Source organism: uncultured Maribacter sp., from assembly GCF_963975365.1.
Lineage (GTDB): Bacteria > Bacteroidota > Bacteroidia > Flavobacteriales > Flavobacteriaceae > Maribacter.
In genome coordinates, this window is sequence record NZ_CAXBGF010000002.1 from 1 (window position 1) to 57,671 (window position 57,671).

The 57,671-nt window shown below is 34.1% G+C and carries 51 protein-coding genes, 1 tRNA gene and 1 pseudogene (1 of these 53 running past the window's edge); 26 read left to right on the plus strand and 27 right to left on the minus strand.

The annotated features are described in order from the left end of the window. Positions 1 to 480 precede the first annotated feature (480 nt). From AACZ49_RS02970 to AACZ49_RS02980, 3 genes are all read left to right on the plus strand, one after another. Positions 481 to 1,257 carry an IS30 family transposase gene (locus AACZ49_RS02970; RefSeq protein ID WP_339651456.1) on the plus strand — a complete coding sequence of 259 codons (777 nt, stop codon included), beginning with the start codon at positions 481 to 483 and terminating at the stop codon, positions 1,255 to 1,257. A 367-nt stretch (positions 1,258 to 1,624) separates the two neighbouring features. Then, complete coding sequence (locus AACZ49_RS02975; protein ID WP_339651458.1) at positions 1,625 to 3,418, plus strand: sensor histidine kinase; 1,794 nt, start codon at positions 1,625 to 1,627, stop codon at positions 3,416 to 3,418. After that, positions 3,415 to 3,828 (plus strand): response regulator, encoded by a 414-nt coding sequence (locus tag AACZ49_RS02980; RefSeq protein ID WP_339651460.1) that lies wholly within the window; start codon positions 3,415 to 3,417, stop codon positions 3,826 to 3,828. Before AACZ49_RS02975 ends, AACZ49_RS02980 begins: the two co-directional genes overlap by 4 nt. Positions 3,829 to 3,857: 29 nt before the next feature. On the opposite strand, the pseudogene AACZ49_RS02985 reads toward AACZ49_RS02980, so the two are convergent. From AACZ49_RS02985 to AACZ49_RS03045, 13 genes and pseudogenes are all read right to left on the minus strand, one after another. Continuing rightward, positions 3,858 to 4,566 (minus strand): annotated as a pseudogene (locus AACZ49_RS02985) (LytTR family DNA-binding domain-containing protein). After that, positions 4,567 to 4,887 carry an Hpt domain-containing protein gene (locus AACZ49_RS02990; RefSeq protein ID WP_339651462.1) on the minus strand — a complete coding sequence of 107 codons (321 nt, stop codon included), beginning with the start codon at positions 4,885 to 4,887 and terminating at the stop codon, positions 4,567 to 4,569. Continuing rightward, a complete protein-coding gene (locus tag AACZ49_RS02995) occupies positions 4,884 to 5,948 on the minus strand; it encodes a HAMP domain-containing sensor histidine kinase (protein ID WP_339651463.1) in 1,065 nt (354 codons plus the stop codon). The genes AACZ49_RS02990 and AACZ49_RS02995 overlap by 4 nt, the downstream gene beginning before the upstream one ends. Continuing rightward, positions 5,948 to 7,081 (minus strand): FIST N-terminal domain-containing protein, encoded by a 1,134-nt coding sequence (locus AACZ49_RS03000; RefSeq protein WP_339651467.1) that lies wholly within the window; start codon positions 7,079 to 7,081, stop codon positions 5,948 to 5,950. The genes AACZ49_RS02995 and AACZ49_RS03000 overlap by 1 nt, the downstream gene beginning before the upstream one ends. A gap of 10 nt (positions 7,082 to 7,091) precedes the next feature. Continuing rightward, a complete protein-coding gene (locus AACZ49_RS03005; protein WP_339651469.1) occupies positions 7,092 to 9,455 on the minus strand; it encodes a PAS domain S-box protein in 2,364 nt (787 codons plus the stop codon). Continuing rightward, positions 9,448 to 9,990, minus strand: coding sequence for a heme NO-binding domain-containing protein (locus tag AACZ49_RS03010; RefSeq protein WP_339651471.1), 543 nt, complete (start codon positions 9,988 to 9,990; stop codon positions 9,448 to 9,450). Before AACZ49_RS03010 ends, AACZ49_RS03005 begins: the two co-directional genes overlap by 8 nt. 76 nt (positions 9,991 to 10,066) lie before the next feature. Next, positions 10,067 to 10,468, minus strand: coding sequence for a response regulator (locus AACZ49_RS03015; RefSeq protein ID WP_339651473.1), 402 nt, complete (start codon positions 10,466 to 10,468; stop codon positions 10,067 to 10,069). Positions 10,469 to 10,599: 131 nt separating this feature from the next. Continuing rightward, entirely contained in the window at positions 10,600 to 11,850 is a 1,251-nt protein-coding gene (locus AACZ49_RS03020) for an FAD-binding oxidoreductase (RefSeq protein WP_339651474.1), read from the minus strand. An 8-nt stretch (positions 11,851 to 11,858) separates the two neighbouring features. Continuing rightward, complete coding sequence (locus AACZ49_RS03025; protein WP_339651475.1) at positions 11,859 to 13,049, minus strand: glycoside hydrolase family 88 protein; 1,191 nt, start codon at positions 13,047 to 13,049, stop codon at positions 11,859 to 11,861. A 19-nt stretch (positions 13,050 to 13,068) separates the two neighbouring features. Further along, complete coding sequence (locus AACZ49_RS03030; protein WP_339651476.1) at positions 13,069 to 14,076, minus strand: 4-hydroxyproline epimerase; 1,008 nt, start codon at positions 14,074 to 14,076, stop codon at positions 13,069 to 13,071. A gap of 7 nt (positions 14,077 to 14,083) precedes the next feature. After that, positions 14,084 to 15,820 carry a DUF885 domain-containing protein gene (locus tag AACZ49_RS03035; RefSeq protein WP_339651478.1) on the minus strand — a complete coding sequence of 579 codons (1,737 nt, stop codon included), beginning with the start codon at positions 15,818 to 15,820 and terminating at the stop codon, positions 14,084 to 14,086. A 10-nt stretch (positions 15,821 to 15,830) separates the two neighbouring features. After that, complete coding sequence (locus tag AACZ49_RS03040; RefSeq protein ID WP_339651479.1) at positions 15,831 to 17,405, minus strand: aldehyde dehydrogenase (NADP(+)); 1,575 nt, start codon at positions 17,403 to 17,405, stop codon at positions 15,831 to 15,833. Between the two features lie 125 nt (positions 17,406 to 17,530). Further along, positions 17,531 to 18,439, minus strand: a complete 909-nt coding sequence (locus AACZ49_RS03045; RefSeq protein WP_339651481.1) for a dihydrodipicolinate synthase family protein — start codon at positions 18,437 to 18,439, stop codon at positions 17,531 to 17,533. Between the two features lie 132 nt (positions 18,440 to 18,571). On the opposite strand from AACZ49_RS03045, the gene AACZ49_RS03050 reads away from it, so the two are divergent. The 6 genes from AACZ49_RS03050 (at position 18,572) to AACZ49_RS03075 (ending at position 23,363) form a co-directional block, all read left to right on the plus strand. Then, complete coding sequence (locus AACZ49_RS03050) at positions 18,572 to 19,417, plus strand: AraC family transcriptional regulator (RefSeq protein ID WP_339651483.1); 846 nt, start codon at positions 18,572 to 18,574, stop codon at positions 19,415 to 19,417. A gap of 86 nt (positions 19,418 to 19,503) precedes the next feature. Next, positions 19,504 to 19,587, plus strand: a tRNA-Leu gene (locus AACZ49_RS03055). Positions 19,588 to 19,697: 110 nt separating this feature from the next. Then, on the plus strand, positions 19,698 to 20,597 hold the full coding sequence (locus AACZ49_RS03060) for a MerR family transcriptional regulator (protein ID WP_339651485.1): 900 nt from the start codon (positions 19,698 to 19,700) through the stop codon (positions 20,595 to 20,597). A gap of 14 nt (positions 20,598 to 20,611) precedes the next feature. Continuing rightward, on the plus strand, positions 20,612 to 22,069 hold the full coding sequence (gene crtI, locus AACZ49_RS03065) for a phytoene desaturase family protein (RefSeq protein WP_339651486.1): 1,458 nt from the start codon (positions 20,612 to 20,614) through the stop codon (positions 22,067 to 22,069). Positions 22,070 to 22,077: 8 nt separating this feature from the next. After that, complete coding sequence (locus AACZ49_RS03070) at positions 22,078 to 22,917, plus strand: phytoene/squalene synthase family protein (protein WP_339651487.1); 840 nt, start codon at positions 22,078 to 22,080, stop codon at positions 22,915 to 22,917. After that, positions 22,917 to 23,363 (plus strand): beta-carotene hydroxylase, encoded by a 447-nt coding sequence (locus tag AACZ49_RS03075; RefSeq protein ID WP_339651490.1) that lies wholly within the window; start codon positions 22,917 to 22,919, stop codon positions 23,361 to 23,363. Before AACZ49_RS03070 ends, AACZ49_RS03075 begins: the two co-directional genes overlap by 1 nt. 116 nt (positions 23,364 to 23,479) lie before the next feature. On the opposite strand, the gene AACZ49_RS03080 is transcribed toward AACZ49_RS03075, so the two are convergent. From AACZ49_RS03080 to AACZ49_RS03100, 5 genes are all read right to left on the minus strand, one after another. Further along, entirely contained in the window at positions 23,480 to 24,037 is a 558-nt protein-coding gene (locus AACZ49_RS03080; RefSeq protein WP_339651492.1) for a TlpA disulfide reductase family protein, read from the minus strand. 78 nt (positions 24,038 to 24,115) lie between these two features. Continuing rightward, positions 24,116 to 26,389, minus strand: a complete 2,274-nt coding sequence (locus AACZ49_RS03085) for an aconitate hydratase (protein WP_339651494.1) — start codon at positions 26,387 to 26,389, stop codon at positions 24,116 to 24,118. A 186-nt stretch (positions 26,390 to 26,575) separates the two neighbouring features. Then, entirely contained in the window at positions 26,576 to 27,529 is a 954-nt protein-coding gene (locus AACZ49_RS03090; protein ID WP_339651497.1) for a MoxR family ATPase, read from the minus strand. 4 nt (positions 27,530 to 27,533) lie between these two features. Further along, the gene (locus AACZ49_RS03095) at positions 27,534 to 29,015 is read right to left on the minus strand and encodes a peptidylprolyl isomerase (RefSeq protein ID WP_339651499.1); all 1,482 of its coding nucleotides are present in this window, start codon (positions 29,013 to 29,015) and stop codon (positions 27,534 to 27,536) included. After that, positions 28,966 to 29,865: a peptidyl-prolyl cis-trans isomerase gene (locus AACZ49_RS03100; protein ID WP_339651502.1), complete on the minus strand. Its 900-nt coding sequence runs from the start codon at positions 29,863 to 29,865 to the stop codon at positions 28,966 to 28,968. Before AACZ49_RS03100 ends, AACZ49_RS03095 begins: the two co-directional genes overlap by 50 nt. Positions 29,866 to 30,075: 210 nt before the next feature. On the opposite strand from AACZ49_RS03100, the gene AACZ49_RS03105 reads away from it, so the two are divergent. From AACZ49_RS03105 to AACZ49_RS03120, 4 genes are all read left to right on the plus strand, one after another. Further along, positions 30,076 to 30,315: a hypothetical protein gene (locus AACZ49_RS03105; protein WP_339651504.1), complete on the plus strand. Its 240-nt coding sequence runs from the start codon at positions 30,076 to 30,078 to the stop codon at positions 30,313 to 30,315. Between the two features lie 134 nt (positions 30,316 to 30,449). Continuing rightward, positions 30,450 to 31,457 (plus strand): serine hydrolase, encoded by a 1,008-nt coding sequence (locus AACZ49_RS03110; protein ID WP_339651506.1) that lies wholly within the window; start codon positions 30,450 to 30,452, stop codon positions 31,455 to 31,457. A 23-nt stretch (positions 31,458 to 31,480) separates the two neighbouring features. Beyond that, positions 31,481 to 32,224, plus strand: coding sequence for a 23S rRNA pseudouridine(2604) synthase RluF (gene rluF, locus AACZ49_RS03115; RefSeq protein WP_339651508.1), 744 nt, complete (start codon positions 31,481 to 31,483; stop codon positions 32,222 to 32,224). A 106-nt stretch (positions 32,225 to 32,330) separates the two neighbouring features. Continuing rightward, positions 32,331 to 33,644 (plus strand): carboxypeptidase-like regulatory domain-containing protein, encoded by a 1,314-nt coding sequence (locus tag AACZ49_RS03120; protein WP_339651510.1) that lies wholly within the window; start codon positions 32,331 to 32,333, stop codon positions 33,642 to 33,644. A gap of 127 nt (positions 33,645 to 33,771) precedes the next feature. Here AACZ49_RS03120 and AACZ49_RS03125 read toward each other — a convergent pair whose 3' ends face one another. Then, positions 33,772 to 35,982 carry an ATP-dependent DNA helicase RecQ gene (locus tag AACZ49_RS03125; RefSeq protein WP_339651513.1) on the minus strand — a complete coding sequence of 737 codons (2,211 nt, stop codon included), beginning with the start codon at positions 35,980 to 35,982 and terminating at the stop codon, positions 33,772 to 33,774. Between the two features lie 184 nt (positions 35,983 to 36,166). On the opposite strand from AACZ49_RS03125, the gene AACZ49_RS03130 reads away from it, so the two are divergent. Genes AACZ49_RS03130 through lptB form a run of 4 tightly spaced genes read left to right on the plus strand, consistent with a single transcriptional unit; the run spans position 36,167 to position 39,109 of the window. Next, positions 36,167 to 37,132: a KpsF/GutQ family sugar-phosphate isomerase gene (locus tag AACZ49_RS03130; protein WP_339651514.1), complete on the plus strand. Its 966-nt coding sequence runs from the start codon at positions 36,167 to 36,169 to the stop codon at positions 37,130 to 37,132. Further along, positions 37,132 to 37,983: a twin-arginine translocase subunit TatC gene (tatC, locus tag AACZ49_RS03135; protein ID WP_339651515.1), complete on the plus strand. Its 852-nt coding sequence runs from the start codon at positions 37,132 to 37,134 to the stop codon at positions 37,981 to 37,983. The genes AACZ49_RS03130 and tatC overlap by 1 nt, the downstream gene beginning before the upstream one ends. Further along, complete coding sequence (locus tag AACZ49_RS03140; RefSeq protein ID WP_339651516.1) at positions 37,967 to 38,317, plus strand: carboxymuconolactone decarboxylase family protein; 351 nt, start codon at positions 37,967 to 37,969, stop codon at positions 38,315 to 38,317. Before tatC ends, AACZ49_RS03140 begins: the two co-directional genes overlap by 17 nt. Positions 38,318 to 38,368: 51 nt before the next feature. Next, positions 38,369 to 39,109, plus strand: coding sequence for an LPS export ABC transporter ATP-binding protein (gene lptB, locus AACZ49_RS03145; RefSeq protein WP_091623026.1), 741 nt, complete (start codon positions 38,369 to 38,371; stop codon positions 39,107 to 39,109). Positions 39,110 to 39,475: 366 nt separating this feature from the next. Here lptB and AACZ49_RS03150 read toward each other — a convergent pair whose 3' ends face one another. The 8 genes from AACZ49_RS03150 to AACZ49_RS03185 form a co-directional block, all read right to left on the minus strand. Beyond that, positions 39,476 to 39,868: a DUF4345 domain-containing protein gene (locus AACZ49_RS03150; RefSeq protein WP_339651520.1), complete on the minus strand. Its 393-nt coding sequence runs from the start codon at positions 39,866 to 39,868 to the stop codon at positions 39,476 to 39,478. After that, positions 39,831 to 41,114, minus strand: coding sequence for an MFS transporter (locus AACZ49_RS03155; RefSeq protein ID WP_339651522.1), 1,284 nt, complete (start codon positions 41,112 to 41,114; stop codon positions 39,831 to 39,833). Before AACZ49_RS03155 ends, AACZ49_RS03150 begins: the two co-directional genes overlap by 38 nt. A gap of 74 nt (positions 41,115 to 41,188) precedes the next feature. Beyond that, positions 41,189 to 41,701, minus strand: coding sequence for a GNAT family N-acetyltransferase (locus AACZ49_RS03160; protein ID WP_339651523.1), 513 nt, complete (start codon positions 41,699 to 41,701; stop codon positions 41,189 to 41,191). 46 nt (positions 41,702 to 41,747) lie between these two features. Continuing rightward, the gene (locus AACZ49_RS03165) at positions 41,748 to 43,928 is read right to left on the minus strand and encodes a B12-binding domain-containing radical SAM protein (protein ID WP_339651525.1); all 2,181 of its coding nucleotides are present in this window, start codon (positions 43,926 to 43,928) and stop codon (positions 41,748 to 41,750) included. Positions 43,929 to 43,968: 40 nt separating this feature from the next. After that, entirely contained in the window at positions 43,969 to 44,913 is a 945-nt protein-coding gene (locus AACZ49_RS03170) for a tRNA-dihydrouridine synthase family protein (RefSeq protein WP_339651528.1), read from the minus strand. Between the two features lie 7 nt (positions 44,914 to 44,920). Next, positions 44,921 to 45,985 carry an FAD-dependent oxidoreductase gene (locus tag AACZ49_RS03175; RefSeq protein ID WP_339651530.1) on the minus strand — a complete coding sequence of 355 codons (1,065 nt, stop codon included), beginning with the start codon at positions 45,983 to 45,985 and terminating at the stop codon, positions 44,921 to 44,923. Positions 45,986 to 46,014: 29 nt separating this feature from the next. After that, positions 46,015 to 46,536 (minus strand): DinB family protein, encoded by a 522-nt coding sequence (locus AACZ49_RS03180; RefSeq protein ID WP_339651533.1) that lies wholly within the window; start codon positions 46,534 to 46,536, stop codon positions 46,015 to 46,017. Between the two features lie 27 nt (positions 46,537 to 46,563). Then, on the minus strand, positions 46,564 to 47,301 hold the full coding sequence (locus tag AACZ49_RS03185; protein ID WP_339651537.1) for a CDP-alcohol phosphatidyltransferase family protein: 738 nt from the start codon (positions 47,299 to 47,301) through the stop codon (positions 46,564 to 46,566). 241 nt (positions 47,302 to 47,542) lie between these two features. Here AACZ49_RS03185 and AACZ49_RS03190 point away from each other — a divergent pair, with 241 nt between their 5' ends. The 9 genes from AACZ49_RS03190 to AACZ49_RS03230 all read left to right on the plus strand — a co-directional run. After that, positions 47,543 to 48,730: a DUF4105 domain-containing protein gene (locus AACZ49_RS03190; RefSeq protein WP_339651540.1), complete on the plus strand. Its 1,188-nt coding sequence runs from the start codon at positions 47,543 to 47,545 to the stop codon at positions 48,728 to 48,730. A 17-nt stretch (positions 48,731 to 48,747) separates the two neighbouring features. Beyond that, complete coding sequence (locus AACZ49_RS03195) at positions 48,748 to 50,619, plus strand: ABC-F family ATP-binding cassette domain-containing protein (RefSeq protein ID WP_339651542.1); 1,872 nt, start codon at positions 48,748 to 48,750, stop codon at positions 50,617 to 50,619. 157 nt (positions 50,620 to 50,776) lie between these two features. Then, on the plus strand, positions 50,777 to 51,037 hold the full coding sequence (locus tag AACZ49_RS03200; protein WP_339651544.1) for a hypothetical protein: 261 nt from the start codon (positions 50,777 to 50,779) through the stop codon (positions 51,035 to 51,037). Positions 51,038 to 51,360: 323 nt separating this feature from the next. Further along, positions 51,361 to 51,675: a hypothetical protein gene (locus tag AACZ49_RS03205; RefSeq protein WP_339651547.1), complete on the plus strand. Its 315-nt coding sequence runs from the start codon at positions 51,361 to 51,363 to the stop codon at positions 51,673 to 51,675. 30 nt (positions 51,676 to 51,705) lie between these two features. Then, the gene (locus tag AACZ49_RS03210; protein WP_339651549.1) at positions 51,706 to 51,855 is read left to right on the plus strand and encodes a hypothetical protein; all 150 of its coding nucleotides are present in this window, start codon (positions 51,706 to 51,708) and stop codon (positions 51,853 to 51,855) included. A gap of 65 nt (positions 51,856 to 51,920) precedes the next feature. After that, on the plus strand, positions 51,921 to 52,496 hold the full coding sequence (locus AACZ49_RS03215) for a cob(I)yrinic acid a,c-diamide adenosyltransferase (RefSeq protein WP_339651552.1): 576 nt from the start codon (positions 51,921 to 51,923) through the stop codon (positions 52,494 to 52,496). Positions 52,497 to 52,631: 135 nt separating this feature from the next. Next, positions 52,632 to 52,856 carry a DUF2795 domain-containing protein gene (locus AACZ49_RS03220; protein ID WP_027064442.1) on the plus strand — a complete coding sequence of 75 codons (225 nt, stop codon included), beginning with the start codon at positions 52,632 to 52,634 and terminating at the stop codon, positions 52,854 to 52,856. Positions 52,857 to 53,070: 214 nt separating this feature from the next. Then, entirely contained in the window at positions 53,071 to 56,433 is a 3,363-nt protein-coding gene (secA, locus tag AACZ49_RS03225) for a preprotein translocase subunit SecA (RefSeq protein ID WP_339651554.1), read from the plus strand. Between the two features lie 162 nt (positions 56,434 to 56,595). Continuing rightward, a protein-coding gene (locus tag AACZ49_RS03230; protein ID WP_339651557.1) for a Gfo/Idh/MocA family oxidoreductase crosses the window boundary here: on the plus strand, positions 56,596 to 57,671 show its 5' portion. Its footprint extends 319 nt past the window's final position; the window shows 1,076 of its 1,395 coding nt (coding positions 1-1,076); the start codon lies at positions 56,596 to 56,598; the stop codon falls past the right edge of the window.

Sequence of the window (57,671 nt, forward strand, 5' to 3'; positions counted from 1 at the left end):
AGAGCATCTCCCTTTTAAGGAGAGGGTCCTGGGTTCGAGCCCCAGCCCGGTCACATTTTTATTAAAAGCCTTCCTATAAACGGAAGGCTTTTTTGTTTCTACTAATTTACAAATGAGAACCTACTACTATAAGAATAGTCAAATTAAGCATTAGCAAGACCTATCAACCTTATGATGGTGAATTCTATTAGATGGTTTTCTTAGTAATGTAACTTTTGGTTTCTTTGATAAAAACAATAATGAGGCAAACAAGCATCAATTAGGTTAAGTCAAAAATTAGTGTAAACTATGTCTCCTTAACTTTGAACACAATCTGCCAAAACAAACACATAAAATTTTATGATGACTATTGTAGATTTAGAATTTAATTCTGAATTAGAAAAACATAGTCTAAGTTCAAGTCATAAGTGCAACACGAATATTTAAAACAGATGGGGCTAGCCCCATCTGTTTTAGGCTCAATACCTATTTTCGTCTTGGATGATAAATTACAAACAATTGTGCCTTAAGCAAAGGTATCAAATTCAATCTTTATTAGATATGGGATTGTCACAAACGGAAATAGCGGACTACATAGGAGTTCACAAGAGTACGATCAGCCGTGAACTTGGCCGTAACATACCTAAGCGTGGTAGAAAAGCTGGGCGTTACATTAGTGAGCACGCTCAGCGAAAGACTGATCATCGTCACTCTAAAAAGGCAAGGCATGTCCTGCTGACAGAGTGTATGAAGGTGCGTATCAAAAGCCTTATGGTATATGAGAAATGGAGTCCAGAGCTGATTGCCAAGCGACTATCCAAGGAATCCGAAACGTGCGTTAGCCACGAGACCATCTACAAATGGATCTGGATGGAAAAGCACAGCAACCATAGAGATCATTCGGACTACAAAAGTCTTCACAAACATTTGCGTCATACCGGGCGAAGACAAAAACGTAACAACGTAAAAGATCGACGTGGAGCAATCAAGGGTAGAATAGGTATAGACAAACGCCCCGAAGTTGTTGAGGCACGTTCACGAATTGGTGATATAGAAGTTGACCTTATGATGGGGAGCAACCATAAATCAGCGCTCTTAGTTATGACAGATCGGGCTACTCTAGTAACGATGATAGAAAAACTAAAGAGTAAAAATGCTGAAGAAGTCTATGAAAAGATGAGCAATAGACTCACTAACTTTAATTCATGCTGGATTAAAACAATCACATTTGATAATGGCAAAGAATTCGCTCACCATCAACACATAGCCAGGATCTAAACGTAAAGACCAATTTCACAAGACCATATACCTCTCAAGACAAAGGAACGGTCGAAAATAGATTCGGTGTAATCAGGAGATTCTTCCCTAAGAAAACCGACTTAAGGGAAGTGACAGTAAAAGGAATAAAAGAAGTAGAAAGATTACTAAATTACAGACCTATTAGAAAATTTAATTACAATAACCCAATTGAAGTCCTAAACAACAAAGTTGTTGCACTTATGGGTTGAACTTAGAAAATAAAATAAATCTAACAAATCAATATAACAAAACAATACAGTAAGAATTTTACTTATATTAGTATAAGTGTAAATTTCGACACCACTGCGAAGAGTACTATTGAAAATGAAACTCTAATCGAATTTATATGTGGAAAAGAGTTTTAAAAATGTTAGTTGGCCTTTATTTACCATTGTTGGCACTTACTTTATATCTATACTATTCCCAAAAAGAAAAACAAATTGAAACATTAGAAGGATATCAAATTCGTGAAACCACGATGAAGAAAATATCTTTCGAAGAACAATGTTACTCCTTTTTAAATGATACCCATTATTGGTCCACTTTAAAATATCCCAAAGATTTTGATCCTACTGGGAAAGATGAGGAATTCATTAAATCTTACTTGGAGCTAATTAAAGAAATTACTGATTATGATCAATTTCGATTTATTGATTTAAATGGAAATGAATTTTTCAGAGCAGTACGCAAAGGAACAGATTCATTAGTAATTGGTGGTTTACAAAATAAACAAAAGCAGCCCTATGTTAAAGCCGGTTTAGATTTAGAGCCCAATCAATTATACCTTTCCCAAATAAGTCTAAATCGTGAAAATGGGGTAGTTGAAAAGCCTACAAAACCTGTTATTAGAGTGGTAGCTCCTATTTTTGATGTAGATCAAACGAAAATTGGATTGGTAGTAATCAATTTTAAGATGAAGCGGATTCTCGATAAAATGAAATCTAAAATTGAAGACACCAATGTTTACTTATTAGATGAAGACCTAAGAGTAATAAGTTCAAGTACCTTAACGGATGATTTACCATATGAATCTGACGATAAGAACGGTAGCATGTTTGGTATCTTAAATACAAATGCTATAACTCAAAAGAATGATACTAGTTATGTAGAAAATGACCATATCTGGTCTAAACAAATAATAGCCTTAAACGGCACCACACATTCTTTTGGTTTAAAATCTAATGGAACATCAGAAATAATAACTCCTTCTAATTGGTTGTTGGTTTTAGAAATACCTCCAAGCTTAATTAAGTCTTATTTACAACCTGTTTCTGAAAGCCTACTAATATTTAATGTTATTACTATACTTGGCCTATTAGGTTTCAGCTATGTATTTCAAAAAAATATTGATCAGAAAGAACAATTCTATAAAGACCTCGAAAGTAAGAACATATTATTGACCATAAGTAAGGAGAAATTGGAGGAAAATAATGTGATGGTTACTGAAATCAACAATAGTTTAGAAATTAGAAACAAACAATTAAGTGATTTCAATTATTTGATTTCACACAATCTTAGGGCACCTGTTACGAGTATGTCTGCAATTGTAGAAATGATTGGAAAGGAAAAAAATCCTGATGTTTTGGTTCAGCTTCTTCCAAAATTAGATAAAGTTTCAAAGAGCATAACAAACCTTACAAAAGACATCAATGAATATGTATCTATACTTGATAAGAAGGAAATTAAACTTACGGATATAAATATTAAGGATCTAATACTTGAAGTGAAAAATGAATTCACTGAAACATTACTTGATGATAGTGAATTTGGAGTACTACTAAATTTAAATGCCTGGGATCATTTATACTTTTCCAAATTCTATTTACAGAGCATAATTCATAATTTTATTTCTAATGCTATTAAGTACCGTAGAGATAATGTCTCCTCGCATATACAATTTAAAACTTCTTTTGAAAACAATCATAAAGTTTTGTTGGTAAGCGACAATGGTATAGGTCTAAATCTTGATAAGCACGGTGACAATGTCTTTAAACTTTATAAGAGATTTCATAGAAACATCTCTGGTAAAGGAATGGGGTTATTTCTAGTAAAATCGCAATTAGAGGCTCTTAATGCCACAATCTCCATAGATAGTAAGGTAGGCGCAGGTACTACATTTAAATTAATATTTGAAAAATGATGAAAAAATCAAACATTTTACTGGTCGATGACGACGATATATATTTATATATAATGAAAAACACTATCCATCAATTACATAATGAACTAACAATAAATAGTTTTACCGATGGGGAGCAAGCTGTTGAATATATCACAAAATGCACCGAAGAAAAAGTCGAACTTCCTGAAGTAATATTCTTGGATATTAATATGCCTTTTTTAGATGGCTGGGGATTTTTAGCAGAATTCAAAAAGCTAAAACCTAAAATCGTTAAACAAGTTAATATCTATATGGTTAGCTCGTCAATGCTTGAAAGTGATATGAAAAGAGCTGCAAATTTTGAAGAACTTACCGGGTATGTTGTTAAGCCTGTAACCAAAGAACAATTGACAGAAATATTTAAAAAAATATATCACGAAAATTGGTAAGCTAACACGTAGTCGCACTAAACTTATTGTTAAAGAAGATTAAGGCGTCTCATCAATTCTGGTCTATTAGAACGACTAATAGGTATAACATTTTTAGCAATAAGAACACTATTATCTTCAATATCAATAATCTTTGTAAAATTGATTATGTAAGACCGGTGTATCTGTAAAAATAATTTTTCAGGTAGTTTTTCTTTTATTTTTTTCAAGGTTGTATGAACCCTAAAATCTTCCTTTATAGTTTTAATATCAATATAATCTCCTTTAGCTTCTATAATCAATATTTCTTTAAGTTTAAGTTTTATAAGTCTTCTATCAATATTAATATATAAATCCTCTCCTTCTACGGTTTCTTTTTTATTTTCAGTTTTAGCCCTAGAAGGTTCAGTAGATAGACTTGAAATTTTTATGACACATTTTTCAAATCGTTCTTGAGTTATGGGTTTTACCAAATAATCTACAATACAATCATATTCATAAGCCTCTATAGCAAAATTGATATCTGAGGTAGTTAAAACAATATTCGGAGAATCTTTTAATGTCTGTACAAAATCGACACCACTAAACCCCGTCATATGAATATCCAAGAAAACCACATCGATATCTTGTTGGTTTAAAAACTTGATTGCATATGGTATTGTCAAATTCTTCAATTACGTCGAGTTGTGGAACTTTTGAACACAACTGTCTTACAATTACTCTTGCCGTAGCTTCATCATCAATTATAATACAGTTCATTTAAATTGTTTTTATGTATTCTTCAATAGTTTCCAAAACCTGATTAAATATAGATTCACTACCATTTTTTCCATCCAATAATTCCATCTCATACGCAACTGCAAGTTTATATGAATTCTCCATACCTAAAATATTGAATTTATGTTTCAGCTTATGAACAATTTCTGCAGTAGCATTAATTCTATTATTAGTTACATGGCCATGATATTCTTCCTTTTCTATAAGAAACTCGTTTTTGATAATCGTGATAAATTGATTTCTAAATTCAATATCATCACCGGCTAGCTCATCGACATAATTAAGATTTGGTTGTTCTATCATGAATTCTTTTTTAAAGTAATAAAAAAAGTGGTTCCTTCATTTTCCTTTGAATCTAACCAAACATCACCTTCATAAAGTACAGCAATTTTCTTAACAATTGCAAGTCCTATACCAGTGGCATTGTTAGTAGTTTCCAGCTTTTTAAACATTTGAAATATTCCCTCTTGATGCTTTTCTGGGATACCTATACCATTATCGGAAACACTAAATTTCCAAAATACCTCATCGGGCTCATAGTCAATTTTGATAACACCTTTTTCTACATTTTCGGTAGCAGTAACGGCATTGGCAAACAAGTTCATGAACAATTGCTCTAACCTTGCTCTTTCAAACAACATTTGCGGCAAATTGTCAGCGTACTCAAATGATATATTCTCAGGCACATAAATAGTTTGTACAATTTCCTTTAAAACATCACCAACCTCGAAAGTAACTCTATGCTCCTCGGTTTCACCCATAGTAGCATGGTCTAATATACCGGTAATCAATTTATCCATCTTGGAAAGATTCTGAGATACCAATGAGCAATTATCCTTACTTGCATCAGAAAATTTCTCCTTTTCATCATCCATAATCCAACTCATCAAAGCATTGATGTTTCTTATCGGAGATTTTAAATCATGGGAAACCATATGAGCATAGTTATTCAACGATTGGTTTTGATTCTCTAAGCTTTTAAGAAGTTTATCTTTTTCTGCGGTCATCTCTGAAACCTTAGTCGCTAAATTACTAATGTAAGTAGCTAAATGCTCTGCATCAAATTCGTCTTTTATGTGCTGGCCAAATAATTCTTCTTCATTTAAATTTTCTGTTAAACTACGTATGGCATTTTCTAGAGAAACTAAAATATTCTTCTGCTGAAGGGCCTCTTTTTGTAATTTCCTGTTCGCATCATATAGCTCCTCTGAACTTATCATTGATGCTCTATGTAACATAGACAACTTTTCGTCATTATTTTCATATGACTTATCTATCGCCTCTAAAAAACTTGCCAAATCTATATGCTTTTCAAGGTCTGAAGAAAGGTATTTTCTAATCTGCCTTTGTAATAAAGAATGCATTATTCGCTAAATAAAGTTAAGGTCATTGTTTGGTTGTGTAATTTACATTCCTTTTGACCACTAAATGGTGCCATTTCGCCATAAGAATAAAAACCACTGATAAAAGTATCATCTCCTATAACCGATTTCACTTCCTCAATTTCCTCTTCGGTTCTTTGATCCATGACCAATTTACGACCAATACAGCTTATTAGAAGTGCCAATTCAGGATTCTGTTTACGCCCATTCATTGCTAATTCTGCTGCATGAAAAGCCCCATTGGCAATATCTTCTACCGAAGACATCATTAATTGAACCTTTGACCCTTCTGGTACATCACCAGCTAAAATCATGGTATTTTTATTATCATCAATATTTAAAATGGTTCGAACTAAAGGTTCTGAATCTTCTTCTATTCGAACACTTAAGGGATATAATAAAGCAGATTTAGGCAACTCATTGGCCTTTTCACCTAAATACTTTTTATAAAGGTCTAAAGCTGGTTTACCATCAAGTTCAAATAGTATATTACCCTCAGATTTTGTAATTATTCTTTCTGGACCAAAAGGTGTCCATCCACCATAATTAGAACTCGTTATTTCTAAGGTTTTACCATAAAAGCCAATTGCAATTATCTCGCCTTCCTTTGGGCTCTCATTATACGAAGCTAAAGTTCTTTCAAAACGATCATCGTCGCCACAAAGGCCACCAGATAGACTTATACCTGCATTCTTAACCATCTCTAGTCCGCTAATTAATGCACTACCATTAACCGAACTACCTTCTGAAATAATAAATAGATGTTTTAAATTCTCTTTAGGAAATTCAGCCATTAAACTCTCACCTAACTTATGATCATTATTCTTAAAATCATTAATATTACTTCGTTTTATTACCACTGAACTTTTTTCAAACTCAATAGCGGTTAAAACAACAGTACCATCTAAAACCCTATCATCTATAATTTCACCAGAAGTTGTGCCGAACACTATATGCGAATTAGGAAATAAATCCTTCACTTCAGCATATAAATGTTCACTTTCTAACATATAACGATTTCCGAAAACCAAAACTAAAGGTTCTTTTAATAGTATTCTTTTCTCATTAAATACAAAAGTTTCATTCAGTTTTTTAATTGCTTGAACTATTTTCATTAGTTTTTTTTCAAATTTCGTTTTTCGTAATGGTAAAATGGAATTGAGTTCCTTCTCCAACAATACTATTTACCCAAACTGTTCCATTGTAACGTTCAACAATTTTCTTAACTATTGAAAGTCCAATACCTGTTGATCCTTCATTATTACCAATGGATTGAAATATTTCGAAAATCTTTTTATGATACTCTTCTGGTATACCAACACCATTATCATTGATCGTAAATTGCCATTGATCACCCAAATCTTTAAATAGCACTTCTACAACCCCTATTTCTCTTTCAATATGAACAACAGCATTACCAATTATATTTTGAAAAACTTGGTATATCTTAATACGATCGGCAACAATTGTTGGCAGCGTTTTCGGCACTATTAGCTTAACATGTTCGGGAATATAAATCGTTTCTATAATATTAGAGATAATTGTATTTAAATCTACTTTAGAATCATCAAGTTCAGAACTGTTTGCCGTAGAGTATTCTAATATACCATGAATCAATTTATCCATTGAGGCTACTTTCTCTTGCATAAGCTCTAAATTCTGCTTTCCGCCCTCACCTAAAACATCCTTATAATCTTCAAATAACCAAGTAGCTAATGCACTAATACTTCTTAAAGGGGATTTAAGATCATGAGACACTATATGCGCATATTCCTGAAGACCTTGATTACTATTCTCTAATTCTGCAACTAGTTTCTCTTTCTGTAATTCTAATTCCTTTTGATTAGTGATATCTAAATGAATACCTATCGATCCAATTACCGATCCCGAATCACTAAACTTAGGAGCACCACTAATGAGCCAGTGCTTTTTATTTTTTTGTTTATTGAATACTTCTACCTCATAAGAATCAGATTTTCCTTTCAATCTTCTATTTGTCATTTCTGTGAAAAATTGATTGTTCTCAAAAACAATAACATCTGTTAATACCTGACCCAACAATTCATCCTCATCAAAGCCACTCATTTCACAAAAACTCTGGTTAACCATTTGTATAATATCTTGATTGTCTACTTCGACTATACCAAGATTCATATTTGCTATGATACTACTATATTTTTCTCGCTGTGCCTCTAATTTTTTTCTGTAATTTTTACTTATAGTAACATCATGATATGCCCATAAATGACCTTTATAATCCCCATCATTATTAATTGGAATAAAATCCCTTTCTAAAACTCTTCCATCAATCATTTCAAGTTCATCGGATAAGACAATTTTTCGTTCAGCCAGTATTTCTTCTATTCGGTTCAAGAACTTTTCCGGGTTTTTGAAATATATTTTACTTTGCTTTGCAGATGTACTGCAATCGGTACCTTTTAATTGATCTGGAGTAGCCGGAATTTGAAAAAGGTCACAGAACATTTGATTCGTCAAAGCTATTTTACGGTCCTCATCTTCTAGAAGTACCCCTGTTTGTAAATTTGATATTAATGCCGCCAATCTATTTTCAGAAGCTTTCAGTTTTCTATCAGCTTCGAGTTCTTTTGAAATATCTTCAATTATAGCAACTTGATAATCTGTTTTACCTTGGTCCTGCGAAATTGCAGTTATCCTGGTCTTAGCAAAAATTTTTGAACCATTTTTTTTAATGAATTTCTTTACTGCCGAAAAGCTATCTAATTTGCCATGGTTCATTTGTTCCATTAAACGGGCTTCGGAATTTAAGCTTTCAGGTTCAGAAAGTTCCTTAAGCGAAAAGCTTTTTAGTTCTTTTTCTGAATACCCAATCATATTAACAAAAGCATTGTTAGCTTTAACTATTGTACCATCTAAAGAAAGCACAATACCTAATGGCGAATTCTCAACTATAATATCTAATTGCTTCTTTTGTTCAGAAACTAATTTTTTCACTTCATCTTCTTGTGTAATATCTCTAACAACCCCTTGCGCTGCAATGGGCATTTGGTTCTTATCATAAATAAGACTAGCGTTTATTTGAACAACCTTTTCGATACCGCCATTTAAGATGAGTTTGACCCTATAATTAACTAGTGTACCAACTTTCATCATGGATTGTATCGATTCGTACGTATATGAGAAATAATCGGGGTGAACAAATTGGGAAAGATTTACAACTTTAACGGTATGATCAAACCCAAAAAATTCTTTGGCAGATCTATTCATATTGATAACATTAAATTGAAGGTCCATAACTACATATGGGTCAATAATGTTAATGAACACGCCATCTAATTCAGAAGATTTTTCACTTAACAAATTCTCAAGCTTACTGTTTGCCTCCCTTAAATGATGGGAAACATCGTAAAGCTCTTTAGATTTCGCCTCTAAAATTCTCTCCGCCTGTTGACGTGCTTTTTTTTGTCTTTCTAATGCCTTTTTCAGGAGAACAACTTCCTTATTATCCATTCTGTACGATATCAAATTTCACTTCCGTTCCGTCTTCTTTTAAAAGCTCGTAGGTTATATCCGCTTTACCATTAAAGTGTTCAAATGCTTTTTCGATTAAGCCTTGAGCCAACCTATACAATCCTCTAGAGGAACTATAAATCATCGAAATTGAAGTATCGGTTTTGTCAAGTATTTTAAAAGTTGGTAATTCAGCCTCCGGATAAAGTTTTTTAACATGTACATGTATATGATCTTCAATGGAGTATAACAATGCAATTGGAGACCTATAACTTTGAATAACTTCTGGATGTGCTTTTTTCAAACTCGAAAACAAATAAAGTCCGAAAGCATAAATTAAATCTCCCGCCGGTAAATTAACCTCTTTACTCAGTTGGGTTATAAGGGCAACCATTTCATTAAATTCATAGGTAGCTACCGAAGTGTATATGCCTTCAGATGGTAAGTTTGAATTTTCAATAATATTGTCAACGGTTTCAAGACCAAATTCGGACTCAACCATTTCCAAAAACTCAGTAAACACAATTCCCTTCATTTGATTTTTTTATACTTCAAACGTAGGAAAATTAATACATAATTACATAGAAAATGTTGTAAAATGCACTTTTTTGTTAGCCTTTCACTAGTTGATTAACACTCCAGTACTCTAAAACAGCGTTTAACTTGTACTCGTAATCTTCATATTTCAATGGTTTAATTACATAACCAGCAATACCAGCTTGGTAACATTCAAGCAAATCGGCTCTATTCTCTGATGTAGTTAAAATAACGATTGGCAAATACTTCAACAATTTATCTTCCTTTAGGATAGAAAGAAATTCTATACCATTCATTCGTGGCATATTTAAATCTAGAAGGATGATATCTGGTAATTTCTCTCCAGATTTTAGATAACTTAATGCTTCTTCACCATTTTTTGCTTCAATGATTGAATGTTTTAAATTCAGTTTGGAAACCGTACGTTTCAACTTCATTACTTCGATTAAATCGTCTTCTATTAATAAAATATCCATCGCTTATTTATTTTAAGACTATAAATGTCAAAGTTAAAATTAAAAAACTATTATAACGTCTACTATAGCCGAAAGGACTTTTACTAGCGATGAATGATAATTTGGTAACGGTTAATTTTTAAACGATTACCTTAAAATGTTCTTTCTGGGCTAAAAGCTGTTAAATTCATGGACGTCTTTTTATCATTTATTAACTCAGATACCAACTTACCAGTGGCTGGCCCTAGGCTCCACCCCATCATCGCATGGCCAGTCGCAATCGTTAAATTTTTAATATTTACAGACTTACCTATATATGGCAAACCATCAGGGGAAACTGGTCGTAGACCAGTTTTTGCACTTTCTATCTCGGTAGCATTAATTTTCAAATCAGGATAGAATGAATGCGCTCCATTTGCAATTGCCAATACACGTTCTTTTCTAACCACATTATTATTCCCAGAAAATTCCATCGTACCTGCAAAGCGTGTAAAACCATTCATGGGTGTTACCGCCATTTTAGCTTCCATCAATATAGCGGGCATTGATATACCTGTATTACGCGCAACATTAATACGGTAACCTTTGCCACCTTGTAAGGACAGTTTTAAATTCAATTTTTTAGAAAGCTCCCCACTCCAAGAACCGGCAGCCAAAACTATTTCATCTGGGTGGTAGTTATTATTATCGGTAATTACTTCCTTTATTACACCATTGCTAGTTTTTATATCGAGAACTTCTTCATTGATGCAAATATTAACTCCAACACTTTTAAGATAATTCACCATTTTGGGCATTATTTCGGTTGGTGTAGTATGGCCGTCACATTCATAATGAATAGCTCCCTCTGCATCGATATTTACATTAGGTTCCATCTTTTTCAATTCCGTTTTATTCAAATCTGAAACTTCCAGACCTAAAAAACTAGCTCTATCGGCGACCTCCTTTTCATGCAAATAGCTTGCTTTGGTTTTATATAACATCAATAAACCATTACGTTCTAGTTGAAACTGACCTAAATCGCCCGAATTTCTAATGTCTGTAAACAATTCTCTACTGATGAGATTAATTTCTTTAATTACCGGAATCGCTTTTTCAACTTTAGTTTTTGTAGAAGACTTATGAAAATACCATGACCATTTTAAAAATTCTGCATCTAGTCGTGGTTTCATGTAAAACGGACTTGCAGAATTAAACATCATTTTTATTCCTTTGGCGATCATACCAGGTGATGCCAAAGGTATGATATGGCTAGGCGTTATATAACCCGCATTTACAAATGAAGCTCCAGAAGTAATATCTCCCTTATCGATTACCGTTATCTGATGGCCTTCTTTACTCAAATAATACGCAGAACACAACCCTACGATTCCTCCACCAATAATTACTATATTTTTTGCCATACTCAATATTAGTTAACCATATCACGTTGACGTATTAAAGCTTCTAAAAAGTAATAATCAGCGTAATTTATGGGTACATCTATTTCAGAATCATTAGGTAGATGCCCTGTAGAATGCTTTAAGAGAAAACCTTCATTCGTTCCTACCTCGGCCAAATAAGGCTCCTTGCTTAAAGTTTCTACAATTGAGGTAGCTTCATTTTTATAAACTAATATTAAATCACCTTTAACATAAGTACTGAGTTCATAAAGTGCCGATGCAGTAATTGCCGCCGCAGATGCATCACGCGGTGTTTGCGCTTTAACCGGTACGTTGTAGTCCCAATATGGAACTTTATCTTTAGGTAGGTTTGGATGATTCATTATAAACCCAGCAATTTTTTTTGCTTGATCCAAATATTTAAGGTTTTTAGTTTCTCTATACATTACTATAAAACCATACAGACCCCATGCCTGACCCCTAGCCCATGCAGATTCATCCTGATACCCTTGCGCTGTGTTTCGCTTTAACACCTCACCTGTTTCGGTATCATAATCCAATACATGATACGAACTGTAATCTTTTCTAAAATGCTTGGCCATTGTAGTATCTGCATGAGTTACTGCGATATCATAAAAAGTTGAATCTCCAGAAATCTTCGTTGCCTCGAACAACATTTCTAAATTCATCATATTATCAATAATTACAGGACACTGCCAACGGTCATTAGATTCCCATGATTGTATAATACCTGCTTTTGGTTTAAAACGCGATGAAAGTGATTTCGCTGCTTGAACCATTACTTTTTTATAGTTTTCATTGTTCACATACTTCAAAGCATTACCATAGCTATCACCGATCATAAAACCTAGGTCATGCGTACCCTTCCAATATTGTATCGTATCTAAAAGTTTTGTGTAGTGCGTGGCCCTATTTTTCCATTCCTCATTTTTTGTTAATCCGTACAAATTCCACATTGATCCTGGATGAAATCCGCTGGTCCAATCATAAACACCAACAGTATGTAACCTACCATTTACGATAGTTCGAGGCATGGGTTTATCTGTATCGACGTAAGAAATTGCATTTTCATATAAATACTCATATTGTTCAGAAACTTTATCTATAATAGAATGAGGTTTTTCAAGTGCTACCTCTTTATCCTTGCAACTTCCAAGAAAGAGTATGATTATTACGAAATACAGTTTATAATTTTTCATTGGTTGATTATTTATCCTTTTAAATTACTTGAAAACCATAAGCATAGGGATCATCATCATCAATCGTAATGGTATTTTGACCATAAATTTTTGCCCACCCTTTTATACTGGGAATAATTGCCGGTTTCCCAGCTAAATTAGTTTCTTCTTCTACACGACCTATAAATTGAGATCCGATAAAACTCTCATGTATAAAATTTTCTTTTAAGGCTAACTTGCCTTTTGCATGCCATTGTGCCATTCGTGCAGAAGTACCTGTACCACAAGGTGAACGGTCAATAGCTTTATCGCCATAAAAAACTGCATTACGAGCAGTGGCAGATTCAGAAATAGTTTTGCCAGTCCAAAGCATATGACTTACATTTCTAATCGTACAATCCTCTGGGTGAATAAACAAATCTGGATATTTACTATTAATTTTCTCCCGTAATTCTTGGCTGAACTGAATCAATTTACTAGCTGAAAAATCTTGAATTCCTGTGAAATTTTCTTGCGGATCCACAATAGCATAAAAATTACCTCCATATGACACATCAAAAGTTAGTTCTCCCAAATCTGATGATTCTATAGTTAAATCTGTAGCTGCTAAATACGACTTTACATTCGTCAATTTCACCCAATCTACTTTAGAATTGGTTTGCTGATAACTAATTTTAACCAAACCAGCAGGGGTTTCCATACGAACTTCTCCCGGAATTTTAGGACTTATCAATCCTTCTTCAATACCTATAGTAATAGCGCCAATGGTACCGTGACCACACATAGGTAGACAGCCACTTGTTTCAATAAACAAAATTCCGAAGTCATTGTTTGGATTACTTGGGGGGTAAAAAATACTACCGCTCATCATATCATGGCCTCGCGGTTCATACATTAACCCCTTTCGAATCCAATCAAATTCTTTTAAAAAATGTTGCCGCTTTTCGCTCATGGTAGCACCGACCAAATCGGGACCACCTTTTTTAATTACCCTTACAGGATTGCCACACGTATGTGCATCGATACAAACAAATGTTGAACTAGCCATAAAAAAATTATTTCGTACGATTAATATAAGCGTTTACCCTGCGCTCTAATATGGGTAATGTTACCGTACCCTGTTCTAAAACGATTTCATGAAAATCACGAATATTAAAATTTTCAGCTAAAACTTCCTCTGCCTTTTTTCGGAGTTCCCTTATTTTCAACTCACCTATTTTATACGATATTGCTTGACCTGGCCATGCTATATAACGATCGGTTTCGGTGTTTATCTCATGCACCGATAATGCTGTATTATTGGTCATATAATCGACCACTTCTTCTCTACTCCATCCTTTTGCATGAATACCGGTGTCAACTACTAATCTACAAGCACGCCACATTTCATAAGTCAATTTACCGAATTCTTCATATGGCGTTCTATAAATACCTAGCTCATTCCCTAAAAACTCGGTATAAAGAGCCCAGCCCTCACCATAAGCGGACAAGTACATATTTCTTCTGAAATTTGGAATACTATCGCCTAATTCCATATTTAAACTTCCTTGTAAATGATGACCAGGTACGGCCTCATGTGCAGTCAATGAAGGTAAAGTATACAATGGTCTACTTTCCAATTTATAGGTATTTACCAAATAATACCCTGGTTGTGTTTTTGATGAAGGACCCGAGTATCTACCACCTGTATATTTAGGCGCAATGGCATCAGGCACTTTTACAACACCATATGGGCGTCGCGGTAGTGTTGAAAAATATTTTGGTAATTCGGCATCGATACGTTTTGCTATATCTCGTGCGTTCATCAAAAGCTCTTCACCTGTTTTTGCATAAAATTGAGAATCAGTTCTAAGAAAAGTTAAAAACTCTGAAAAGCTTCCTTCAAAATTTACCTTTTTGATAATCGCATTCATTTCAGATTTTATACGAGCGACTTCAGAAAGCCCTATAGCGTGAATATCATCTGCTGTATATTCGGTTGTAGTTGTATAGTAATTAATTCTATTTTGATAGAATTCTAACCCATTGGGTGTTTCAGATACTCCAATAGTTTTTCGTGTAGTCGGTATATAATCTGTTTCAAAAAAAGCTTTAATTTTTTTGAATGATGGTACAACCTTATCCATTATAATATTCTGAGCTGCAACCGTAATAGAATCTTGTTGCGCTAAATTAATTTCTTCAGGCAGCTGTTGTAAAGGTCCGTAGAAACTACTTTGCGAATAATCGTTTACAATGTGCGTATCATAGGTTGATTCATAACCATTAAAAATTATTTTAGGTTGCGAAACACCTTCTCTTAAACCTTTTTTCAATAAAACGATATGCTCGTCAACAAAACCAGGTATGGCATTTAGTATTTTCAAATACTGTTTTGCATCTTCATAGCTTAAAATTGGTGTTATCCTATAATTAAGGTTTAAATGAAAACCTTGATCCGCCTGTATCGGATTTAAGTACATTTTATACCGATACTCATCTACCTCATTTTGGAGCTGAAACCTTAATAGTTCGAAAGAAATCAATTCAGTTTCAGTAAGTGCAGTTTTATCTAAACTAGCTAGTATAGCTAGTTTCTTTTCAGCAAAATCAGCATTTTTTTTCGCTAAAGATTCGTTGTGAACGCCTAAAGGGTATTTACTTCTATCAAAAGAACTATACCCTTCTATTCCTGAAATTACCGCAGATAATGTTGTTTTACTTTTTTGAGCTTGAGAACACATCGTAAATAGAAGTAACGACATGTTTAAAAACGTAATAACATAGTTGAATTTATAACTCGAGCTTTTCATTAGTTCCGTTTTAATTGGTATACCGGCCTTCTTCTAAACGTACTATCCCTAATGGATTTTCATTTTGTAGCGCTTTTGGCAGAAATTTATTTGGCCAATCTTGAAAGGAAACCGGGCGTACCCATCTTTTTATAGCGGAAGTACCTACGGAAGTAAAGCGTGCATCGGTTGATGCGGGAAATGGCCCACCATGAACCATTGAAGAACAAACTTCTACACCAGTAGGCACACCATTAAACAAAATACGCCCTACTCTACTCTGAAGAGCATCAACCACACTATCATATGTTGCAAGATCCTTTTCGTTTCCTAAAATTGTACCAGTTAATTGGCCTTCTAAATTATTTAATATTTCTTCTAGCTGTGCCATGTCTTCGCAACTTACAATTACAGAGAAAGGCCCGAAAACCTCTTTATGAAGTTTTGTATTCATTAAAAACTTAGCGCCACTTACTTTTAGTATTGTTGGTCGTGCTACATTCGCGCTAGTTTCTTTAATATAATCTGCTATAACAGTAACCCCATCCTGCCCAGATAATTCATTTTTGCCTTCATTATATTTAGCATAAATATTTGGATGCAACATCGCGGTTGGCTCAAGCTTAAGAATTTCTTGAGATAAGGTTTTGGAAAAAGCATCTAATTGGTCTCCTTTTATGCCTAAAACCAAACCAGGGTTGGTACAAAACTGCCCAGCACCTAAATTAATAGATGAAGCATATTTAGTCGCCCAGGTATCGCCATCCACCTCAAGTGCAGAAGGAAGAATTATCACAGGATTTATACTACCCATTTCTGCAAAAACAGGAATAGGCTCATCGCGTTCGTTTGCTAATTTAAATAAGGCTGTGCCACCATGTATACTACCCGTAAAACCAACAGCCTTAACCTTTGGGTGTTTTACCAATTGTTGACCTACCCCAAAACCCCTACTATTTAAATTTGAGAAAACCCCATTTGGCATTCCCGTTTTCTGAGCGGCTTTTATAATTGCCGAAGAGACTAATTCTCCCGTTCCTGAGTGCATTGGGTGACTTTTAACAATCACTGGGCATCCTGCTGCAAGTGCACTTGCGGTATCACCACCAGCAGTAGAAAATGCCAATGGAAAATTACTGGCTCCAAAGACTACAACTGGCCCCAATGGAAATAACATTTTTCTAATATCCGCTTTAGGCATTGGCTCTCGGTCTGGTTGTCCTTTTTCAATTACAGCCTCTACCCAAGACCCTTCTTTCAAAAGGGCTGCAAACGCTCTTAATTGTCCCATGGTACGGCCACGTTCTCCACGAGCCCTACCATCTGGCAAACCCGATTCTTTACAATAAGTTGTTATCAATTCATCTCCCAAAACCTCAATTTCAAGAGCTATCGCTTCTAAAAATTCAGCTTTTTTAACTCCAGAAACATCTTTATATACTTTATAAGCTTCAGAAGCCAATTTAACCGCTTCATTAATTTCCACCGATGTTGCCTCGTAAAATGTAAAATCGGTCTCTTTATTGGTTTTAGGATTGAATGTCTTATAGGTTATATCTCCTTCTTTCGACAACTTGTTTCCTATTATATTTTTTCCACTTATCATTTTCTGTTTTTTCTGGTACTCAAAAATAAAGAAAGAACCTATAATAACTTCGGATTCCTTATATACTTTTCAAACTAATTAATCTTCTTATTTCATCATAACTAATTAAATAACAATTAGTTAATTTATTTATACTGAGGTAATTTTGGTCTAGAAGCCATTCCTTTTTTAATGATGGTAGCGACTCGTTCTCTTTCTGCACCTATTAAAGGTAATCTTGGCGCACGTACATTTTCAGTACCGATTCCTGTTGCAACTTCTGCCATTTTAATATTTTGAACCAATTGTGGACTTATATCTAATTCCAATAAAGGCAAAAACCATCTATATATTTCTAAGGCCTCTTCTATTCTTCCTGCTTTCGCTAACTCGAAAACAGCACAAGTTTCTGCTGGAAATGCACATACCAATCCAGCTACCCAACCATCGGCACCCATAAGAACACTTTCTAATCCTAAGGTATCAACACCTGTTAAAACTTTTAAACGATTACCGAACCTTGATTTAATACGGGTGATATTAGAAATATCTCTCGTCGATTCCTTAACCGCTTGTATATTATCACAAACCATTAACTCATCGAACATATCTAAAGTTACCATGATACCATAATCTATAGGATTATTATAAATCATAATTGGTAAGCTTGTGCTTTTTGCAGTTTCTTTAAAGTAAGTTACCGTTTCATAATCATTGGCCTTATAGCGCATTGGCGGTAGCATCATTAAACCTGTAGCACCGCAATCCTCAGCGACCTCTGCAGCCTGTATAGCACCTTTAGTGGTCTGTTCTGCTATATTAATAATTACAGGAACCTCGCTCTTAACAAGCTTCACGGTCTCTTTCATTAATATTTTTTTTTCATCATAGGTAAGTGTACTCGCTTCTCCTAAAGTACCCCCTAATATTATTCCGCTTACACCAGCTTCTAATTGCGCTTTAATGTTAACTGAAAACATTTCTAAATCTAATTCGTCTTTATCATTAAATTTAGTAGTAACTGCAGGCATAACGCCTTTCCATGAAATACTCATCTTATCTATTTTTAGTGATACCCAAAACTACTAGTAGCTTTTTAAACATTGTATTATCATATTAACCAGACCTGAGACTATTCTACCCTATTATTTTCTTTTATTTGAATTAATGTGATAAATTAGATGTAAATGAAAGTATATCCTTTTAAAATACCTAAACCTGTAGATGCACAATTAATTGTTCAAATTGATAAGGAGCCTATATTCTATAATCGTTTACATCAACATGAAGAAATTCAAATCAGTTATATTATTAATGGTACAGGTAAATTATTGGTTGGCGATAGTATTCATCAATTTTCAAGAGGGGATATTTATGTAATTGGCAGTAATCTTCCGCATATTTTCAAGAGTATTCCAGGAGAATTAGACGCCCATATGATTACTGTTTTCTTTACCGAAAATACATTCGGAGATGATTTTTTCAAGTTACCTTACTTCAAAGATTTACAATCTTTTTTCTTAAATTCAAACAGTGGATTCAAAGTAATTTCAGTCGCAAAACGTATATCCGATTCAATATTAAAATTGTCCTCGCAAGACAAGTTAGAACGTTTCGTTACTTTTTTAAGGCTTTTGGAGCTCTTAAGCACTGCAGATATAGAACCATTAAGCAAATTTATTTATTCGAAAACTTTAACATCTAATGAAGGTGAACGCTTACAAGTGATATTCGATTTTGTTTTCAAAAACTTTCAAAAACCAATTACATTAGAAGAAATCTCTAAAATGGCTTTTATGACCCCCAATGCATTTTGCCGTTTTTTTAAACAACGTACCAATAAGACTTTTTTTCAATTCTTAATCGAGCTCAGAGTTGAACATGCAAGCCTATTACTCAGTTCTAAAAAAGAATTGAATATTAATCTTATTTCCGATTTATCTGGTTTTAATTCAATTTCGAATTTCAATAAAAAGTTTAAAAAGATAAAAGGCGTAACCCCTACACAATATCAACACTCTATTTTTATCTAGAATAGTAGGTTTCCCTATTTATTATCCTCAAATATTTTATAATGAAAAATAGGTTTCTATATTTGCGCTTCCATAAGAAAACATTTGCCCACGTGGTGAAATTGGTAGACATGCTACCTTGAGGGGGTAGTGTTCGTAAGGACGTGCTAGTTCGAATCTAGTCGTGGGCACAAAAAGGCTAGATAAAAATCTAGCCTTTTTTATTTTGATAATTTTAACTTTCCAATAGCACTTGACAAATCAATTAATTGTAGATTTGTTTAATATTTTTTCAGAAAACATGAACAATGTAAAAAAGCAATTTAGCATTAGAGATTTAGAGAACCTCTCTGGTATTAAAGCACATACTATTCGAATTTGGGAAAAAAGATACAATCTATTATCACCTGAAAGAACTGACACTAATATTAGAACATATAGCCTTTCTAGCTTACAAAAGTTGCTAAATGTTACTCTTCTTTATAATAATGGTCATAAGATTTCTAAAATAGCAAAAATTTCGAACCATGACATCACCTATGTTGTAAAAGAAATTGTAGCAAAGCATAGTCAAAAGAGTCAGGCCATAAATGCGTTTAAATTAGCGATGGTCAATTTTGACCAGACCATGTTTTTCAATACCTATAATGCACTTTTACAAGAGAATTCTTTTCGTGAGATATTTAAGGAAACATTTGTGCCGTTGTTAAACGAATTGGGTCTGTTATGGCAAACCGATACTATTAGTCCGGCCCATGAGCATTTCATAAGTAGTTTAATTAAACAAAAAATTCTGCTTAATACTGAAAAGTTACAGCACTTAGAACCTACCAAAAAAGATAAAATTTTTGTCGCTTTTTTACCAGAAAACGAAATTCACGATATAGGTCTATTATATATTAACTATGAAATAATCTTAAAAGGATATAAATGTATTTATCTAGGACCAACAATACCGATGGAAAATCTAGAAGACGTTTTAAAATATTTTGATGATATATATTTCGTGTCCTATTTCACCGTTTTTCCTGAGAAAGACCGTATTAATAAATATTTAGAAGATTTTAGTGCGTTGGTTTCAAATTATAATAATCCTAATTTTTGGATATTGGGAAGACAAACCCATTTTATTGACGAAAAAACAAAACCGAACTTTTGTAAAACGTTTCATTCTATAGACAGTTTGGTAAGTAATCTTTAATTGAAAGTTAATAAATGAAAAAAAAATGTATCGTAATAGGTTCTGGTTTCGCATCATTATCAGCAGCATGTTACTTAGCAAAAGATGGGTGGAACGTTTCTGTTTTTGAAAAAAATGACTCTGCTGGTGGCCGTGCTTCTCAATTCGTTAAAGAAGGCTTTATTTTTGATATGGGGCCAAGTTGGTATTGGATGCCAGATATCTTCGATAAGTTCTTTGCCGATTTCAATAAGAAAACTTCCGATTATTATCAGCTAGACAAATTAAGTCCTGCATATAAAATTTTCTTTTCTGATGACATCATTACCATTGGTGATTCGATGGATAAGATTTGTGTTGAATTTGAAAGAATTGAACCTGGTAGCTCAAAAGAGTTGAAAAAGTTTATTAACGAGGCACAAGTTAATTATGATATTGCCATCAATAAAATTGTTTTAAGACCAGGTCTATCTCCGTTAGAGTTGGTGACCAAAGAAACTATTTTAAAAGTTGACCAATTTTTTAAGACCATAAGTTCTCAAGTTAGAAAGCGATTTAAAAATCCGAAATTAATATCTACTTTAGAATTTCCTGTATTATTTTTAGGTGCAAAACCTAGTAATACTCCCTCATTTTATAGTTTTATGAACTTTGCCGATTTTGGTTTAGGTACTTGGCATCCAAAGGGTGGAATGTATGAGGTGATAAAAGCCATGCAGAATCTTGCTATTGAATTGGGCGTTACTATACAGACTTCCAAACCCGTTGATAAAATAGTAGTAGCGAACGGAAAAGCTACAGGGGTATCCTCTAATGGAGAAATATTTAATGCTGATGTAATATTGAGCGGTGCAGACTATCATCATTCAGAAAGTTTACTTGAACAAAAATATAGACAATATTCAGAAGGGTATTGGGACAAAAAAGTATTTGCCCCATCATCATTGCTCTTTTATATAGGATTTAATACCAAATTGAAGAATATTGAGCATCATAATCTATTCTTTGATACTGATTTTGAGTTACACGCAAAAGAAATATACGATAATCCAAAATGGCCATCGAATCCATTGTTTTATGCAAATTTCCCATCTATAACAGACAATAGCATGGCTCCAAAAGATTGTGAAACCGGATTTTTCTTAGTACCTATTGCTACCGATTTAGAGGATACGCAAGAATTAAGAGACCAATATTTCGAATTAATTATAAACAGATTCGAATTAAAAACTGGTCAAAACATTAGAAATAATATTATATTCAATGAGGCATTTTGCGTTAAGGATTTTAAAGAGCGATACAACTCGTATAAAGGAAATGCTTATGGCATGGCAAATACACTAACACAAACGGCATTTCTTAGACCTAATCTAAGAAGTAAAAAAGTAACTGATTTATATTTTACAGGACAACTGACTGTACCTGGCCCCGGAGTTCCTCCTGCATTGATCTCTGGTAAATTAGTGTCAGAATTAATTATAAAAGATAATTAGTTTAACGCATGAAAGGAACTTTTGACCAAGTCTCGTACAATTGTAGTAAAGTCGTTACTGAACGATACAGCACTTCGTTTGCATTAGCAACCAAAATGCTCCATTCTTCTATTCGTGGCCACATATATAATATTTATGGTTTTGTTCGCTTTGCAGATGAAATCGTAGATACATTTCATGATTATGATAAGGAAGTACTATTTGATAAATTTGAGAAAGAATTGGAATCAGCATTAAATGACAAAATAAGTCTTAATCCTATTTTGAACTCCTTTCAACATACCTATCATACATACAATATTCCTAAACATCTCGTGGATTCTTTCATGAAGAGCATGCGAATGGATTTAGTGAAAAATGTTTATCTATCTGATGAAGAATATAAAGAATACATATATGGGTCAGCAGATGTAGTTGGTTTAATGTGTTTAAAGGTATTTGTAAAAGGTAATCTTGAGAAATATGAAAAATTAAAGGAATCTGCAATGGCTTTGGGGTCGGCATTTCAAAAAGTGAATTTCTTAAGAGATGTAAAGGCAGATTTTGAAGAATTAAATAGATCATATTTTCCAAACACCAATTTACAGGAGCTAGATGAAAATTCTAAAAATCGAATTGTTGAAGAAATTAAGGCAGATTTTAAGTTAGGTTATGAAGGTATTATAAGCTTACCCACAGAAGCTAAATTCGGTGTTTACACAGCTTATAAATATTACTATAAATTATTAAAAAAGTTACAAAACACACCCTCTTTAGAAATTAAAAACACAAGAATTAGAGTGCCTAACTACCAAAAATTCGGTCTTTTAGCACGCTCTTATGTTAAATTAAAAATGAACTTAGTATAATGAATATAGTAATTTGGATTTTAATATTTTTAGGAACTTTTTTGTTCATGGAATTTATGGCGTGGTTTACGCACAAATACATAATGCATGGTTTTCTTTGGAGTTTACATAAGGATCATCACAAGAAAAATCATAATTCTTGGTTTGAAAGAAATGATGCTTTTTTTATTTTTTACGCTATTGTTAGTATGTCCTTATTCTATTCTGGCACCACTGGTTTTTGGTATGGCTATCCATTAGGATTTGGAATATTAGCATATGGCGTAGCTTATTTCTTAGTTCACGACATCTTTATTCACCAACGTTTTAAACTATTTAGAAACGCTAATAACTGGTATAGCAGAGGTGTTAGAAGAGCTCACAAAATGCATCACAAGCATTTAGGAAAAGGTAATGGAGAATGTTTTGGTATGCTCTTCGTTCCTTTTAAATACTTTAAGAACTAACTCAATAGGGCGTTTGCATCAGTTTTACAAACCGAGAAACAATCATCAGAAAAGTAGTAAAATCTTTAGCTTAGTAAATTGACAAAACTGTTTAGGTTTTTAGCACCTTATAGAAGCTATTTTTCTGAAATTAAATCGTTTAGTAGATTATTTACCTTTTCATTGTCCCAATCAGCAATAGCATTCTGGTGTATAACGATAAAACCTTTTTTATCTATTACATAAGAACCTGGTGGCTTAAGCAATGATAATGGGCTTGTTTCACCTATAATTTGGTATGTTACAGGAAATGTATATCCTTTCTTTTTCATAAAAAGTTCGACAGGCTCTCTTTCCTCGTTCGTTATAATATAGAATTTTATCTTATTTCCAAAAGTATCATACAAGTACTGAATATCTTTTAATTGTGCCTGTGATGGCATGTGCCAAGATGTCCAAAAAGTAATGAATGTCACTTTTCCTTTAGCCTCATTAAAATTTATAAATTTCCCGCTCCAATCTTTAAGCTTCCAGTCATAATCGGAAATTTTACCTCTTTTTTCTTGCTTTATAATGGTTGGTGAAGTAGCAAAAATTCTATTTAAGAGTATTTTGCTGTAATCACCCAAAGGTGTAACAAAAAATGAAAGTACGAATGCAATAATTAATAGGGTAAAAACCGTTTGTCTCTTCATTGAAATTTAATAGAGTTCAAAACTAAAAAACTCCTGATAATAATCAGGAGTTTTACTTACTTATTTTTAACTATTGATTTATAAAGCGTTTTCTCTTTTAATTACATTAAGAGCCGAACCTTCTCTATACCATCCTATTTGGGCAGCATTATAGGTATGATTTACTTTAATTACATCTTTACTACCATCAGTATGAACAATCTCTATTGTTAATTGTTTGTCCGGTGCAAATTCTGAAATATCAAGAAAGTTAAAAGTGTCATCCTCTTGAATAAGGTCATAATCACTTTCATTCGCAAATGTAAGACCTAACATACCTTGTTTTTTAAGGTTTGTTTCATGTATACGTGCAAATGACTTAACTAAAACAGCAGCAACCCCTAAATGACGCGGCTCCATTGCAGCATGCTCACGAGAAGAACCCTCACCGTAGTTGTGGTCACCAACAACAATACTTCTAACACCCGCGGCTTTATAGGCACGAGCCGTATCTGGTACTCCACCAAATTCTCCGGTCAATTGATTTTTAACCAAGTTAGTCTTGTGCCCAAAAGCATTAACAGCACCAATTAAACAATTATTCGATATATTATCTAAATGACCACGGAAACGTAACCAAGGACCCGCCATTGAGATATGATCAGTAGTACATTTACCAAAAGCTTTAATCAACAATTTAGCACCTTTTAAACTTTCGTCTTTTATTGGCGTAAATGGCTCTAATAATTGCAGTCTTTCAGAATCTAAAGCTACTTTAACAACTACACCAGAACCATCTTTGTCTGGTGCAAGGTAACCAGCATCCTCTACTTCAAAACCTTTTGGTGGTAATTCCCATCCTGTTGGTTCATCGAACATGACTTCCTCACCGTTTTCATTGATTAGTTTATCCTTCATAGGATTAAAATCTAACCTGCCCGCAATTGCAATAGCTGCAGTTATTTCTGGAGAAGCTACGAAAGCATGCGTATTTGGATTACCATCTGCACGTTTTGCAAAGTTCCTATTAAAAGAATGCACAATGCTATTTTTTGGTGCATTTTTTGGATCACTGTAACGAGCCCATTGACCGATACATGGCCCACATGCATTGGTAAATATTTTAGCATCTAATTTCTCGAATATTCCAAGAATACCATCACGAGCAGCTGTATAACGTACTTGCTCAGAACCAGGATTAATTCCTAATTCAGCTTTCATTTTTATTCCTTTATCAATAGCTTGTTGTGCGATTGAAGATGCTCTAGACAAATCTTCGTAAGAAGAATTCGTACAAGAACCGATTAATCCCCATTCAACAGCTAATGGCCATTCATGTGCAGTAGCCTTTTCAGTCATATCATGACCAACTTTGGTCGACAAATCTGGCGTAAAAGGACCGTTCAATAAAGGTGTTAATTCTGATAAGTTAATTTCAATAACCTCATCAAAATATTTTTCCGGGTTTGCATATACCTCGTCATCAGCAGTTAAATGCTCTCTAACTTTGTTTGCAGCATCAGCAATATCTGCTCTATCTGTAGCTCTTAAATAACGCTCCATAGAGTCATCATAACCAAATGTAGATGTGGTAGCACCAATTTCAGCGCCCATATTACAAATAGTTCCTTTACCGGTACATGATAGAGATTTAGCACCAGGCCCAAAATATTCTACGATTGCTCCAGTTCCACCTTTTACAGTAAGAATCTCAGCAACTTTCAGTATTACATCTTTCGGTGCAGTCCAACCAGAAATTGTTCCAGTCAACTTAACACCTATTAATTTTGGGAATTTTAATTCCCAAGCCATACCTGCCATAACATCAACAGCATCGGCACCACCAACACCAATAGCAACCATTCCTAATCCACCTGCATTTACAGTATGTGAATCTGTACCGATCATCATACCTCCTGGAAACGCATAATTCTCTAGTACAACTTGGTGAATGATACCTGCACCTGGTTTCCAAAAGCCAATTCCGTATTTATTAGAAACAGATTCTAAAAAATCGAAAACTTCAGCACTGGTTGTATTTGCAGATTTTAAATCAGCAGTAGCACCATTTTTCGCCTGGATCAAGTGGTCACAGTGAACTGTAGTTGGTACAGCTACTTTAGCTTTACCCGCTTGCATAAACTGCAATAATGCCATTTGAGCGGTTGCATCTTGACAAGCGATACGATCCGGGGCAAAATCAACATAATCTTTACCTCTAGTAAATGCCTTACTTGGCGCTCCATCCCAAAGATGTGAGTATAAAATTTTCTCCGAAAGGGTAAGTGGTTTTCCGACAATATTCCTAGCCTCATCAACACGTTTAGCCATATTAGCGTAAACCAATTTTATCATATCAATATCAAATGCCATTCTTTATCTTATTTTAAGTTAGCGCAATTCGGTAAATTTAAGAAAATCTACAACGCAATTAAAATTAAATAAGTATGATTGTACCGTTTTTCTTAAATAGGTTGAGGTTGTATAACCAATACATTCTGTCGAATGTGTACATTGTAACAATTTGTATATAAAAAACGAAAAATATAAGAGGGAAAGTTAAAGCAATTTATCAATAATATCTTCTTCTGTGATACCTTCTGCTTCTGCTTTATAATTTTTGATAATACGATGGCGAAGTATCCCTTTTACAACTATATGAACATCTTCAATATCTGGTGAAAATTTACCGTTAATTGCAGCATTTGCTTTCGCACCTAAAATAAGATTTTGTGATGCCCTTGGGCCAGCACCCCAATCCAAGTATTGTTTTACATAATCTGAAGCTGAATCTAAATTTGGCCTCGTACTATTTACTAATCTGACAGCATATTCAACAACATTGTCGGCAACAGGAATTCTTCGTATTAATTCTTGAATTTCTATTATATCTTGAGCGTTAAAAAGTGGATTTATAGTTTGCTTAATATTAGCCGTTGTATTCTTAACCACTTGAATTTCTTCTGCAATTGAAGGGTATTTTAATTCTATTGCAAACATAAACCTATCTAATTGAGCTTCTGGTAAAGGATAAGTACCTTCTTGTTCAATTGGGTTCTGAGTCGCCAATACAAAATATGGAAGTTCTAATTTATGCTGATGACCGGCTATTGTAACCGATCTTTCCTGCATTGCTTCTAAAAGTGCTGCCTGTGTTTTTGGTGGAGTTCTATTAATTTCGTCAGCCAAAATGATGTTAGAAAAAATAGGCCCTTTAAGAAATTTAAAATTTCTATTCTGATCTAAAATTTCACTACCAAGTATATCACTTGGCATTAAATCGGGAGTAAATTGTATTCTTTTAAAATCTAAACCTAAAGCTTGTGCGATGGTATTCACCATCAACGTTTTTGCTAGACCAGGAACACCTATTAATAAAGAGTGCCCACCTGTATAAATTGAAAGCAAAATCTGTTCAATTACATCTTCTTGACCAACAATAATCTTGGCTATTTCCTTTTTAAGCTTGGCATGTTTTACTACTAGGCGTTCTATAGCGGCAACGTCTGACATATATCTATTCCTTTACCCAATTATTTGCGAACTCACAATTTCTATTTTCGTCGTTCACACTAATATAGGTCTCTTCAATATGCTCGTCCATCCATTTTTTAATGGCATTGTATTTTTTCTCGGTAAGTGCCAAATCCTGAATTTTGGTATAATCTTTTGAAAAATTAGCTACATGCTCATCAAACCTATTGGTAATCTTTAGAATTTTATATTTAGGTGGACCACCGCGGGGATCTTGCTCTAAAACTGGATACGTAATCTCATTATCCTTTAAATTCTGAACTTGATTGTATAAGGTAGGATCCATTTTAGTAAGCTCGAATCGTGAACTAAAATCTTGAGGATTTCTTAGCAGTCCGCCATCAAACTTAGTTTCCTTTTCATCAGAAAAATTCAATGCAGCTTCGGCAAAGGTAAATTCTTTATTGATAATTTTTTTACGGATACTATCCAATTCCGCTTTTGCTTCGTCAAGCACGTTTTGAGATATTTCTGGTTGAATAAGAATATGTCTTAAATCTAGTTCTTGACCTCTAATTTTCTCAATAAAGATTATGTGATATCCGAATGTAGTTTCAAAAGGCTCAGAAACTTCACCTTCCTTTAAGCTGAATGCAACATCTTTAAAAGTCTTATCAAAACCGGTCTCTTTAGTTATACTGTAAAAACCACCTTTAGATTTTGAACCCGGATCCTGAGAATATAAAATAGCCTTTACACTAAAACTAGCATCGTTATCATCAACATCGGCTTTTATCTGATTTAGCTTATCTATTACTTTTTGTTTTTCTTCTTCTGACGGCTCAGGCTCTTTAGTAATTTGAGCTATTTCTAATTCAGCACCAAAAATTGGGCGTTCATTTACAGGTATCTTGTTAAAAAATTGACGAACTTCTTCAGGTGTGATTTCAATCTCTTTTATTATATCTTGTTGCATACGCTCAGATAGCATCCGCAATTTATTTATTTTGTATAACTCTTCTCTAAAAGTAGCCTCATCTTCTTTCTTATAATACTTCAAGACCTTATCCATAGAGCCAATTTGTTGTACTAAAGATTGTAATTGACGATCACCTGTTGCATTCACCTCATCATCTGACACCAAAATACTATCTTGAACCGCTTGGTTTGCGTATAGGCGATCTTCCATCAACTTTCCTAAAAGGCCACAGTGAGTAATATCTTCTGTTGAAGCTCCCTGACTTTTTAAATCGATTAATGTTTTTTCAATATCAGAATCCAAGATTACGTAATCACCAACAACAGCGGCAATACCATCTAATTTAATTTTCTTAAAATTATTTGTTGAGTCCTTTTTTGTTACCATTACTTCCGCAACAGCTTCCATTGGCTCAACATCATTGTCAACATCTGCAGGTATGGAATCTTGTGCTGTAACAACACTAGAAAACAGTATAACCGATCCGATATAAATACTATTTGTTACTTTCGAAAACTTCAAATTCTTTATCCTTAATTGCTTCATCTAATAATTCAGTTTCTAATTTACGCAGGTAGTCTATTTTTCTGCGGCTTAATAAAACTTGTTCTATGGTAGGCTTAATAAAAGATAAGGGTGCAATTTCGTTGACATCCTTTATTTCCTCTATTTTCCCCAAATATACCCCGATTGAATCCTCCAATTCAAAAAATTGTGAATTTTTTAAGTACTTATCTGCATTGTCAGTGTTAATTGGTGGTATTTCTTCAAAAATTCTCGTGTAACGCACCCAAATAGAATCATTAAAATTCAACTTATTGAATTGCACACCAATAGAATCTAAATAACGAACATCTTCATTTTCAAACCTTCTTAACCGTTTAGACACCTCATCTTTATCCATAAATCCTTTTGGTAAAGAGACAAAACGTATTCTAGCAATTCTTTCTTTGAGTTTGAAATTTTCTTTTCCTTTTTCGTAGAATTCCTCTAGTTGAGCATAAGAAATAACCGTATCTGTAGCTTGTGAAACCAAGGCTTCTTTGTATACACGCGTATATAAATCCGTTCTATAATCATCTACTAGTGCATTGTACTCCGCTAATTTTTCTTCAGACAAATTTATTTTGGCCTTTGACAACAGTAATTGTTTTGATGCCCAGTTATTGATAAAGTTGACAGCAAAAGAGGCACTGTCCCCTTTTGTCATGTTTTCAGTTATCAGTGGTGCTAAATCTTCTTGAAACAAATAAGCATCGCCAACTCTAGCTATTGGATTCTTCTTCTCATCTTTTTTAAAAAGACCATCACAAGAAACTACTACAAAAGATAGCCATCCTATTAATAAAATAGAATATGCCTTATGGATTATAAATTTTGATTTTTTAAAAAACATCGAGCAAAAATAGTAATAACCCTATCGTGTGCAAATGCTTATTGATTTACTTAACACAAATTTTGGAAATACAATATATAATAAAAACTTATTATGGATAAAAAAATGAAAGTTTACATTGTTGCAAACTATTGCGGAATAACCAACAAGCTAATCAATTTTAGGTAAATTTGCGGTTACATAGTCGTTAATTTTAAAACCCACAATTACTTGAGTAGACAAATAAAATTACTTTGGGATTTTAGAGGTCCCACTGCATTAAAAACAGCTGAGCACCATGAAAAGCATTTGAAGGAGTTTATTTCTATGGAAAATACAGCTCTTAATATTACAGGTTTTAAAGAAATAAATGATATGCATAGCATTGCGTTTATGGTAGTAGAAGAAAAAGAAATGATTTCGGTTAGGGATATGCTAAAACCACATCGTGGTGAAGTTTACATACCCTAAAAAATTCATAAATAATGAAAAATCTCCTATTTTTTCTGTGTTCGGTTTTTTTATATTCTTGCACTCTACAAGAGCAAAATTTAAATTATCTTGAAACTGCTTTATCTTCCAAAAATCCAAAAATAAAACGGGTGATGGATAGTATTGAAAACCATCAGGTTCAAATACGATACACACAAATCGATAGAAGAAATGATAGTGTGATTTTTACTGACTATGATTTTCAGGTAAACGATAGCATATATTTTTATCCGGCAAGTACAGTGAAATTCCCCACCGCTGTATTGGCATTAGAAAGATTGAACACTACCGATACCCTATCTATGGATACTAGATATTTTTTAGAAGGCGACACCATTGAAAGCACTTTCAAACAAGATGTATCAGAAATTTTTGCTGTAAGCGATAATTTAGCAAACAATAGATTGGTAGAATTATTAGGCTTCGAGGTAATTAATAATACCTTAAGAAAAAAAGGCGTTACACCTGTTAGAATGTCGCATAGACTTGGGCAACATTCAGATGATTTAAGAACCAAACCGTTAATAATATATTTAAACGATTCTACCACTGGCATTACCAAATCAACATTAAACAAAACTCCTTTAGCACTGAACCTTTTAAATATAACCAAAGGATCTGGTTATTACGAAGATGATATTTTAATTAACGAACCTTTCGATTTTAGCAGTAAAAATTATTTCCCCATTTCATCGCAACACAATCTGCTAAAAAGAGTCATATTTCCTCAAAATTTCGAGATAAACGAACGTTTTAATTTAAGTAAAGAACAACGTGAATATTTATTGTCAGTTATGCATACCGTACCCCGAAAAGCAGGGTATAATCCTAAAACATATTATGACAGCTACTGCAAGTTTTTCATATACGGAGATACTAAAGAAAATATACCTGAACATATTGAAATTTATAACAAGGTAGGATTTGCTTATGGCACCTTAACCGATTGCGCCTATATTAAAGATAACCAAAACAACATCGATTTTCTTTTGACCGCCACAATTCTTGTAAACAAAGATGGAATATTCAATGATGACGAATATGAATACGACGAAATAGGCATCCCATTTTTAGCACAATTAGGTAGAGAAATATATGAACAGGAATTAAAACGTAAATAATACGCGATTCTGAAAGAAAAATTATGCAAGAAAATTCAAATAAAACAAGAATCAATAAATATCTAAGCGAAGCAGGCTACTGTTCACGTAGAGCAGCAGATAAGCTTATTGAACAAGGCAGGGTTACAATTAATGGTGCGGTACCAGAAATGGGAACCAAAATATCTTCAGGTGATGTTGTAAAAGTTGATGGCGAACTAATAAAAGAACCTAAGGGAAAATCAACTTATTTGGCTTTTAACAAACCTGTTGGAATAGTCTGTACTACAGATACGGGTGTTGAAAAGGATAATATTATTGACTTTATCAATTACCCTAAACGTATTTTCCCTATTGGCAGATTAGACAAACCTAGCGAGGGACTTATTTTTCTTACTGATGATGGCGACATCGTGAATAAAATTTTGAGAGCACGTAACAATCATGAGAAAGAATATTTGGTAACGGTTGACAAACCTATTACCATAGATTTTCTAAATCGTATGCGCAAAGGTATTCCCATCTTAGATACGGTAACTAGAGATTGTGAAGTTTATGAAGTTAGCACGTATCAATTTCGAATTATTCTAACACAAGGTCTTAACAGGCAAATACGAAGAATGTGCGAGTATTTAGACTATAGAGTAAAGAAGCTGAAACGAATTAGAATCATGAATGTACATTTAGATATACCGGTTGGAAAATGGAGAGACCTTACCGAAGAAGAATTAAAAGAAATTAATAGACTGGTAAGTTCATCTTCTAAAACATTCGACAGCAACCAGTAATTTAAAAACAAACCTCTTCGAAATAGAAAGGATTTAACACAAATTAACAAGCGAAAATTACACTTAATACACTAAAAATCATTACCTTAATATAAAAAAAAACGTAATGAGAACAGTACAAAATATCATACCGAAAAAGTACGGATACAAGTTTATATTACTTGTTTTCCTATTTATTAGTACAGGAGCAAATTTTATTTTTGCCCAAAATTCTAATTTTGTTGAATACACAGGTGAAGTACTCGATGCGAACAACAATAAACCTTTGGTATTTGCTTCGTTAACAATTGAAAACACTAATCACAGCACCATCACCAATTCAGAAGGTCAATTCTCTCTTAAAGTACCCAATGATGTCCTAAATGAAAATGTAATAATTGGATTTTTAGGATATAAAACAAAGTCCATTCCGCTAGCTCAATTGAATAAGGACAACAGTAAGATATTAATGGATGAATTTGTAATGGCGCTATCAGAAGCAAGAATAGATGCACCTAATGATGCTGAAACATTAGTAAAAGAGACGCTTAACAAGAAAGGTGAAAATTACTTGAACGAAAATACTGTAATGACCGCTTTTTACAGAGAAACCATTAAAAAGAGGAGAACAAATGTAAGTTTGTCAGAAGCTGTTGTAAATATCTATAAAGCTCCATATTCATCTAACAAAAGTGATGCGTTAGAATTATACAAAGCAAGAAAAAGTACCGATTATAACAAATTAGATACAATTGCCTTAAAGATACAAGGCGGTCCTTTTAATACATTATTTGTAGATATGGTCAAGTACCCCGATTATATCTTTACTCAAGAAACCCTCTCCTATTATGACTTTTCTTTTGATACATCAACAAGGGTAAATGATCAATTGATATATGTAATCGATTTTAAACAGAAGCCAGAAATAATCGACCCATTATATAAAGGAAAATTATACATCGATGCAGAGAATAAAATTTTAACTAGTGCTGTCTACACATTGAACATAACAGACAGAAAATTAGCTGCTCAAATGTTTGTACGTAAAAAACCTAGAAATGCAGAAGTTTGGCCAACAGAGGTGTCTTATAGAGTAGATTACCGCGAAAAAAATGGAAAATGGTATTATGGATATAGTAATGTACTTTTAGAATTCAAGATTAATTGGGACAAACGCTTGTTTAATTCTGTCTATAGTATGAGTTGCGAAATGGCCATTACAGACTGGGAAGAGAATTTTGATAATGTCATACCAAAGTCAAAAAACAGGATTAAATCATCTATAATTTTAAGTGATGAAGCTATAGGTTTTGCAGACCCTAATTTTTGGGGGGAATATAACATTATTGAACCCGAAAAATCAATTGAATCTGCAATCAAAAAAATTCAAAGACAATTACGAAGAGGTAAGCTTGACACTGAGGGCACATCGAAACCGTAAAATAATAGAGCGTATTAAAATTGTTTCACGCCTTTTCTTTAATTTGAGAAACAAAAAAAATCCTTATTCTATTTCTCAAATTAAAGAAACAGAATAAGGATTTTAAAATTTAAAATAATCTAGAATACTAGTTAGCAACCTCGCTGATAAATTTCAATCGATATAGACGAAGTTCCTCTTCTTCATATTCACCGTCAAATTCACTCATTGCTTCCTCCAAATCATCTGTATCAGCTTCCAAAAAATACTCATGAATCTCTTCTTGCTGATCCTCATCCAAGATTTCATCAATCCAATAATCCAAGTTTAATTTAGTACCACTGTAAACGATTTGTTCCATTTCTTTAATAAGATCCGAAATTTCTAATCCTTTAGATGAAGCTATATCTGGCAAAGGTAATTTTCTATCCACATTCTGAATTACATAGAGCTTCAAAGCAGAATTGGCACCCGTGCTTTTAACCACTAAATCATCAGGTCTAATAATCTCATTCTCGGTTACATAATTATCAATAAAAGTAATGAAAGGTTTACCGTATTTTTTTGCTTTTCCCTCACCTACTCCATGAACATTCAATAACTCGTCATGAGAAATAGGATATTTCAAAGCCATATCTTCTAATGATGGATCTTGAAACACCACAAATGGAGGCACTCCTAATTTTTTGGCTTGTGCTTTTCTTAAATCTTTCAATTGTTTTAAAAGTCGCTCATCGGCAATTCCGCCCGATTTTGCAGCTCCTACAATAGCATTATCATTTTCAGCATTGTAGACATGATCTTTGGTCATCATGAATGAAATCGGAGTTTTCAAAAACTTCTTCCCCTTTTCTGTCAAATGCAAAACCCCATATTGTTCTATCTCTTTCCTTAAAAATCCTGCCACTAAGGCTTGGCGTACCAAAGCCATCCAATAGCTTTTATCTTTATCAGAACCAATACCAAAAAACTCCTTTTCATTTGTTTTATGGGACGAAATAATAGCATTCAATTTGCCACGTAATGTATTTACAATCTCTTTTGACTTAAATTTCTCGCTTGTACCTTTTACTACCTTAAGAAGTTTTACAACATTATCCTTGGCTTCTTCCTTATCTTTAGGATTTCTAGTATTATCATCCATATCGGCACCATCACCATTGATTTCATCAAACTCCTCCCCAAAATAGTGTAGCATAAATTTACGTCTAGACATAGACGTCTCTGCATAGGCAACAATTTCTTGCAACAATGCATTACCAATTTCTTGTTCAGCTACCGGTTTACCCGACATAAACTTCTCTAGTTTTTCAATATCTTTATAAGAGTAATAGGCTAAACAGTGACCTTCACCCCCATCACGACCAGCCCTACCAGTTTCTTGGTAATAACTTTCAATACTTTTCGGAATATCATGATGAATTACAAAACGTACATCTGGCTTGTCAATCCCCATACCAAAGGCAATGGTTGCGACTACCACATCTACATCTTCCATTAAGAACATATCTTGATACTTCGATCTTGTTTTAGCATCGAACCCTGCATGATATGGAACTGCGCTTACACCGTTAACCTGCAGAACTTGCGCTAATTCCTCTACCTTTTTACGGCTTAGACAATAAACAATACCAGATTTTCCAGAATTTTGTTTTACAAATCTTATGATATCAGCTTCTACATTTTCGGTTTTAGTACGTACTTCGTAGAAAAGATTAGGACGATTAAAAGAAGCTTTAAACAGCTTCGCACCACCAATACCTAAATTCTTAATTATATCTTCCTGTACCTTGGGTGTTGCAGTAGCTGTTAAGCCAATTATAGGAATATTTTCGCCTAAGCGTTCTACAATCGATTTAAGGTTACGATATTCAGGCCTAAAATCATGTCCCCATTCAGAAATACAATGCGCTTCATCGATTGCTACAAAAGAAATTGTCACCGACCTTAAAAACTCTACATTTTCTTCTTTCGTTAATGATTCTGGGGCAACATATAACAACTTAGTAATACCGTCGGTTATATCTTGTTTAACTTGTTTTATCTCACCTTTATTCAATGAGGAATTTAAAACATGTGCAATTCCTATTTCAGATGATACACCACGAATGGCATCTACCTGATTTTTCATTAAAGCAATTAAAGGGGAAACTACAATCGCGGTACCTTCTTGCATTAGGGCCGGTAATTGATAACAAAGTGATTTACCCCCACCTGTGGGCATAATCACAAACGTATTATTCTGTCGTAAAACATTTTTGATTACTTCTTCTTGAAGTCCTTTGAACTGAGAAAAACCAAAATGTTTTTTTAATGAGGAATGTAAATCTATATTCTCAAAATTTTTACTGTCTGTCACATTTTAAATTTAAGGGGGTACTTTTTATATTAAAACTCATAAGTAAACAAAAATATTATTTGCCTAGCTTGGCTATTCTAAATTATTATGCGATAATCAGCATATAAAATTAAGTTTGTTTAATTTTGTCATCTTAAAGATAATATATTCTTTTAGGATTACAATCCATAATTTAAATAATAGATTGATAACTACGGACACAATTATTGACTTGGCAAGAAAAACCATTGAAACGGAGCGTGATGCCATAGCACATCTCTCTACTCTTCTAACCGATGATTTCGCCAAAGTCGTAAATTGTATTATTGAATCAAAAGGACGTGTAATTATTTCTGGTATCGGAAAAAGCGCCATAATTGCCACAAAAATTGTAGCCACGTTAAATTCTACGGGGACACCTGCAATTTTTATGCATGCCGGTGATGCCATTCACGGAGACTTAGGCACTGTTCAAGACAATGATGTGGTTATTTGTATTTCAAATAGTGGAAATACTCCTGAAATTAAAATGTTAGTTCCACTTTTAAAAAGAGGCTCCAATAAATTGATTGCCATAACTGGCAACATTGAATCTTTTCTTGCAAAACAAGCAGATTATATTCTGAATACATTTGTAGAAAAAGAGGCCTGCCCAAACGGATTGGCTCCTACCACAAGCACAACGGCCCAATTGGTAATGGGCGACGCATTAGCAATAGTACTTCTAGAGATAAAAGGATTTAGCAGTACAGATTTCGCCAAATATCACCCAGGTGGATCCTTAGGCAAACGACTTTATTTAAGAGTTTCAGACTTGGTGAGCAAAAATCAAGTACCAAAAGTTCAAAAAGATGCAGAGGTAAAAAAAGTTATCGTTGAGATTTCCAAAAAAATGCTTGGTGTTACCGCTGTACTAGATGGTGAAAAAGTTGTTGGTATCGTAACCGATGGCGATATTAGACGCATGCTCAATAAGCATGATAATATCAAAGACTTAACGGCAGAAGATATCATGACCAGCAACCCAAAAACTATACCGGCAAATACCTTAGCAATCAAAGCATTAGAGCACATGCAAAAAAAAGGGATTTCACAATTACTTGCTATGGATAATGGCTCTTATGTTGGTGTTATTCATTTACATAATTTAATTAACGAAGGTATTTTATAATGAGTTCTAAAGCTACCAAGCCCCACAACGAGATGTCATTTCTCGACCATTTAGAAGAATTAAGATGGCATTTAATTCGGTCTACTTTGGCTATCGTTATTATAGGCTCTGTAGCCTTTTTAATGAAAAATTTTATTTTTGATACGGTCATATTCGGACCAAAAAAAATGGATTTCCCAACGTATAAACTCTTTTGCGATATAGCTACTTATTTTGGTTTCGATTCTGCTTTCTGTGCCGAAAAATTACCTTTTACTATTCAAAGTAGATTAATGTCGGGACAGTTTTCTGCCCATATTTGGACATCTATTTGGGCCGGTTTCATTATTGGTTTTCCATATGTTCTGTATGAAATGTGGAAATTCATTAGCCCTGGGCTTTATGAAAAAGAACGTAAAAGTTCAAGAGGGTTTATATTAATTGCTTCCCTATTGTTTTTTATTGGTGTTCTTTTCGGTTATTATGTTGTAGCGCCGTTATCTATAAACTTCCTAGGAGCGTATCAAGTAAGTTCAGAGGTAACGAACGAGTTCGATTTAGCTTCCTATATATCAACCGTAAGAGCATCTGTTATTGCGTGTGGTATACTTTTTGAATTACCAATTATAATTTTCTTTTTAACAAAAGTGGGTCTTGTTACCCCAGAGATAATGAGAAAATATCGAAAAATCGCTCTGGTAGTTGTGTTAATTTTATCTGCAGTAATTACACCACCAGATGTTGCCAGTCAAATAATCGTGGCTATTCCTGTTTTGATTTTGTATCAAGTAAGTATCTACATTTCTGCCATGGTACTTAGAAAAGAAAGAAAAAAAGCTAAAAAAGAAAGTACGAATGTCAAACCAAATTGAAGAATTTAACGCTTATCGTTCTAAAATGAACGACAAGCTATTGGCGGACAATAATAAAATTATTAAGCGAATATTTAATTTAGATACCAATGCTTATGCACCAGGTGCACTTGACGTAAAAACCAAAGAACTATTGGGCCTTGTAGCGTCCGCTGTATTGCGTTGTGACGATTGTGTAAAATACCATTTAGAAAGCTCATATAAAGAGGGAGCTTCTAAAGAAGAAGTTATGGAAACTTTAAGTATTGCCACATTGGTGGGCGGTACCATCGTAGTTCCACATTTAAGAAGAGCATATGAATATTGGGAAGAGTTAGAAAACCAACAAGGTTAAATAATACCTAATTACTTTTCTAACAGACCAATAACCAATAGATTTGAAAACATGAAGTTACGTGCCGACAATATTATGAAGTCCTACAGAGGTCGTAGGGTGGTAAAAGGAATTTCTTTGGAAGTTAACCAAGGGGAAATCGTTGGTCTATTAGGACCTAATGGTGCCGGTAAGACAACTTCATTCTATATGATAGTAGGTCTTATCAAACCTAACGGAGGTAGTATTTGGTTAGACGATATGGAAATTACCAAATTTCCTATGTATAAAAGAGCCCAAAACGGTATCGGTTATTTGGCTCAAGAGGCATCGGTCTTTAGAAAACTTAGTATTGAAAAGAATATTTTGAGCGTTCTTCAACTCACCAAATTGAGTAAAAAAGAGCAACACATGAAAATGGAGTCACTTATCGAAGAGTTTGGCTTGGGTCATATTCGTAAAAGCCGTGGAGATTTGTTATCTGGTGGCGAGCGCAGGAGAACAGAAATCGCTAGAGCTTTAGCTACCGACCCAAAGTTTATATTATTAGATGAACCTTTTGCCGGGGTCGACCCTGTAGCTGTCGAAGATATACAACGCATTGTAGCTCAATTAAAAGATAAAAATATTGGTATCCTTATTACTGACCATAACGTACAGGAAACCCTGGCTATTACAGAACGTTCGTATCTTATGTTTGAAGGTGGAATTTTAAAATCAGGTATTCCTGAAGATTTGGCCGCAGATGAAATGGTTCGTAAGGTGTATCTTGGTCAGAACTTTGAGTTACGTAAGAAGAAATTGGATTTCTAAGAGTTTAATTCATTGTTTCGCCCTCTCATAAAATTACAGTACAGATTCCATGTAGGAGAATAATTCTCATCCAAATAACACTCTAATCGTGATTTGGCAATGGTTTTTATTATTTAATTTACCTCTATACAAAGCCATGCTCTGGTCGTTTTCTTTTGATAACCAGCTAATAAAATCTAGCTTATTTTCAAAAGAAACAATAATATCATTAGCACTGCAACCATCATTTACCGTTGTCAAAATAATCTTATTATTTTGACAAAAAAGATCTAAACCACAATAATCTTAGTGGGTATGATGGAATTCTTTCCAAACATCATCTTTCTTAGTTATTTTACGGGCTATTTCATTAGCTATCACCTGTTATCAGGTATATTTTTTTACATTATATATTCCCCATCCAAAAAACAAAAGCTCTAAAATTAAGGCCGGTGTAAATAAGGGCGAAACTCCGTCAAAAAGGGTACTAACAATTCTACCAAAAGAAATACCGCCCATAAAAAGAATATTACTTAAAGTGGCGCCAAACCAAAGCTTCGGTTTAAAAGCACCTATTAACCAATAAATACCAATGCCCAAATAAATACCCATAACCGCACGTAGTATGTTCTTTAACTCCAGGTCGTTTACTTCAAAACCAAGAAGTTCTGGCATTGCATAAGTTGGTTGACCACCATACACTATTCCAGCTATAATCACGATAACTCCTGATAATAAGAGATTAATATTTTTTGGGTTTATCATAGTATCGTTTTCCATAAAGTTGAAAATATCTAAACCCTGCTATTCCACCAATAAATGAAAAGAACGCCAGCATCCAAAATACATGTTGATGCCCTTCCAACCCTGGTGATGAATCTAACAAATAACCCATTGCGAGACCAGCAAAAATATCGGGAGTGTAGCCTATCACAGATATAAGCCCCACAGCAGTACCTGTTAAAACTAAAGGAATTTTACCACTTTGCATAACCGCAAAGTATAAAGAACGAATGGCGTACACCCCTAATGCTACGATCATAATTGAAAACAAGAACATAAAATAAGAAATATCGGCAACGATCCCCGAGGCAAAAATCACTGCCCCAACAAATGATAATACAAAACCAAGGAATAAAAGCAAACTTGGTCTAGAACGATCTGCAACCACACCTATTAAAACACCCATAACAGGCCTTGCAAATAACAAATAAGTACCAATCTCAGCAGAACCAACCTCATCTAAGAACATAACATCTTGCGCATAAAGTGAAAAAATATCCGTGATTTTATACCCTACATAGGCGCAAAGAATAATAATCATCAATAATAATACAGAAGGAAGCCGAAGTACTTCTTTTATTTGCGAGACGGTAATTCTTTCAATTACAATTTTCTTCTCTTGATGCTCTGGTAATTTCATGAACAACCACACCAACACACCTACTACACTAACAATAGCGGAAGAAGTCAAAATAACATACCTAAATGCAAATCGACTTTCTTCTAACGATGCCATCTCTAAATCTACTGACATAAAATGAGAAAAAACAAGAACGCCCAGGGTTCCAAAAAGTGCACCTACCAATCCCCTGCCACCATCTAAAAATCCAAATGCTTTGCCTTGAGATTTTTGACCGCCCCAAACCCGAGTAGCCTTTATCATCGGTGACCAAAAAAGAAAAATGGTTGTGAAACCCCAAAAGCCATATAATATTTGTAATGTAAAATAATCTGGAAACGTAGCAAACACCAATCCTCCTAAAGCTGTCAACCAAAGGGCCAAGGCAATTAATTTTCGAGGCTGGTATTTATCTGCCAAAGGACCGCCCAACAAATAGGAAACCAGTGCTACAAAACCATAAACCGAAAAACATAGCCCAATGGATACATTATCTAGCTCAAACACCTTTAAAACAGTAGGTCTAAATACGCGCTGCAAAACAAAGGGTAATATAAAAACGCTCTCCCCAGCTAAAATCAGTAATAACAAATAATACCATGGAGCTTTTTCAGGTTGTTTCATTTAGTTTTTATAGATATCCACACTTCCTCTTCAGAAGTAGGATCGTTATTTTTGTTTTTTTGCACCCAACCCTTTTACAAATCAATTTGAAATAAACATACCGGACCGTTTTTATAATGAGGTGGTAACCCATCTACATTATCAAGTTCAAACATACCCATAAAATCAAATCCAGCACCTGTATAGTGCCGAATTAGTCCCTTGTTTTCACCCAATGTATCTAACCTGATATATCTTTTTTGCTGAGCTACTGCATACCCTTTAGCCCAGGCCACAATTGCGACAACAAAATTATGTCCTCTAAAATTAGGGTTAGTTGCAATACGATGAATGTAAATAGCTGCATCAGCATTTTTCTCTCCCCAAATTTGTGCATCTGAAAAGGTAATCGCCCAAACACATACTATTTCTTCATTGATAATCAATTTGAACTGTCTACCTTGAACTACCTCATCGTTTACCATCGAGCGGTCAAATTCGGGCCATACTACTACAGTTTTTTTGCCTCTTTGGTAATCTGAAGCTATTCTGTACAACCTAAATATCTCTTCAATATCCTCTTGATTTGAATTTTCAATTTGATGCATATTCAATTATCTTTTAATGAACAATCTTTATCAAAAAACTTAATATTTATAGAACCAAGAGTCCATGCTTAAATAATCCCCTGATTGGTTTTGAAAACCAAAACAGTTCAAAATCTTCAAAAAGAATTTCATATTCAGATTTCACCTGTTTGAAAGACATTGCCTGTTGTTGCGGAGTCAATTTATCTAAAATATTTAAAAGCCAACATCCTTTCGCCTTATCCATTGTAATTTTATACACTTCAGTTTTTGTATGAAATGATAATTCTAGCTGCTCCCAAGTTCTGCCCTTTTTTGATTTGACCAATTCTTTGATTGTTGGCGTTGCACCCAACCAAACTATTTTTGCTGTAGCTTTTGTGCTCAAAGACACTTCCTCTTGAAGACAAGTGAAAATATAATCTGAGGCAATTTTCGTCTTAGGAACATTCACATCGAACCAATCCTGTAATGGCATTTCAAAACCTATACCGTGCATAAAATTAAAGAGCGATTTTTTTAATCCGAAGCTGAATTTACTGTGGTCGACACCGGTTTTATCCTTAAAGTCGATATCGTTGTTCGCGAAACTGATGGATTTTACATCAGGCACAACTCCGTATTCCTCAGGATGCAACCCAACCGGACTATGAGCCGTCAATGCAAATTGATGCCAAAATCCAGATTGTATAATTCCCAATTCAAATAACTGCCGCACCATTTCTAAACTATCAACTGTTTCTTGAACTGTCTGTGTAGGATAGCCATACATTAAATAGGAATGTACCATGATGCTAGCCTCGGTAAAATTTCTGGTTACTTGTGCCACTTGTTCTACAGTTACCCCTTTATCGATAAGTTTTAACAAACGTTCTGATGCCACTTCCAAGCCGCCAGAAACGGCTATACAACCCGAAGCTTTTAACAAATAGCACAAGTCTTGCGTAAAATTCTTTTCGAAACGAATATTCGTCCACCAGGTGATGGTCAGGTTTCTTTTTAAAATTTCCAATGCAAATGCCTTCATTAAGGAAGGCGGTGCTGCTTCATCCACAAAATGAAATCCGGATTCCCCAGTTTGTGCTATTAAAGTTTCTACACGGTCTACCAAAAGGTTTGCCGCAACAGGTTCGTAAATTTTAATGTAGTCTAAAGAGATATCACAAAACGTACACTTGCCCCAATAGCAACCATGTGCCATGGTCAATTTATTCCATCGACCATCACTCCACAAACTATGCATGGGATTGGCAATTTCTATAACAGAAATGTATGCATCCAATAATAAATCTGAATAATCTAGAGTACCAACATCTTGCTGTTTATAATCTGGTCGAGAACTAGTATTTTTATAAACAACTTTATTATCCTCTAAAATGAAAGTTCGTTTTAATTCTCCACCTTCATTCATCACATATTTATGAACAAGTTCTATCGGGAGCTCTCCATCATCCAACGAAATAAAATCAACAAATTCAAACACGCGAGCATCGGTAAGGCTTCGTAATTCTGTATTCGGAAAGCCGCCACCCATAGCAATCTTAACCGATGGATGGTTTTTCTTTATAAACTTTGCGCAACGAAAAGCACTATATAAATTACCTGGAAAAGGCACAGAAAAACATACTAATTTAGGTTGTATGTTCGCTAACTGGTCCGATAGTAGTTCAAGCGTTAATTCATCAATAAAAGTTGGTTCTTCATTAAGATGACCATAAAGTTCATCAAAGGAATTGGCACTACGTCCCAATCGTTCAGCATATCTACTGAAGCCAAAATTTGGGTCTATACATTCTACGATAAAATCGGAAAGATCCTCAAGATATAAGGTCGCTAGATACTTCGCTTTATCTTGCATACCCATATTCCCAAAAGCCCATTCTAAATCATCTAACTGCTTAAAACGAGAAGCTTGCGGTAAAAAATTATCAGCACACAACTGCCTAGCCAGCGTATCATTCTTACCTTGCAGAAATAAAATTACCGCATCTAAAGTTTTTAAATAATCTTGGCGAAGCGCGTATATTCTTAGGCTGTTTTCTGAAACAATAGTATTTGCCTCAAAAGCCATATCAAAAAGTTTCTGAAATGTATTTTTATTAAAGAGAGATAAAATAACCTCAATCCCCAAATCTGAATGAAAAGATGAAATATTCTTCGTATTCAAAAACCCCTTTATATATGCCGTTGCCGGATAAGGGGTGTTCAATTGGGTAAAAGGCGGTGTTATTAAAAGAAGGTCTTTCACAAGGCTATTTTAGAACAATGCTGCAAAGATAACGGATACCTCATTCATTATTCAATATCTCGCGAACCGCTTGCTGATATGCCCTAGGATTATTAGCCTTCTTTATTTTCTTAAATGCTTTATGAGGGTTAGAAGTTGACTGCGAAAAAAACTCCCAAAAGCCCTGCATCTTCATTTTAATGGGTGTTGGCCCAGATAATGCTTCATCATATTGCTGGTATATGGTATCATGAAATTCTGAAAAAATCTTCCAACGGTCTATTGGGTACTCGGTGGTATTGTTCTTGATCATACTTGGTAGAAATGGGTCGGCAATTAACCCTCTTCCCATCATAAAATGATTAATACTAGGAAAACGCTCTTTCATTTCTTTGAACTTAGCTACAGTTGTAATATCACCATTATAGTATAATGTATGCTTAGTACTTTCTATACATTTTTGAAAGGCATCCAAATCTACCCCGCCTTTATACAGTTGCTTTCCTATACGTGCATGAATGGCAATATTTTTTAATGGATACCTATCTAGAATAGGAAAAACATCTAAAATCTCTTCTGCATTTTCATACCCCATTCTCATTTTCATAGATACTATCACATCGGTTTCTTCATGGGCACGCTTTAAAACATGATCAATTCTCTCAGGATTACAAATAAGACCGCTACCCATACCTTGCTTTGTAACCATTGGATACGGACAACCTAAATTCCAATTAAGCTCTTTGTACCCTAAACTCTGAATGTACTTAACTACAAACAAAAATTCATCGGCATCACCAGTCATAACCTGCGGTATAACTTCTAAAGAGGTATTATTCTCTGGCTGTAAATCTTTTTGATATGAATTCTTAATCACCATTTTCCCATTCAAACGAATGTATGGCGCATAAAAAGTATCAATACCTCCAAAATATTTTTGGAATGCATTGCGAAATCTAAAATCGGTAAAACCCTGTAATGGTGATGATAGTAAAGTAACTGACATGTATGTATTACTGCGTTATGTGCAAACTCTTCAATTTTGCAACAACAGATTCAGCTGCAAAAATAGCGCCTTCCATGTAACCAGAGTGATGTTTTGAAGTTTCTGACCCAGAAATGAACAATTTATTATCGAATAAAGGTCTTTGATAAAGGGAATGCCCTCCATTTTGATGCGGAAACAAGTTTTCTACCTGTCTATTAGATTTGGTAAATTCTTCTTGATACCAAGCCGTTTCATTATAAGATTCATATTGTAACGCCTCTTCACCAAATACAATTTTAAGTTGCGCTTCTATCCTTTCTATGCGTTGTTCTTGTGTAAAACGCGAACAACTACCAGAAGTAAAACCAACTAGTGCATAGGATTTAGTTTCTAAATTCGCTTGATCATAGAATTCTGTTAAAGGACCAACATTACTAAATATAGTGCCCGATTTACCTTGCTCTCGCCAAAATGGTTTTTTATAAGTAAATGCAACTTTTATGGAGTCTTGCATCCAGGTGTGGGTTTGTTCTGCCAACGAAACCAATTCATTTGGCAATGCGGGTGAAAATGCTATTTGGTCTATTAATACTGCAGGAGGTAATGTGGTAATCACTAGATCCGCTTTAAAAATTTGAGAATAAGTTTTTATTCTTGAGGTGTTTTCAGAGAATAAAACCTCTTTGACTGTCTCATTCGAAAAAACTGTATTCGCTTTTAGTTTCGAGTATATTGCATTCAGCAAATCAATAGTACCATTTTTAAAGCGATAACTTGGACTATCATTCGGCACAACAATCTCTTGAGGTGGTACATTCGAAAATATCTGAAAATATGATATACCGGTAAGGTACTGCTCAAAAAAAGGTACTTTAAACTCGTGGATAATATCCAACAAATGGTAATGACTTTCATTGAACCAAGTCGCTCCCATTTCTACTTTGGCGTTACCAGATTGTAAAGTGTGTATCCTGCCTCCTATTCGGTCTCTTGCTTCCACCACCGTTACGCTAAAACCAAGTTCTTGCAAGCGATATGCTGTTAAAAGCCCGGTTAAACCTGCACCTATAATTGCGACCGATTTATTCATTAAAGTATGTTATTCTGATTAAAAATGAACTAAGAAATTTTAGACTTTAGGAAACATACAGTTACCAATAACCGACCTATATGTCGTTGACTATGTTCCGCAGCATGAAATAAAAGATCAATTACCGTAGATGGTAATTTCCTTCTACCCACAGTACGTATTTCGGTAAGTTTTCGCACTCGAATGGTTTTAAAATATGCTAAAGCTTCAGCAACTTTTAATGAAAATTGTTCGCTTAAATCTTCAGCTTCTGTTTCTAAATTAAAAGTGCCTTCTTGTTTTAAAAACTGAAACTGCTGATCTGTTAACGATTCACTTTTTGCATAAGTCATCATTCTATCCAAAACACCAGTCATATGATTCATATGAAAACCAACCGATGCCCTGCCAGCTACTTTAGCCCATAAAAGTTCTTTTGGGAAATCCATAGTATATTTAGTTAACGCTCGCTCGGATTGTAAAAGCTCATGTATAGCGGACTGTAAAGCTTCTGGTATGTTAGGTATTGGTCCTGCTAACCAAAACTCTACTTGTACTTGTTCATTAAACATAATTCTGCTTGATTATTACTTCCAATATCAAAGTCTCTCTTGTATAACAGAACTTACTACGTAAAATAGAATAATCAAGGGAATGGCCATAAACTTCATGGTCACAATAAGTACAAGACTAATAATCAAAAAGATATAGCGCATGGCATTATCTTTAAAGCTGGTATTTTTAAATTTTAAAGCAAATAATGGCATATTAGCATTTAGTAGATAAGCACTAACAAATGTTAGAATAATCAGGAACCATTGATTAAGAATCAAAGTATTTAAGAAATCGTTGTTCTGATATAGTAATATTAGTGGTAATGACAGAATTAAAAGGGCATTAGCAGGTGTAGGCAACCCAATAAAAGAGGAAGTTTGATTCTCGTCAATATTAAATTTTGCCAACCTATAGGCAGAGGCCATTGTAATAACAAAACCTAAAAATGGCAAGAGGTTTATAAACTCTATTTCCCCAGATTCTAAAAATAAATGTGAACCATCTCCCCAGCCGCTCGTCTGTGACATTGCTAACAATTGAAACATTACAATACCAGGTACTATTCCGCTTGTAATCATATCCGCCAAAGAATCTAACTGTAATCCCAATTCACTTTTCACATCAAGGACACGTGCCGCCAATCCGTCGAAAAAGTCAAAGAATATTCCCAAGGCAACAAAAATTGCCGCAATTTCCAATCGGTTTAACACAGCGAACATTGTAGCCACGCAGCCACAGAAAACATTCATAAGTGTAATAAAATTAGGTATATGTTTTTTCATGGAAATTCTGTTTCGGCTGCAACAATTCTTTTGATTTTGACTAAAAAAAAGAATTTTACAATTTTAATTTATCATAAAAATAAGATAATTCTATTGGTTCTAACTTTTAAACCGACAAAGTAAAATGAGTTTTAAATTAAAGATTGGTACATGATCCTGTTCAATCAGTAAATTATAAAAGCTTTTAGAATTAAATATCTTATTATTCGCATCTTTGCAGCTGCTATGATTTAGTAAAGGTATGTTCAGAAAATTCATTTTTTTTTTAAGTCTACTTTTTAATACATTTTGGGGATATTCTCAAAATGTGGAACTTTCCCCATTATCAAAAATCAGCTTATTAACTGTAGGCACAGGCGAAGATTTAGCTGCTAAGTTTGGGCATAGTGCTATAAGACTACAAGATCCTGCGTTAGGCATTGATGAAGTATATGGTTATGGCACATATGATTTTGAAGATCCTAATTTCTATTTAAATTTCACCAGAGGTAAATTATCATATACTATTTCGCGAATTCCGTTTAAGTATTTCGATTATTCCTATCAGCAAGAAAAACGATGGGTAAGAGAACAAGATTTAGATTTAGATTTACAGCAACGTACCGCAATCGTTGTATTTTTAGAACACAACTTACTGCCTGAAAATAAAAAATATAAGTATGATTTTTTGTTCGATAATTGCGCAACCAGAATACCCATGGTATTTGAAAAGACATTGGGGAGCACTTTTAAATTTGATTATAATTATTTAAAAAACCATCTTACATTTCGCGAATTAATACGATTAAAACTAAACCCGAATACCTGGTCTAATTTTGGTATTGATTTAGCACTAGGCGCTGTAATAGACCGAAAAGCAACACCTTACGAACATTTGTTTTTGCCTATTTATGTCTATCAACAAATGAAACACACTACATTAAACGGTAAACCAATTGTTAAAAAGGAATCGGTTTTATTGGATATTCCTGAGCAAAATGACAATTCGCCTTTATATCTAACACCTGCTTTTTGGCTAGGTCTACTTTTGGCTTTTGTAGCATGGGCGACCTTTAAAGACTATAAAAATGGAAGACGAACGAAATGGCTAGATTTTTCGCTATTTATGCTCACAGGTCTTTCAGGTATTTTAATTTTATTTCTTTGGTTCGGCACAGACCATTTAGCCACAAAAGCGAATTACAACACCTTATGGGCTTTTGCCCCAAATGCCATAATAGGATTTTTAATCCTAAAAGAAGAAGAAGTGCCAAAATGGATTAATTTTTATTTAATCATATTAATTGGAATGCTATTCTTTACCTGTATTCTTTGGATGTTTAAAATTCAAGTTTTCTCAATACTATTAATCTTAGTTATACTAGCATTAGCTATACGTTACCTATTTCTGTTGTATCATTTTAAAAATGTGATTCAACCTAAAAAATAAAAATCAAGATACCCTACATGAATTTACTTACCGTTGAAAATATTTCTAAATCCTATGGTGAATTGGTGCTTTTTGAAAACCTTTCTTTTGGAATCAATAAAGACCAAAAAATTGCCTTGATCGCTAAAAACGGTACAGGAAAAACTTCCATTTTAAATATCCTTTCAGGATCTGACACTCCGGATACAGGACAAGTAAACTATCGTAAATCTACACGTGTTTCCTTCCTTGCCCAAGAACCGGTCATGGATCCTAACTTAACGGTAGAAGAAACTATTTTCGCATCAGACAATGAGATTCTACAGGTCCTAGCTAATTACGAAAAGGCTTTATTAAACTCAGAAGATGCAGACGCTTATCAGAAAGCTTTTGAGGCGATGGACCGTTTCGAGGCTTGGGATTTTGAAACCCAATACAAACAAATACTTTCAAAGCTAAAACTTGATGATTTGAATGCTAAGGTCGATAAACTATCCGGCGGGCAAAAAAAACGCTTGGCTCTTGCCAATGCACTTATCAATAAGCCAGACCTTTTAGTCTTAGATGAACCTACCAACCATTTAGATCTAGAAATGATTGAATGGTTAGAGGAATTTTTCGCAAAAGAAAATATAACCCTCTTTATGGTAACACACGACCGTTACTTTTTGGAGCGTGTTTGCAATGAAATCATAGAACTTGAAAACGGTAAGTTATACCCATACAAGGGGAATTATTCTTATTACTTAGAGAAAAAGGAAGCTCGTATAGAACAAGAAGCAACGGAGCAACATAAAACAGAATTACTATTCAAAAAAGAATTGGATTGGATGAGAAGGCAACCTAAAGCCCGTACCACAAAATCTAAATCAAGAATAGATGACTTTGCGGTCATTAAGGATAAAGCCAGTCAGCGAAGAAAAGACCATCAAGTACAATTAGAACTTAACATGGAGCGAGTGGGGAGTAAAATTCTCGAACTTCATAAGATTACTAAGTCGTACCCTAACAAACCTATTCTAGATAAATTCGAATATGTTTTTCAAAAAGGAGAACGAATAGGTATTATAGGTAAAAACGGTACAGGTAAATCAACCTTTTTAAATATTTTAAGTGGCCGTGATCAACCGGACAGTGGAAAAGTAATTGTTGGTGATACTATTAAATTTGGATACTACACTCAAAAAGGAATTAACATAAAAGAAGGTCAGAAGGTTATCGATGTCATTCGTGAATTCGGTGATTATATACCTTTAATGAAAGGAAAACAGATATCAGCACAACAATTATTAGAACGATTTCTGTTCGATAGAAAAAAGCAGTACGATTTTGTAGATAAATTGAGTGGTGGTGAGCGTAAGCGTCTTTACTTATGTACCATACTCATACAGAATCCGAACTTCTTAATTCTTGATGAGCCAACCAATGATTTGGATATTGTAACGCTAAATGTATTAGAAAGTTTTCTGATGGATTTTCAAGGATGCCTTTTAGTAGTTTCGCATGACCGTTATTTCATGGATAAAATTGTAGATCACTTATTTGTATTTAGAGGTGATGCCATGGTGGAAGATTTTCCCGGCAACTATTCAGATTATAGAGCCTACGAGGACAGCCAAATTCAAGATAAAAGAGAACAAAAAGAAATTCAAACTTCGACCAAAACCAATTGGAAAGAACCAGATACAACTCCAAAAATATCGTATACTGAACAGCAAGAGTTCAAAAAGATAGAAAGAGAAATTCAAAAACTCGAAAATGAGAAAGTTGCACTTCAAGAAAAATTCATCGATGGTTCGTTAGGTGGAGATGATATTAAAGACTTATCGATTAAATTAAAAGAAGTAACAGATTCTATTGAAAAAAAGACCGAACGATGGTTTGAGCTTTCAGCACTCATGGAGGGTTAGAGGCTTTTATCACGCTGACTCCATTTTACATTTTACTACTTCCAAAAATTAGTAGACGCGTGGTATTTACCATTCGTCTACAGTGAAATGCCGCTCAACCGTCTGCGGCAAATTAGGCTAGTTCATGCCCTTACTTTAGCAGTGTAAAACAAATATTATGAAATCAATTATCCTTTTAACTGTTCTTTTTTTCACTACTTTCTTAGCGCAAGCACAAGCAAATAATGAGAATGTTTCTCTAGAGGTTGAAACTACACAAGCTGATATGATTCAAACAATTGAAATTTCGAAAAATACTGTTCCTACTCTGGAAATTAAACACACAATGGAAGTTGCAAGATTATACAAGAACAAAAAAAACAGAATAATTAAAGATTTGGAATTCACCACCAAATTGAATAATGCTAAACTTTCATAATTAAATTCCCACTTCCTTTTAATCACAAAATTTAAACCTACCCCACTTCTTACCAATACCTATTACTTAAAAACATTAAACTTTACGGTTTCAATTCTAAGTTGCACCACTATCATTACTTTTGACAAAAATTGAAAAAGTAATCTGTGTTTCGTTTTATATCCTTCATCAAATTTCTTTTTTCGGCAACGAATCAACATGGGGTTCATTCACCATTTGTATATGCTTATGTGACCAAATGTCTTTATAAGAGAAGGCAAATAAAACTTCCAATAACCTTAAAGATTCTTGTCAAAAGTCTTGATTACTTCAAATATCATTCATTGCGTATTTTGGGTAATGATGAAAAAATTGAGGAAACCATCAAACAATATTGCCCAAATATTTCCTTCACTAAAAACGATACCGATGTATTATTTGGAAGTATCTCTGACCTTAACATTGGTCTAGAAGTTAATAATTTGCCCAATGACTCCATGTTGGTTTTAGACGGAATTCATAAAAATCCAAATAACCTTGAAAGTTGGGAAAAGCTGAAAGCATTAGAGCATGTTCGTGTAACAGTCGATTTATTTTACTGCGGAGTCATATTCTTTAGAAAGGAACAAGCAAAGGAACATTTTAAAATACGGATATAAACCAGTAATTTTAAACCAAAGTAATTTTAAATGAACAGTAATACCATATATATTATTCTAGGAGTCGTGTTCGCTATATATTTAGTTATACGTATAACCACTAGAGGTAAGTCAAATGACCGAAAATCAAGAAAGTTCATGGGAGATTATGAGCGAAAGAATAAAGATGAAAAGAGGTGATAATCGTTAAAATTAGTCAGCTTACAACATCCTAATTCTTACTTAAACCTTCTACAATCTACAAAATGAAAATATATACCAAAACAGGAGATGACGGCACAACCGGACTTTTGGGTGGCACCCGAGTACCAAAACATCATATTCGTATAGATAGTTATGGTACCGTAGATGAATTGAATTCTTGGATCGGACTCATAAGAGATCAAGATATTGACCCTATTTACCAGCACCAATTAATAATAATACAGGAACATTTGTTTACAGTAGGGGCAATTTTAGCTACTGACCCAGAAAAAACAGTACTTAAAAATGGCGAACAACGCTTAAAAATCAAAAAGGTAGGGTTTGAAGAAATTGATTTTTTAGAGCAGGCTATTGACGAATTGGACAGTCAATTACCACAAATGACTCATTTTATTTTACCTGGCGGCCATACTACAGTGTCATACTGTCATATAGCAAGAACTGTTTGTAGAAGGGCAGAACGCATTTCAACACTATTATTTAAAAACGAACCTTTCGACAGTAATATACTTTCCTTTTTAAATAGACTTTCCGATTACTTATTTGTATTGGCACGGAAATTGTCCTATAATTTAAAAGCGAATGAAATAAAATGGGTTCCTAAAAAAAAGGACTAATAAATCCCTAATTAATTCGTTATCAATTAATAATTATAAAAAAAATACAGAAGTTAAATTGAAATTTATCACTAAATTCTTGGTCGTCTCAATTTAAAAATTACTTTTGCAAAAAATTAAAACTAAACAATTACTATGTATTGGACATTAGAATTAGCATCTTATTTAAGTGATGCACCTTGGCCGGCAAGTAAAGATGAGTTAATAGATTACTCCATCAGAACTGGAGCCCCTTTAGAAGTCGTAGAGAACTTACAATCAATGGAAGAAGAAGGTGGCGAGATATATGAATCGATCGAAGAGATTTGGCCTGACTATCCAACGGAAGAAGACTACCTCTGGAACGAGGATGAATATTAATATTCGATATCATAATAACTACTTAAAAGTCTCCTCGGAGGCTTTTTTTTTATGTAATTTTGACAGGTATTTAGGTGAACCGGTTAAAAAACAAGACTGGAATACCTTTTGATAATTTACAGCGTCGGCCATATTTGCCGTCTTTATAATATTTTGAAAATCTCCTTACCTATTTTTGGGTTAAGTAAATTTCAATTCTAATAGTTTAAAATATATGAGTTTCATTAATTCCATCCTAAAGGCATTCGTTGGTGATAAGTCACAAAAAGATGTAAAGGAATTACAGCCTTTAGTAGATCAAATAAAAACATTTGAATTGCAGCTTGAAAGCCTTAGTCATGACGAACTCAGGCAGAAAACCATAGAGTTTAAAAAGATAATTCAGGATTCATACCAAGAGAAAACCGAGCAAATAAACACCTTAGAGGAAGAAGTTAAGAACTCTACAGATATTGACAAGAACGAAGACATTTACACCGAAATTGATAAATTAAAGGAAGAAGCGTACGTTATTTCTGAGGAAACTTTAAACAAGTTACTTCCAGAAGCTTTTGCCGTAGTAAAGGAAACTGCCAAACGTTTTGCCAATAATAAAACTTTGAAAGTGACAGCGTCAGAATATGACAGAACATTGTCAGGTTCTAATGATTATGTAACCTTAGAGGGTTCAGATGCTATTTGGAAAAATTCATGGAATGCTGCCGGTAAAGAAGTAACCTGGGACATGATACATTACGATGTACAGCTTATAGGTGGTATTGCCATGCACCAAGGTAAAATTGCTGAAATGCATACCGGTGAAGGTAAAACCCTTGTAGCAACATTACCCTTATATTTAAATGCACTAAGCGGAAACGGCGCTCACTTGGTAACCGTTAATGATTACCTAGCAAAAAGAGATAGTGCTTGGATGGCACCTATATTTCAATTTCACGGACTTACTGTGGATTGTATAGATCATCACCGACCAAATTCCGATGGTAGGCGTGCAGCTTATAACGCAGATATTACATACGGAACGAATAATGAATTTGGTTTCGATTACCTAAGGGATAACATGGCTCATACACCAAAAGATTTGGTGCAGCGCCCACATAATTACGCTATTGTCGATGAAGTAGATTCGGTATTAATCGACGATGCTCGTACACCTTTAATTATTTCCGGTCCTGTACCAGAAGGTGATCGTCATGAATTTAACGAATTGAAACCTAAAGTTGGTGAAATCGTACAAAAGCAACGTCAACATTTAACCGGTGTTTTGGCAGAAGCTAAAAAACTTATAGCAGAAGGCGATACAAAAGAAGGCGGGTTTCTTTTGCTACGTGTATTTAGAGGATTACCAAAGAATAAGGCATTAATTAAGTTTTTGAGTGAAGAAGGAGTTAAGCAATTACTCCAAAAAACCGAGAATTTCTATATGCAGGATAATAATAGGGAAATGCCCAAGGTAGATGAAGACCTATTATTCGTTATTGATGAGAAAAATAACCAGATTGAATTGACAGATAAAGGTGTCGATTATATTTCTGGCGAAGAAAATAGAGACTTCTTTGTCATGCCAGATATTGGTGGTGAAATTGCTAAAATTGAAAACCAAAATCTTGAGATTGAAGAAGAGGCTGAACTAAAAGAAGAGCTTTTTAAAGACTTTACCATTAAGAGCGAGCGTATTCATACCATGAGTCAATTATTAAAAGCATACACCCTCTTTGAAAAGGATACTGAGTATGTAGTAATGGACAATAAAGTAATGATCGTTGATGAGCAAACCGGTCGTATTATGGATGGCCGTAGGTACTCCGATGGGCTTCACCAAGCTATTGAAGCAAAAGAGAATGTAAAAATCGAAGCATTAACCCAAACTTTTGCAACGGTAACATTACAAAACTACTTTAGAATGTATCGTAAACTCTCAGGAATGACCGGTACGGCTGTTACTGAAGCTGGTGAATTCTGGGAAATATATAAATTGGATGTGATGGAGATTCCAACCAACAGACCAATTGCTAGAGATGACCGCAACGATTTAATTTACAAAACAAAAAGAGAAAAGTACAATGCAATTATTGAAGAGGTAACCAAAATAAGTAAATCGGGAAGACCAGTTCTTATTGGTACAACTTCTGTGGAAATATCAGAATTATTATCAAAACTATTAAGTGTTCGAAAAGTTCCACATAATGTATTGAATGCAAAGCTTCATAAAAAAGAAGCAGATGTTGTTGCCGAAGCAGGTAATGCTGGTATAGTTACCATCGCAACCAACATGGCGGGTCGTGGTACAGATATTAAACTATCCGAAGAAGTCAAAAAAGCTGGTGGTCTTGCCATAGTAGGTACGGAACGTCATGATTCTAGACGTGTAGACAGACAATTACGCGGACGTTCTGGTAGACAAGGTGATCCAGGAAGCTCTCAATTCTATGTTTCTCTAGAAGATAACCTTATGCGTTTGTTCGGCTCTGACAGAGTAGCTAAAATGATGGATAAGATGGGCTTAGAAGATGGCGAAGTTATACAGCACAGTATGATGACAAAATCTATCGAACGTGCGCAGAAAAAAGTGGAAGAAAACAACTTTGGGGTTCGTAAGCGTCTTTTAGAATATGATGATGTTATGAACGCACAGCGTGAAGTAGTCTATAAAAGAAGACGCCATGCATTACAAGGTGAGCGCTTAAAGCTTGATATTGCAAATATGATCTATGACACCTGTGAGGTAATTGTAGAAGGCAATAAAGCTGCCAGTGATTATAAGAATTTCGAATTTGAGCTGATTAAATATTTTTCGATGACATCACCAGTTGATGAAGCTGACTTCGGAAAATTGGGTGCCCAAGAAATAACAGGTAAAATTTATAAAGCTGCATACGACCATTATAATGATAAAATGGAACGTAATGCTGCATCTGCTTTCCCTGTAATCAAAAAGGTGCATGAAGATAATGCAAACAATTTCGAGCGCATAGTAGTTCCATTTACTGACGGAATCAAAAGTTTAAATGTTGTAACCAATCTTCAGGAAGCTTACGATACCAACGGTAAACAATTAATTACCGATTTCGAAAAGAATATTTCATTAGCTATAATTGATGACTCATGGAAAACGCATCTTCGTAAGATGGATGAGTTGAAACAATCTGTCCAATTAGCAGTTCACGAACAAAAAGACCCATTATTAATTTATAAGTTCGAAGCATTTGAATTATTTAAGTCAATGATAGAGAAAGTGAACAAAGAAGTAATTTCATTCTTATTCAAAGGAGAATTACCTTCTGAAAACACAAACGCTATACAAGAGGAAAGGAATATTCGACGTTCGAAAGAAAATTTAAAAACGACTAAAGAAGAAATCCCTAATAGTGATGAAATGGTAGCTCAGAGTAGAGCCGTTGGCCAAACACAAGGACAACGACCTGCCGTAACTGAAACTATTACAAGAGAGCAACCTAAGATTGGTCGTAATGAACGTGTTACCATCAAAAATGTATTGAGTGGAGAAAGCAAAACTGTAAAGTTTAAGCAGGCAGAACCTCTTATACAGAGTGGTTCTTGGGTATTAACCCAAGATTAATAAAAACATTATAAATATTTAAAAAAGGCATCCCAATATTGGGATGCCTTTTTTAATACCTATAATTTTCACTTTACATTTTCAACTTGTTAAATCAACTTACTAAAATTATTTGGTGTTGAAAATTAGCTATATTTAGACAACCTATTAAAAATCAAACCAATGAATACTACCAGAAGAAAATTCATCAATTCAATAGGAATGCTTGCAGCTAGTTCAGCTTTTCCAATTTCAACATTTGCATTTAGTAAGACTTCAAAACTAAAAGTTGCATTGGTAGGAACTGGTATCCGGGGAACCACCTTTTGGGGAAAACGTTTGGTTGACGAATATGGAGAAATTTTAGAATTCGTCGGGCTATCTGATATCAACTCAAGTCGTTTAAAATATGCCAAAAATTTTATTGGTGCTAATTGCCCACTTTTCACAAATTTTGAAGAGATGGTGAAGATGACGAAACCAGATTTGATTATTGTGACTACTAAAGATTCAACGCACCATCAATTTATAATTAAGGGATTGGAAATGGGTTGTGACGTATTAACAGAAAAACCATTGACTACAGATGAAACTAAATGTCAGGCAATTATAGATGCTGAAAAAAAATCAGACAAAAAACTAATTGTAGGTTTTAATTATAGATGGAGCCCGTATGCAACCAAAATAAAAGAATTATTGGCAAATAAAACGATTGGGGATTTGGTATCCGTTGATTTCCATTGGTATTTAAATACGTATCATGGTGCTTCGTATTTTAGAAGATGGCATGGTGAAATGGAGAGTAGCGGATCTCTTTGGGTTCATAAATCTACTCATCATTTTGATTTATTAAACTGGTGGATAAATTCTGAACCCAATCAGGTATTTGCCTATGGTGATTTAGAATATTATGGCAAGAACGGAACACAAAGAGGTCCTAATTGTCGTAGTTGTAATCATAAGGATACCTGCGAATTTTATTGGGATATTACCAAAGATGCATCATCTAAAAAATTATACACTGATCACGAACATGAAGATGGTTATATAAGAGACAATTGCTTATTTCGGGAAAATATTGATATTTATGATAAAATGTCTGCCCAAGTAAAATATGCAGACAATACAGTATTAAACTATAGTCTAACTACCTATTCACCCTTCGAAGGGTGGCGTGTTGCTTTTAATGGCACAAAAGGTAGAATTGAAGCTTCACAAGACATTCCTTACCATTCAATAACCTCTGTTGATGAAGCTGA

Excerpts from the sequence above, each read along its gene's own strand:
- AACZ49_RS03195 (WP_339651542.1), top strand. The coding sequence starts at position 48,748 with ATGAATTTACTTACCGTTGAAAATATTTCTAAATCCTATGGTGAATTG.
- AACZ49_RS03000 (WP_339651467.1), bottom strand. The coding sequence starts at position 7,081 with ATGAAAATAGTTCAAGCAATTAAAAAACTGAATGAAACTTTTGTATTT.
- AACZ49_RS03025 (WP_339651475.1), bottom strand. The coding sequence starts at position 13,049 with ATGAAAAATTATAAACTGTATTTCGTAATAATCATACTCTTTCTTGGA.
- AACZ49_RS02995 (WP_339651463.1), bottom strand. The coding sequence starts at position 5,948 with ATGCATTCTTTATTACAAAGGCAGATTAGAAAATACCTTTCTTCAGAC.
- AACZ49_RS03045 (WP_339651481.1), bottom strand. The coding sequence starts at position 18,439 with ATGAGTATTTCATGGAAAGGCGTTATGCCTGCAGTTACTACTAAATTT.
- AACZ49_RS03210 (WP_339651549.1), top strand. The coding sequence starts at position 51,706 with ATGAACAGTAATACCATATATATTATTCTAGGAGTCGTGTTCGCTATA.
- AACZ49_RS03140 (WP_339651516.1), top strand. The coding sequence starts at position 37,967 with ATGTCAAACCAAATTGAAGAATTTAACGCTTATCGTTCTAAAATGAAC.
- AACZ49_RS02990 (WP_339651462.1), bottom strand. The coding sequence starts at position 4,887 with ATGATAGAACAACCAAATCTTAATTATGTCGATGAGCTAGCCGGTGAT.
- crtI (WP_339651486.1), top strand. The coding sequence starts at position 20,612 with ATGAAAAAAAAATGTATCGTAATAGGTTCTGGTTTCGCATCATTATCA.
- lptB (WP_091623026.1), top strand. The coding sequence starts at position 38,369 with ATGAAGTTACGTGCCGACAATATTATGAAGTCCTACAGAGGTCGTAGG.
- AACZ49_RS03150 (WP_339651520.1), bottom strand. The coding sequence starts at position 39,868 with ATGGAAAACGATACTATGATAAACCCAAAAAATATTAATCTCTTATTA.
- AACZ49_RS03060 (WP_339651485.1), top strand. The coding sequence starts at position 19,698 with ATGAACAATGTAAAAAAGCAATTTAGCATTAGAGATTTAGAGAACCTC.
- AACZ49_RS03050 (WP_339651483.1), top strand. The coding sequence starts at position 18,572 with ATGAAAGTATATCCTTTTAAAATACCTAAACCTGTAGATGCACAATTA.
- AACZ49_RS03185 (WP_339651537.1), bottom strand. The coding sequence starts at position 47,301 with ATGAAAAAACATATACCTAATTTTATTACACTTATGAATGTTTTCTGT.
- AACZ49_RS03010 (WP_339651471.1), bottom strand. The coding sequence starts at position 9,990 with ATGAAGGGAATTGTGTTTACTGAGTTTTTGGAAATGGTTGAGTCCGAA.
- AACZ49_RS03190 (WP_339651540.1), top strand. The coding sequence starts at position 47,543 with ATGTTCAGAAAATTCATTTTTTTTTTAAGTCTACTTTTTAATACATTT.
- AACZ49_RS03120 (WP_339651510.1), top strand. The coding sequence starts at position 32,331 with ATGAGAACAGTACAAAATATCATACCGAAAAAGTACGGATACAAGTTT.
- AACZ49_RS03095 (WP_339651499.1), bottom strand. The coding sequence starts at position 29,015 with ATGAAGCAATTAAGGATAAAGAATTTGAAGTTTTCGAAAGTAACAAAT.
- AACZ49_RS02970 (WP_339651456.1), top strand. The coding sequence starts at position 481 with ATGATAAATTACAAACAATTGTGCCTTAAGCAAAGGTATCAAATTCAA.
- AACZ49_RS03100 (WP_339651502.1), bottom strand. The coding sequence starts at position 29,865 with ATGTTTTTTAAAAAATCAAAATTTATAATCCATAAGGCATATTCTATT.
- AACZ49_RS03040 (WP_339651479.1), bottom strand. The coding sequence starts at position 17,405 with ATGATAAGTGGAAAAAATATAATAGGAAACAAGTTGTCGAAAGAAGGA.
- AACZ49_RS03020 (WP_339651474.1), bottom strand. The coding sequence starts at position 11,850 with ATGGCAAAAAATATAGTAATTATTGGTGGAGGAATCGTAGGGTTGTGT.
- AACZ49_RS03170 (WP_339651528.1), bottom strand. The coding sequence starts at position 44,913 with ATGTCAGTTACTTTACTATCATCACCATTACAGGGTTTTACCGATTTT.
- AACZ49_RS03155 (WP_339651522.1), bottom strand. The coding sequence starts at position 41,114 with ATGAAACAACCTGAAAAAGCTCCATGGTATTATTTGTTATTACTGATT.
- AACZ49_RS03075 (WP_339651490.1), top strand. The coding sequence starts at position 22,917 with ATGAATATAGTAATTTGGATTTTAATATTTTTAGGAACTTTTTTGTTC.
- AACZ49_RS02975 (WP_339651458.1), top strand. The coding sequence starts at position 1,625 with ATGTGGAAAAGAGTTTTAAAAATGTTAGTTGGCCTTTATTTACCATTG.
- AACZ49_RS03005 (WP_339651469.1), bottom strand. The coding sequence starts at position 9,455 with ATGGATAATAAGGAAGTTGTTCTCCTGAAAAAGGCATTAGAAAGACAA.
- AACZ49_RS03180 (WP_339651533.1), bottom strand. The coding sequence starts at position 46,536 with ATGTTTAATGAACAAGTACAAGTAGAGTTTTGGTTAGCAGGACCAATA.
- AACZ49_RS03200 (WP_339651544.1), top strand. The coding sequence starts at position 50,777 with ATGAAATCAATTATCCTTTTAACTGTTCTTTTTTTCACTACTTTCTTA.
- secA (WP_339651554.1), top strand. The coding sequence starts at position 53,071 with ATGAGTTTCATTAATTCCATCCTAAAGGCATTCGTTGGTGATAAGTCA.
- AACZ49_RS02980 (WP_339651460.1), top strand. The coding sequence starts at position 3,415 with ATGATGAAAAAATCAAACATTTTACTGGTCGATGACGACGATATATAT.
- tatC (WP_339651515.1), top strand. The coding sequence starts at position 37,132 with ATGAGTTCTAAAGCTACCAAGCCCCACAACGAGATGTCATTTCTCGAC.
- AACZ49_RS03035 (WP_339651478.1), bottom strand. The coding sequence starts at position 15,820 with ATGAAAAGCTCGAGTTATAAATTCAACTATGTTATTACGTTTTTAAAC.
- AACZ49_RS03160 (WP_339651523.1), bottom strand. The coding sequence starts at position 41,701 with ATGCATCAAATTGAAAATTCAAATCAAGAGGATATTGAAGAGATATTT.
- AACZ49_RS03110 (WP_339651506.1), top strand. The coding sequence starts at position 30,450 with ATGGATAGTATTGAAAACCATCAGGTTCAAATACGATACACACAAATC.
- AACZ49_RS03175 (WP_339651530.1), bottom strand. The coding sequence starts at position 45,985 with ATGAATAAATCGGTCGCAATTATAGGTGCAGGTTTAACCGGGCTTTTA.
- AACZ49_RS03085 (WP_339651494.1), bottom strand. The coding sequence starts at position 26,389 with ATGGCATTTGATATTGATATGATAAAATTGGTTTACGCTAATATGGCT.
- AACZ49_RS03220 (WP_027064442.1), top strand. The coding sequence starts at position 52,632 with ATGTATTGGACATTAGAATTAGCATCTTATTTAAGTGATGCACCTTGG.
- AACZ49_RS03090 (WP_339651497.1), bottom strand. The coding sequence starts at position 27,529 with ATGTCAGACGTTGCCGCTATAGAACGCCTAGTAGTAAAACATGCCAAG.
- AACZ49_RS03215 (WP_339651552.1), top strand. The coding sequence starts at position 51,921 with ATGAAAATATATACCAAAACAGGAGATGACGGCACAACCGGACTTTTG.
- AACZ49_RS03070 (WP_339651487.1), top strand. The coding sequence starts at position 22,078 with ATGAAAGGAACTTTTGACCAAGTCTCGTACAATTGTAGTAAAGTCGTT.
- AACZ49_RS03030 (WP_339651476.1), bottom strand. The coding sequence starts at position 14,076 with ATGGCTAGTTCAACATTTGTTTGTATCGATGCACATACGTGTGGCAAT.
- AACZ49_RS03080 (WP_339651492.1), bottom strand. The coding sequence starts at position 24,037 with ATGAAGAGACAAACGGTTTTTACCCTATTAATTATTGCATTCGTACTT.
- rluF (WP_339651508.1), top strand. The coding sequence starts at position 31,481 with ATGCAAGAAAATTCAAATAAAACAAGAATCAATAAATATCTAAGCGAA.
- AACZ49_RS03015 (WP_339651473.1), bottom strand. The coding sequence starts at position 10,468 with ATGGATATTTTATTAATAGAAGACGATTTAATCGAAGTAATGAAGTTG.